This window comes from Paractinoplanes lichenicola (assembly GCF_016785085.1).
Lineage (GTDB): Bacteria > Actinomycetota > Actinomycetes > Mycobacteriales > Micromonosporaceae > Actinoplanes > Actinoplanes lichenicola.
In genome coordinates this window covers 56,375-114,045 of sequence record NZ_JAENHO010000020.1, presented here as the reverse complement: position 1 = coordinate 114,045, position 57,671 = coordinate 56,375, and the positions used below count along the sequence as shown (strand labels likewise).

Sequence of the window (57,671 nt, the reverse complement as noted above, 5' to 3'; positions counted from 1 at the left end):
GGACCTGCAGGAGAAGGTCGGCGACGAGAAGCTGCTGACCGGCCTGTTCGACATCCACCACCAGCTCAACCAGACCCGCCGCTTCCTGGAGAACCTGGTGATTCTGGCCGGCGGGCAGATCGGCCGCCGCTTCCAAAACCCGGTTCCGCTGCGCCGGGTGCTGCTGGCCTCGTTCGCCGAGGCCCGCAACTATCAGCGGATCACGCTGCGCCGGGCCAACGACGTGGCGCTCGCCGGGCACGCGGTGGCCGAGGTCATCCACCTGCTGGCCGAGCTGCTCGACAACGCGCTGGCGTTCTCGCCGCCGGAGACGACGGTCTGGGTCACGTCGAGCCGGGTGCAGCACGGCGTGGCGGTCGAGATCGAGGACGCCGGGGTGGGCATGTCGGCCGAGGCCGTCGAGCGGGCCAACACGATGCTGGCGACCGCGCCGACGCCGGATGTGACCGAGCTGCGCGACGGCGCCCAGATCGGCCTGCACGTGGTGGCCGAGCTGGCCAAGCGGGAGGGCGTGCAGATCAGCCTGCGGCGTTCCGCGTACGGGGGTCTGCTGGCCATCGTGCTGCTGCCTGAGCGCATCCTGGTCGGCGGGGAGAAGGACGGCGCAGGCGACACCCGGGCCGTGCCGATCATCCCGGCCGCCCAGCGCACCGAGCCCGCCCCCGCCGCCGCGGCGCCGCAGCTCAGCCGATCGGCCGTGGGCGTGCTCGAGCCGGAGCCCGAGAAGGCGCCGGAGAAACCGGTCGCGCAGGCCCCGGCCGAGGCCACCAAGCCGGCCAAGCCGGCGTTGCCTCACCGGCGCCCGCAGCAGCACCTCGCGCCCGGGCTGCTGGAGAGCGAGAAGGAGAGCACCGACCAGCCGGTCACCCCGCTCCGCTCGCCCGAGGAGGCCCGCAACCGATTCGCCCGCTATCAGCGGGGCTGGGCCGAGGGCGCCACGGCCGACAAGGACGAGACCACCACCGACGCTGAGCAAGGCGGGAACGCGTGACCAATCCGACCACACCGACCGACCTGCCCTGGATGATCGACGACCTGGTCGAGGTGCCGCGCGTCGTCTCCGTGGTGGTGCTCTCGACCGACGGCCTGATCATCCAGAAGTCGTCGCTCATGGCGCAGGAGCTGGCCGAGATCCTCGCCGCGGGCGCGTCCTCGATGTACAGCGTGGCCGCCGGCACCGGGCGCCGGTTCGAGAGCGGCCCGGTGCATCAGGTCATCATCGAGTACGGCGAGCGGACGCTGTTCATCGCGGCCGCCGGGCAGAACGCGCGCCTGGCCGTCCTCTGCGAGCAGGACGTCGACATGGGCATGGTGGCGTACGAGGTGAGCCGGTTGGTGACCAGGATCGGCGACTATCTGGGCACCGGCGCCCGGGCGGCGGCTCATGACGTTTGAGACCTGGGACGGCGACGACGAATCGGCCGCGGGCCGGTTCGTGCCGTTGTACGTCCTGGTCAACGGCCGGACCGCCCCGCGCGACTCCACTCTCGACCTGGCCACCCAGGTGGTCGCGCTGCCGGTGGACACGCGCGGGCTCGAACCGGAGTACGTCGAGATCGTGCGCCGCTGCGCGAACTGGATCTCGGTGGCCGAGATCGGCGCGTACCTGCACCTGCCGCTGGCGATCACGAAGGTGATGGTCGACGTGCTGATCGAACAGGGCTATCTCGGGGCCGGCACCCCGGCCCAGCGCAACATCGTCGACCTGCACCTGCTCGACTCGGTGCTCGCCGGCCTGGAACGGCTGTAGGACTTCAGGGGGTCGACGTGGACCGTACATCCGTCAAGATCGTCGTGGCCGGCGGCTTCGGCACCGGCAAGACGACGCTGGTCGCCTCGGTGAGCGAGATCCCGCCGCTGACCACCGAGGAGATCCTGACCGAGGCCAGCATCGGGGTGGACGACACCACGGGCGTGGAGGGCAAGACCACCACGACCGTGGCGCTGGACTTCGGGCGCATCACGATCAGCCCCGACGTGGTGCTCTACCTGTTCGGCACGCCGGGGCAGGACCGCTTCTGGTTCATGTGGGACGAGCTGGCCCAGGGCGCGGTCGGCGCGATCGTGCTGGTCGACACGCGCCGGCTGGAGTCCAGCTTCGCCGCAGTCGACTACTTCGAGCGGCGCGGCATCCCGTTCGTCACCGCGGTCAACCGGTTCTTCGGCGAGTGCGCCTACACCGACGACGAGATCCGCTCGGCGCTCGAGCTGGACTCCCGGGTCCCGCTGGTCTGGTGCGACGCGCGGGACCGGGATTCCAGCAAGCTCGCGCTCATCACCCTGGTCCGGCATGCGATGGCGCGGCTGCGGGTCAGGGCCGGATCGGTTCCAGTCGCACCTTGAAGTGGCGCAGCATCGGCGGCGTGGAGACGATCCGGTAGCCGCTGACGCGTTCCGGGTCCTTGGCGATCGCGGCCAGCGTCTCGGCCACGTGGTCGAGGTGTTCCTGGCCGTAGACCCGGCGCGGGATGGCCAGCCGCACCAGCTCGAACGGCGCCGGGGTGACCAGCCGGTGCCGCTCGTCCATCGTGCCCAGATAGAGCGAGCCCAGCTCGGCGCAGCGGATGCCGCCGTCCAGGAAGAGCCGGCAACCCAGGGAGTGCCCGGGGAACTCGGCCGGCGTCAGGTGCGGCAGCAGCCGGCCCGCGTTGAGGTAGAGCGCGTGAATGCCGGCCGGCTGCACGGTGTCGACCCCGGCGTCGTTGATCAGCTGGGCCAAGCGGGCGGTCGCGGCGGCCCTCGCCGCCAGATAGGCCGGCTCGACGACCTCGCGCAGCCCGACGGCCAGCCGCTCCAGATCACGACCCGAGAGCCCCCCGTACGTCGAGAAGCCCTCGGTCGCGATGAGGTTCGCCTCGCAGCGGGCGTACAGGTCGTCGTCGCGCAGGCCCAGGCACCCGCCGATGTTCGACAGGCCGTCCTTCTTGAGGCTGATCACACACCCGTCGGCCAGGTCGAACGCCTGCCGGGCGATCGCGCGGGGCGTCCAGTCGTGATAGCCGGGTTCGCGCTCGCGCACCAGCCACGCGTTCTCGGCGAAGCGGGCCGCGTCGAGGAAGAACGGCACGCCGTGCTCGCGGCAGAGCGCGTGCGCCGCCTCCAGGTTGGCCATCGAGACCGGCTGGGCGCCCAGCCCGTTGTTGGTGATCGTCATCAGCACCAGGCCGACCCGCCCGCCCTCCGGCCCGCTCAGCAGTTCGGCCAGGGCGGTCAGGTCGATGTTGCCCTTGAACGGGTCCGGGCTGTCCAGGTCGAGCGCCTCGGGGCAGGGCAGGTCGCGCGGCTCGGCGCCGGCCAGCTCCACATTGGCGTGCGTAGTGTCGAAGTGAGTGTTGCTGACGCAGATCTGCCCCGGCCGCAGCAGCGCCCCGAACAGGATCCGCTCGCCCGCCCGGCCCTGGTGCACCGGCAGCAGGTGCGGATAGCCGGTCAGCTCGGCCAGTTCGTCGCGGAACCGGAACCAGGACCGGGCGCCCGCGTACGACTCGTCGCCGAGCGCGGCCGCCGCCTCCTGAGCGGCCGACGTGGCGCCGGTGCCCGAGTCGGAGAGCAGGTCGACGGTGATCTGATCGGCCCGCAGGTTGAACGGGTTGTAGCCGGCGGCGTGCAGGGCCGCGGCCCGCTCCTCGGGGCCGAGGAACGGGATGGGTTCGACCACCTTGATCCGGTACGGGGGCAGCGGCACGGAGACTCCTCGAAGATCAGGCGGCGGGGACCCAGACCGAGCGCGGCGGGGTGACCGCGTACGCCTCGGCGGACAGATAAACGGTGACGCCCGGCCGGGGCGGCCCGAGGCGCAGCGACACGTGCGCGATCAGCCCGACCCCGGCCCCGAGCGGGCGGCGCGACACGGCGGCGACGCAGCGGTGCAGCAGTTCGGGGCTGAACCCGTGCCGGTCGAGCACGGCCGCGACCCGGTCCCGGGCCTCCCGGTCGTCGTCGACGTAGTCGCGGATCGGGACGTAGAGGCTGTAGCCGGCCGGCTGATCGGCCCCGCCGACGAGCGTGTAGCTGCCGACCAGCGGCCGCCGGTCGTAGCGGCCCGGTCCGGCGGCGTCGAGGCAGAACTCGGCGACCTCGTCCGGGTCGGCCCCGGGGACGACGGTGGCGGCCCGGGCGGCGTCGGCCGCGTCGGCGTCGTAGTGGCTGACGTACAGCTTGACCCGGGCCTGCGGGCCGTCATGCAGGTCCAAGGCGAAGAACGCCAGCCGGTCGCGGCGGCCGAGCTCGCCGGGGCGGATCGAGCGGGCCAGCATCGTCCGGTAGGAATCGCCCAGCCCGAGCCGGCCGAGCGCCTCCTCGACCAGCCCCGGGGCGCGGCCGACACCGGCCGCCTCCGGGTTGAGATAGACCTTGAACTCGGGGTCGCGGTCGCGCCGGAACACCAGCGAGCACCACAGCGCGAACGGGGCCTCGCTGTCGAGGTGACCGGTGAAGAGCTCGCCGACCGCGTCGAGCCGGCTCGTGGCGAGACCGAAGCGGGCGGCGTTGGCGGCCAGGAAGGCGTACGCGGCCTGGGTGTTGGCTTTGATCCCCGGCACGAGACCCGGCGCCTCGGCCAGGATGCGCAGGGCCGGCGGCTCGGTGTCGTTGAACGCGACCGAGAACTCCACCGGCGAGTGATCGTCGGCGATGCCCGAGGCCCAGGCCGGCGGCTCCGCGAGCGAGCGGGCGCCGTGCGGCCCGAGCAGGCCGGCGAGCAGGTCGAGAGGGGTGGCCGGATCCAGATCGAGGACGCGGCACAGGGGGTTCAGCTGCCCGGCCAGGTGTTGCAGGACCGAGAAGTGGCGCATGGAGTTTCCTGTTCCTCAGTGGACCGAATCCCCGTTGATCACATGAGACTCACCTATAGTCAGTGCGCGATCACTCTTAGTCGAGTGAGACGTGAGTCACACTTCATGTTCGGTCCACTGAAGATTACTTTTCGTGGCGCTCAACCCCGGCGGCGCGGCATTTGTCGATCACTCACCGCGATCCTCGTGCGGAAACAGAAAAATGCCCTTTCTCCACCGGTCATCAACTCGCACGACGGGCGAGCCAGCTGGTCATCGCGCGGACGCCGACGCCGATCGCCCGCTCGTCCGGGTCGAACGTGCCCCAGTGCGGATAGGCCGTCTCGGCGCCGCGACGCGGACGGCGCACGCCCAGGAACGAGTACGTGCCCGGCAGCCGCCGCAGGAACAGGCTGAAGTCCTCGGCGGCGAACGGGATCCCGCCGTGGATCGTGCCGGCGCGGGCCGGACCGAGGAAACGCCGCAGTTCGAGCGCCTCACGGTGCGGGGTGACCAGCGCCGGCCAGGGTTCGGCCGACGGGAAGGTCACGGCGCCCGGCCCGGCCAGCCGGCGGATCGTCTCGCGCACCTCCGGCCAGCGACTCTCCGGCCAGCAGCGCGACGAGATGCGCACCTCGGGCCGGTCCGCGGCGGCCAGGCTCGCGCTGATGAAGAGAAACCGCTCGTACGGGCCGTGGGGTTTCTGCAGGTCGGCGGCGAACCGGCCGAGCTGGGCCGGCGTGGTCGGGCGGGTCACCGTCCGCAGCGCCGTGATCCGCGTGACCAGGCGGCGGGCCCGGTCCATGGCGTCGGCGCCGGTAAAGGTGACCACGCCGCGGTCCTCCCCCGGCATCCCCGAGCCCGGCATCACCATCAGCTTGCCGACCGGCCAGGGCCCGCAGTGCAGGGCGTGGATCTCGGCCGGGCGGGTGCTCTCGAGGACACCGGCCGCGAGCATGGCCGCCGCCCCGGCCAGCAATTCCTCGGCCGGCTGGAAGAGGAACACCACCGTGCCGGCCAGGTCACGGCGCCGCCGGGCCAGGGCCTCGGCGACGCCCACGCCGATCGTCGTGTGCAGGTCGTGCCCGCAGAAGTGCGCGGGCCCGGCGACGCCGTTGATCTGCTGGTCCGGCGGCACCGCATCCATGTCGGCGCGATAGGCGACCGTCCGGCCCGCTCGCGCGCCGCTCAGCGTGGCCACGACCCCGTGCCCGCCCACCCCGGTGACGACGTCGAGCCCGGCCGCCCGCAGCCGGTCCGCCACCACACCGGCGGTCCGCACCTCTTGCCCGCCGGCCTCGGGGTAACTGTGCAGCTCGCGCCGCAGCGCGACGAGCCCGTCGGCTGACGCTCTTCCGGGCCGGGAGAAGAACGGCCCCGGCGATCCCTGCTGTCCCGCCGAACAGCGTACGGCGGCTGACTCGGTTGGTGAACATGCCACCGATGGTCCGCTCGCCGCCCACGCAGCACAGTGGAGCCACCACCCCGAAACGTTCCCGGGACGTCCCTTAAAGTGGACAGAAAGTACTAAAACGGACGGAGGAACCAGATCAACTCGTAGACATAGAGACTGTGAGCGAGTCCAGGATTACCGAGTTGCGGGTGCACGGGGTGGGCGGGGCGGCGCCGGACGCGCTGCTCGGGACGACGGCCCACCGGCAGATCTGGGGCGACCGGATCGCCGGGTTCTACGCCGCCGACGCCGAGCAGCGGGGGCGCCGGGTCGAGGCGTACTGCTGGGGCGGGATGACCTCGCGCAGCAGCACCCGGGTGCTGTGGGTCCTGCTGTTCCCCTTCATGCTGGCCAACCTGGCCGGCTGGACCTGCTCGGCCCGGACCCGGGCGGACCGGTGGGCGTTCGCGGCGCACCGGGCGTGCGGGCGGCTGGCCGCACTCGGCATCACGATCAACCTGCTGCTGATCGCCGCGCTGGGCGCCATCGACATCTGGGCCTTCCAGTTCGGCGGGCGCAGCGAGGAGGGGCCGATCGGCCGCCTGCAGCCGGGCCCGCGCGTGGTGGTCGGTGCGGCCGTCGTCGCGGCGGTTCTGCTCGTGCTGTGGCTGTTGTCGCGCCAGGCCCGGCAGCGCTACGAGGAGGTCACCCCGGTCGACCCGGATCGCGAGGGCTATCCCGGCAGTGCCGCGGGCCTGCCCGACGGCGTCGCCGATCCCCAGTTCTTCAACGGCGCGGACACCGTACGGCGGTTGGGTCTCCTGCACGTCGGTGCGGGACTGGCCTGGCTGGCCCTCGTCCTGGCCCTGGTGTCCGACGGGGCGTTCGGGCGCGCACTGGCGGTCGCGGCCGGCGTGTTGCTCGGGTTCTCGATCGTGGTGCTCGCCCTCGAGGCGGCTGGGGACTGGGCCGTCCGGCCACTCGTCGTCGTGGCCTCGCTGCTGGTCTGCGCCTCCGCTATGCACGCCTGGCAGTCGGATCCGGGGGCTGATCTGCATGTCGGAAACATGCGTACGGCCGCGATCGGGACGTTCTGGCTCATCGTCGTTCTGGTCATGGGACGGCTGCCTGTGCTGGTCGCGATCAGCCTGCTCCGGCTGGCCGGGATCCGGCGCGGCGCGGCAGGCGCGAAGATCCCGCGAACCAACCGCCGCTGGCCGGCCGCGCCCCTGACCGTGGCCGCCCTCGGCGTGCTGAGCATCAACATCGCCGGCCTCGGCTCCCTGGTGACCATCGCGAAATCGCTCGACCTGCCGCGCGATGCGGTCTTGCCGGGACTGCGCAATCAGCTTCCCTGGCTGATCCTGGCCCCGATCGCCGTCGTCTTCGTGTTCCTGCTGGTCGAGCTGATCCGGTACGGCAGGGCGGCCAACAAGCAGGCCACGAGGACCGTCCGGGCCGAATTCGCCGGACGCAACGCTGCGGCCCCGGCCCCTCCGCCGCCCGGGGCCGCCTGGCGCTGCAACGCCTTGCCGGTCGACGGCATCTGCGCCGGGGAGCGCGACCGCAGGATGCAATGGGTCCGTTCGATCGCGCGGGGCCGGAAGCTGGCCGGCTTCGCCCCCGACATCCGTTACCTGCTGGCCGGTCTCATGCCGATCGTCGCCGCGGTCCTCGTCCTGATCCCGCTCGAAGTCAAAGGCAAGACTCTCCCACCCCTGAAGTTCGCCGACGACCTGGCCGTGACGGTGGCCGGACTGATTCCGGTCGCGGGAGTGGCCCTGCTCAGGTGGGGCTGGGGCCGCCGCGACGCCCGCCGCTGGCTGGGCGTGCTCTGGGACGTGGGCACCTTCTGGCCGCGCTCGTTCCACCCGTTCGCGCCGCCCTGCTACGCCGAGCGCGCGGTTCCTGACCTGCAGCGCCGCATCCGCTGGCTCAACGACAGCGGCCACCGGGTCGTTCTCGTCTCGCACAGCCAGGGCAGCGTGCTCGCCACGCTGGCCCTCGTCCAGCAGCCGGCCGGCGCCCCGACCCTGGTCACGTTCGGGTGTCCCCTGACGAAGCTGTACGGCTGGGCGTTCCCGGCCTACGTCCACCGTGAACTGCTGGACCGCGTACGGGAATGGCGTAATTTCTCGTATGCGTCGGACTACATCGGCGGGCCGGTGGGTCGCACCGAGGTCGACGTCTCGCTGCCCGATCCGGCCTCCGCCTTCTACGTCGCCGGGGAGCCCATGCCGGGCCTGCGCCGGCACACCGGCTACTGGTCGGACGAGGCCATGTGGCGCGAGATCGACCGGCTGACCGCGGAGCCACGCCCGGCCCCGGTTCCGGCCTGACCGCCGGGCGGCTATAACAGGAAGCGTGCCGGAGCCAGCAACACGACGAGGATTGCAGCGTGACCTGCTGATCGTCGCGTTGTCGATCGGCGGGGCGGCGGTGCTGACGCTCGGGGCGTACGACGGGCCTCCCGAGCTGCGGTGGCGGCTGTTCGCCGGGGCGGTGGTGGCCGCGGTGGCGGCCGGCCTGGTGCGCACGCGTCCGGTCACCGGCGTCCTGCTCGGCAGCGCCGCCCTGCTGACCGATCAGGTGATCGGGCCGTCGCTGGCCACCGTGCTGATCTACACGCAGGTGCTCTACGACGCCGGTGTGCACGGTCCGCGCCGGCTGCCGCGGGTGTTGCTGTGGGCCGGCGCGATGCTGACCGTGGCGGTGACGGTGCTGCACCTGGCCGACGGCCGCGCGCAGGATGCCGCGGTCAACGGCGTGCTGGTCGCCCTGATCCTGATCGTGCCGGTGACCACCGGGATGTCGGTGCGGGAGTGGCGCGATCGCAGCGCGGCCGACCGCCGGCACGCCGAGCAGGTGGCCCGGCTGGCGGCGCTGGACGACCGGCAGGCCGTGGCCGCCGAGCGGACCCGGATGGCCCGTGAACTGCACGACGTCGTGGCCAACCACCTGAGCGTGGTGGCGATCCACTCCACCGGGGCCCTGGCCGCGACCGACCCGGCCGTACGGGAGAAGGCACTCACCGTGATCCGCGAGCATGCCGTACGCGGGCTGGCCGAGCTGCGCGAGTCGATCCGGGTGCTGCGCCTCGACGAGACCGCCCTGCCCGGCATCGAGGTCGGCCTGGACGAGGTGCCCGCGCTGGCCGACCGGATCCGGCAGACCGGGCTCGACGTGCGGGTCACGACCACCGGCGTACGGCGGCCGCTGCCGATCGCCGTCGACATGGCGGCCTACCGGATCGTGCAGGAGAGCCTGACCAACGCGGTCAAGCACGGCGGTGACGCGGTGACGCTGGAGATCGCGTACGGTCCGGACGATCTTTCGCTCACCGTCAGCAACCCGGTCGGCGCGAACCCGGCGCAACCGGCCGACGGCTCGGGGTCGGGCCTGATCGGCATGCGGGAACGCGCGTCGCTGCTGGGCGGCACGTTCGACGCGGGTGCCGTCGACGGTGATTTCCGCGTACGGGTGGGGCTGCCCGCCGGGGAGGCGAGCGCGTGACGTCGGTGCTGGTGGTGGACGACAACGAAGCCGTACGGGCCGGTCTGGTCCTGATTCTCGAGTCGGCGCCCGGCCTGCGGGTGGTCGGTGAGGCCGCGGACGGCGTGGCGGCCCTGGCCCGGGCGCGCGAGCTGCGGCCCGACGTGGTGCTGATGGACGTGCGGATGCCCCGGATGGACGGCATCACCGCGACCCGCGAGCTGGCCGGGCTGGCCGACGTGCTGGTGCTGACCACATTCGACCACGACGAATACGTCTACGGCGCCCTGCGCGCCGGCGCGGCCGGTTTCCTGCTCAAGAACACCGACGCTGACACGCTGATCGACGCGGTCCGCACGGTGGCCCGCGGCGAGGGCCTGATCGCGCCCGAGGTGACCCGCCGGGTGATCACCGCGTTCGCCGGCCGCACCAGCTCCCCACCGGGCCTCGCCGACCTCACCGACCGCGAACGCGAGGTGCTCACCCAGCTCGGCCTGGGCCGCTCCAACCAGGAGATCTCGGCCGCCCTGGGCACGACCGCCGCCACCACGAAGACCCACGTCAGCCGCATCCTGACCAAGCTCGGCGTCCGCAGCCGCGTCCAGGCCGCAATCGTGGCCCGCGAATCCGGCCTCGTACATCCTTTGGCCGACGACGGCGGGCCGAGCCGCCCGTAGCGTCACCGCGGTGGAGGCCAAGCTGCGTGAAGAGCGGACGATGTGGTCCGCGGCGTTCGCCAACGGGCCGCGGGAGCTGCTCGACTTCCTGCTGCCGCTGTGGGCCGGCGCCGCGCTCGGGGCGAGCGCCACGCAGGTCGGGCTGCTGGTGGCGGCCGAGCTGGCGGTGTCCGTGGTGGCGCGGCCGATCGCGGGCCGGCTGGCCGACACGTACGACCGGCGCCGGGTCGCCGCGACGGGCGCCCTGCTCTATGCGTTGTCGTGCGCCGGTTACGCCGTGGCGGGACACCTCGGGATCGCGTACGCCGCGGCGGCCGTGGGCGGGGTCGGCGGGGCGCTGCTCTGGGTCGCGGTGCGCGCGATGGCGGGCGAGCGGCTCGCCGAGGACAGCGCCGTCTATCCGCGCTTGACCGCGGCCGAGGAGACCGGCTCGTGGATCGCGTTCGTGGCCGGCCTGAGCGTGCTGGGCGCGGCCGGCTATCGGGCCGTCTTCCTGGGCTGCGCGGCGGCGTGCGTGGTCGCGGCCGCGCTGCTGCTGACCGCGCCCGCCCGCGCCGTGCCGCCCGCCCCGCCGCTGCCCGGCAGCGTGTTGCGCCGGCTGCGCCCGATACTGCTGGCCGTGCTGCTCACGATGGCCGCCGAGTCCGCCGTCGCACTGCTGCTCCTGCTGCACCTGCAGCACCGCTTCGACCTCGAGATCGTGCAGATCGCGTACGTGTTCCTGCCCGGCGCCGTCGCTATGGGCCTGCTGCCGTCCTCCCTGCACCGGTTCGTGCTGCGCCACGGCCGGACCCGGGTGCTGGCCGTGGCCTCGGTGTCGTCGGCGGTCTTCGCGGCGATCCTGGCCTGGGCCCCGAACCCGTGGGTGATCGCCGCCCTGTGGGTGCTCAGCGGGGTCGCGTGGGCCGCGGTGATCCCGATCCAGCGGGCCGTGATCGCCGAGGCTTCGGGCGCCCTGGTCGGCCGCGGCATGGGCCTGTACGAGGCCGCCGTCCTGCTGGGCGGCCTGCTCGGCTCGGTGGCCGCCGGTTTCCTGTACGACTCGGGGCCGTGGACGCTGGCGTGCCTGCTGTCAGCCGCGGTGATCCTCTCGGGGGCAGTCCTGGTGCCCTGGTCGATCCGCGCGGTCGCCGTGCCCGACCGCCCCGCCGTCCCCGCGCCAGACCGTGGTCCTGCGCCTGACCGTGTCCCCACGCCTGATCCTGGCCCCGCGACCGACCCTGGCCCCGGTCCGGCGCCCGCTCCCCCAGACGCTGAACCGCCCGCGCCGCCCAAATCGCCCTACCGCCGACTGGCCGAGCACGCCCTCCTCTACGCCGCCGCCCAGATCCTGCTGCTGATCCTCGACCAATCCTGGTTGCTCGACCTGGCCACCGGCAGCGTCGACCTGATGACCGGCCACCGCGACACCGACGAAGGCCAGGGCCCATCCTTCCTCTACGGCGCCGGCCGCATCTGGACCATCGTCATCGTCGTCGACGCGGTGTGGACGGTGCTCGCCGCCAGGAAGCGATGACCACGCCTACCATCGATTGAGCCCGCCCGGTATACCTGGGTACCACTGGCCGCCGCGAAGTGCCGCCCGTGGTACCACGATCTTGGCGGCGCGGAATCCTAGCGTTGAGACCATGATTCAGGTACGCGAAGTAACCAAGCGGTACGGCGCGAATACGGTCGTCGACCACCTGTCGTTCACCGCGAAGCCCGGTCAGGTGACCGGCTTCCTCGGGCCCAACGGCGCCGGCAAGTCGACCACCATGCGCATGATCGTCGGGCTCGACGCCCCCAACTCCGGCGACGTGCTGGTCAACGGCAAGCCGTACGCCTCCGCGAAGGCCCCGCTGCACGAGATCGGCGTGCTGCTCGAGGCCAAGGCCGTGCACCCGGGCCGCACCGCCGTCAGCCACCTGCTCGCGATGGCCCGCACGCACGGCATCTCCCGTTCCCGCGTCGACGAGGTGCTGGGCCTGGCCGGCCTGGGCGCCGTCGCCCACAAGCGGGTCGGCGCCTTCTCCCTCGGCATGGGCCAGCGGCTCGGCATCGCGGCCGCGCTGCTCGGCGACCCGGCCGTGGTGATGCTCGACGAGCCGGTCAACGGCCTCGACCCGGAGGGTGTGCTCTGGGTGCGCAACCTGCTGGCCGGCCTGGCCGCCGAGGGCCGCACCGTGATGCTCTCGTCGCACCTGATGAGCGAGGTCTCGCTGATCGCCGACCACCTGGTCATCGTCGGCCGGGGCAAGCTGCTGGCCGACACCACCGTGGCCGACTTCGTCACCGCCGAGGGCGTCCGGGTCGTCACCGCCGCCCCCGACGCGCTGCGCAACGTGATCACCGGCGCCGGTGTCACTGTCACCTCGACCGGCGCCGAGGAGCTGTTCGTCACCGGCGCCACCGCCCGCGAGATCGGGCTGGCCGCGGCCACCCGCGGCATCCCGCTGTTCGAGCTCACCCCGCAGAACGCCTCGCTGGAAGAGGCGTTCATGGACCTGACCCGCGACGCTGTCGAATACGAGGCCGCCCGATGAAGATCACTGCTGGTGGCGTCGTCGCCGCCGAATGGACCAAGTTCTCCTCCCTCCGCTCGACCTGGATCACGACCGGCATCTCGGTCCTGCTGCTGATCGCGTTCGGCGCGATCGCCTCGGCCTCGTTCTCGGGCGACAGCCTGTCGGCGGTCGACCTGGCCCTGTCCGGCAGCACCCTGGCCGCCCTGACCGTCGGCGTGCTCGGCGCGCTGCTGGGCGCGAGCGAATACACCACCGGGATGATCCGGGCCACGCTGGCCGCGGTGCCGCGCCGGCTGCCCGTGCTGTGGTCGAAGAGCCTGGTGGCCGGGCTGGCCGCCGTCGTCGTGATGACCGCCGGCGCGTTCGCCGCGTTCGCGGTGAGCTCGGCCGTGCTCAACGACAAGGTGAGCGGCCTCGCCCTCGGCGACGACGGGGTGCTGCGCGCCCTGATCGGCGCCGGGCTCTACCTGGGGCTGGTCGCGGTGCTCGGCGTCGCGCTGGGCATGCTCGTCCGCTCCAGCGCCGGGGCCATCGCGATCCTGGCCGGGCTGCTGCTGATCGTGCCGGGGCTGGCCGCGCTGCTGCCGGATTCGATCTCCGACGCGATCAACCCGTACCTGCCCAGCAACGCCGGCAGCGCCGTGATGGCCCTGACCCAGGGCGAGGGCACGCTGGCCCCGTGGACCGGGCTCGCGGTCTTCGCCGGCTACGTCGTCCTGACCCTCGCCGTCGCGGCGTACCGGCTCAAGAAGACCGACGCCTGACCGCCGTACGGGATGATGATCTGATGAGCACTCAGGGATGGCTGGTGGATCGGCAGGCGCGGGTGCGCGCGTTCGACCGGCGCCGCCCGTGGGTGATGGACACCCTGGTCGCTGTCCCCATCGTGCTCATCAGCATTCCCAACATCATCGACAAGCCGGTCTCGGCCACGATCGCGACGCTGGCTTTCCTGCCCACGGTGTACTGGCGGCGGAAGCACGCGTTCCCGGCCTTCCTGGTCGCCGCGGTCATCGAGACGATCCAGGCCCTGCTCGACGTCAGCGTGACCGCCGGGGTGGTCCTGCTGGTGCTGCTGTTCGGGGTGGCCTCCCGCAGCTCGTGGCGGGCGCTGGCCTGGGCCACCGGGATCGCCCTGGGCGTGCTGATCGCCGAGATCTACGTCATCAACCCGGTCACCGAGAACCGGCTCCTCACCCTGTTCCTGGTGATCGGCACCACGGTCGCGGCCGTCGCCTCCGGCGTCGCGGTGCGCACCCGCCGGGCGTACCTGCTGGCCCTGGAGGACCGCAACGCCCGGCTCGAGGTCGAACGTGATCAGCGGGCCCGCCTCGCCGTCGCCGACGAGCGGGCCCGGGTGTCCCGCGAGATGCACGACATCGTCGGTCACCACGTGTCGGTGATCGTGGGCCTGGCCGACGGTGGGGCCGCCCTGGCCCGGTCGCGGGACGAGACGACCGGCCTCGCCGAGCCGCTCCAGCTGATCGGCGAGACCGGCCGGCAGGCCCTGGCCGAGCTGCGGCGGGTGCTGGGCGTGCTCCGCGACGAGAACGGCGATCCCCAGTTGACTCCCCAGCCCGGCATCGACGATCTCGACCGCTTGCTGCCGACCGTACGGGCGGCCGGCCTCCCGGTCACCTACTCGACCTCGGGTGAGCTGCACACCCTGGGCCGGGGCGTCCAGCTCGCGGTCTATCGCATCGTTCAGGAAGCGCTCACCAACACCCTCAAGCACGCCGGGCGCGGTGCCGTCGCCGAGGTCACGCTGGCCGCCACCCAGGGCGAAGTGCGGGTGCGCGTACGCGACAACGGCCGCGGCACGCCCGCCGCCGCGAACCACGGTCTGGTCGGCATGCGGGAACGCGCCGCGATGTACGACGGGGTGGTCACCGCCGGCCCGGCCGAGAACGGCTGGCTCGTCGACGTAGTCCTCAAGGAGCCCTCATGACCACCGTCCTGATCGCCGACGACCAGCCTCTGCAGCGGATGGGCTTCAAGATGCTGCTCGACGGCACCCCCGGCATGGTGGTGGTCGGCGAGGCCGCCGCCGGCGCCGAGGCCGTACGCCTGGCCGACCAGACCCGCCCCGACGTGGTGCTCATGGACGTGCGCATGCCCGGCATGGACGGCATCGAGGCCACCCGCCGGATCACCGCGGCCGGCTCGCGCACCCACGTGCTCATCCTGACCACGTTCGACCTGGACGAATACGTCTACGCCGGGCTGCGGGCCGGGGCGAGCGGCTTCCTGCTCAAGGACGCCCGCCCCGAGGAGCTGATCGCCGGCATCCGCGCGGTGGCCGGCGGCGACTCGGTGGTGGCCCCGAGCCTGACCCGCAAGCTGATGGACGCCTACCTGCAGGACCCCACCCAGCTGCCGGTCGAGGACCCGCTGCTGGCCACCCTGAGCGAACGCGAGCGTGAGGTGCTGGAGGCCATCGGCCACGGCGCCACCAACACGGAGATCGCCGAACGCTTCACCTTGACCGAGTCGACCGTCAAGAAGCATGTCGGCCGGGTGCTGGCCAAGATCGGCGCCCGCGACCGGATCCAGGCCGTCATTTTCGCGTACGACAACGGCCTGGTCCGCCCGCGCGGCTGAGGCGTCAGCGCGTGACGCGTACCAGCGGGGTGACGCACCTGGTGCCGTCATTCAGATAGACGGCGGCCAGCACGCCCTGGGTGCTCGCCACCGAGTGGGTGCTCTGTTCCCAGCTCACGCCGCTGTTGCCGGTGTCTCCGGCCCTCGCCACGTCGTGCAGGGTGCTCGCCGATCCGCCCCACGCCCTGATCACGGGCGTGTTCCCGAGGTTGTCCCGCCAGCTGATCACCAGGCGGGACGGTGTGAAGTCGGTGTTCCAGGCCACCCGGTAGACCTGCCAGGTCAGCGGGTCCTCGTTGTAGATCCAGAAGGTGAAGTGGACCCTACGGCCGGCGAGGTCGCAGAAAGTCCTGCGGGCGGTGGAGACGTCAGCCGAGGCGGGCACGGCGAAGGGCAGAACCCCGGCCAGGGACAACAGGGCAGCGATCCCGGCCCGTACGAGGTTCTTGCGGGTTTTCTTCACGATTTCCTCCCATGTGGATGGCAGCCGGATCACGATCACCGCCCGTCCTTGCCACCGCCTTGCCACGCCCGCATATACGGCCCGTATACGGCGTTTCCCTAGGGTCGCCCGCATGGAGATCCGGCTGCTCGGCCCGGTGCAGATCCTCGATGCCCGCGGCGACGTGGTGGCGCTGCGTCGCCGCAAGGAACGCCTCGCCCTCAGCGTGCTGCTGCTGGAGCCGGGCCGGGTGGTCGACGTCGATCGGATCGTCGACCTGCTCTGGGAGAGCGGTCCGCCGGCCGGCGCGCGGGCGACGTTGCAGGCCCTGATGTCGCGCATCCGGACGGCACTGCGCGGCGCGTCCGGCGTCCGGCAGCCGCTGCTGCGGGCCCAGGGCTCCGGCTACGTCCTGGACGTTCAGCCCGCCGCGGTCGACCTGCACCGGTTCCACGCCATGGTCGCGCGGGCGCGCGAGGTCGGCGAGCCGGGCGAACGGTCGGCGCGGCTGGCCGCGGCCCTCGACCTGTGGCGCGGCCCGGCCCTGGCCGGCACCGCGACGGGCGCCCTGCGGCACCGGCTCTGCGCCGAGCTCGACGAGGCCCGTTTCGCCGCGCTCAGCGACCGTGTGGACGCGGACCTGGCGGCCGGACGGCACGCCGGGCTCGTCGCCGAACTGTCCCGGCTGGCCGTCACCTATCCCCTGCGGGAACGGGTGCACGGGCAGCTGATGCTGGCGCTCTATCGCTCGGGCCGCCGGGCCGAGGCCCTGCTGGCCTATCAGCGGGCAAGCCAGACCCTGGCCGCCGAGCTGCGCCTGCTTCCCGGAGCGTCGTTGCGGCGGCTGCACGCGGACATGCTGCTTGACTGTGTCGCATGAACACGGTTTTCACTGACTGTGCCTGTTCAGCTAGTGAAAACCGAGAGGGCTGCGATGTCCTGCATCCGCACCGTCATCAACGTCGTCCTCCTGGCCGGAGTCGTGCTCACCGAGTACGGATGTGACGCGGCCACGGTGTCACCGCAGGTCCAGCTTGAAGTCGGCGAAGTCGAACCCCGGGGAGACCACGCAGCTCACCAGGACGGCCTCCGGACCGGTGGGCACGGCCGCCTGCCAGACGCCGGCCGGGATCAGCACCTGCGGGTTCGCACCGCTCAGCACCTCGGTGGTCGCCAACTCGGGCGTCTCCCCGGCGCCACCGAGGCTGAGCTCGAGCGGGCCGCCCGAGTGCCAGAACCACAGCTCGTCGGAGCGCACCACGTGCCAGGCTGAGCTCTCCCCCGGGTTGAGCAGGAAGTAGATCGCCGTCGCGGCGGCGCGCGGGCCCGGGTATCCGTCCGGGTTGATCGTGGTGGCCGATCGGAAGGTCTCGCGGAACCAGCCACCCTCGGGATGCGGCTGCAGGTCGAACTGCTCGGCGAGCGGCGGTCGAGTCATCTCATGTCTCCTAGAATCAGGCGTCGTCAAGCCATGCGTTATACCGCAGCCGCAGCGCGCGCTCGGTGCTGGCCACCGCCGCGACCACCGCCAGCCCGACGTTGAACCACGCGGGCAGCCGGAGGGGCGACGTGAACACACCCCAGCGGTCGGCCACCGGCGGGATCCGGGAGAGCGACTCGACCAGCTGCGGCAGGGCCAGGATCGCCGCCACCAGCAGCACGAGCAGCGAGAACGCGCCGATCGCCCGGCTCAGCAGCGGACGCTCCCGGTCGAGGCGAGCGCGGCGGCCCTCGCCGGAGCGCGGATCGGGGACGAGTTGCCGCTCGCTCCCGTCGCCGGTGACGAAGTGGCAACGCCGCAGGCCGAACGTCGTCGCGGCGACCTGGATCTCGCCGCCCTCCACGGTGAAGATCGCGGGCAGCACCGACCGGGCCTGTCGCCGGCCGTCGCGGTAGAGGTGCGCCCCGATGTCGCCGCCCTCGTTCTCGGAGCGCATATGGTGCACGTCCACGGCGTATTCGGCGGGCCGGCCCGCCCCCGCGTCGGGCGGCAGATAGAACAGCGACCGGGTGAGCAGCTGCCACCAGCGGAACCTTTTCAGGGGTCGGCCGTCACCGGGCCTGACCCGCTGGATCGCCCGCCGCCTGCGCCATTGATCGAACATCTCGGGTCGAGTGGAAACCATGTTGCCGCGACACGGTCAAGACGTTCCCCCGGGCTGGTCGCGATCGGGGTTCGTGACGCATAGTGGGAGGCCGATCGCCCATCATGGAGTGGCCTCTTTTGGATCGTGCAGGGTTTGTCGTCGATGCCGCGCTGCTCGACCGGTTGGCACAGCTGGGTGGCAACGTGTCCGCGCTGCACCGGGAGATGCTGGCGAAGGCCGGCGGCGCGCGCGTGCCGAGCCTGGCGACGTTGCATCGGGCCGTGACGCAGGCGCTGGCCGTGGAGGCGCCCGCGCTACCCGACCCGGGCGTGGCGACGACGATGGACGAGCTGGCCGAGCAGCTCTCCGCGCTCAAGGCCTGGGCCGGTGATCCGTCCTACGCGCGGATAACCTCGCTGGTCAACGCGGCCGGGCGGCCGAACGGCGACCCGGTCGGCCGGACCACCGTGAGCGACTGCTTCCGGCCCGGCCGGCGCCGGCTCAGCGCGGAGCTGGTGACGGCGATCGTCCAGGTGCTGCACCCCGATCCCCTTTACCTGGCGCAATGGCAGCAGGCGTTGCAGGCCGTCGCCGGTCAGCGGTGGGCGGCCTCCCAAGTACGCGTTTACGGCACCTTGCCGCCGGAGCTTCCGCTGTTCACCGGTCGTACGGACGAATTGCGCCGGCTGCGCGAGGCGCTGGCCACTGACGGGATCGCCGCGATCCAGGGGATGGCCGGAGTCGGGAAGACCCAATTGGCCGTACGGGCGGCGCACCTGCTCGCGTACGAGCGAACGCTTTTTGTCAGTTTGCGGGGGTTCGACCCCGACCCGAGCCACCCGCCGGCCGACCCGGTCGCCGTGCTCGACGGTTTCCTGCGACTGCTCGGCGTCCCCGGCTCCAACATCCCGCACGACCTCGCGGCCTGCCGCCAGCTCTTCGACGAGCGGCTTTCCGGCACCCGTACGCTGGTCGTGCTGGACAACGCGGCCGACGCCGACCAGGTGCGGCCCCTGCTGCCGACCACGCCGGGCTGCTCGGCGCTGGTCACCAGCCGGCGCAGTCTCGACGCGCTCGACCCGGCCGTCTCGCTGAGCCTCGAGGTCTTCGGGCCGCCGGAGGCGCTGCGGTTCCTGACCGACGAGGTGGGCGCGGCGACCGTCCGTGACGACCCCGAGGCCGCGGAACGCATCACCGAGCTGTGCGGCCGCCTGCCGCTCGCGCTCGGCCTGGTCGCGGCGCAGGTGCGGGCGAAACCGGGCTGGTCCCTGGCCGACCACGCGGACCGGCTCGACGAGCGCCGCCGCACCGGGCGGCTGGACGACGGCGTGGCCCTCGCCCTCGACCGGTCCTATCAGAACCTGGACGCCGGCCAGCAGCGGCTGCTCCGGCTGGTGGCGCTGCACCCGGCGGAGGACTTCGACTCGCACGCGGCCGCCGCGCTGACCGGCGGCGACCTGGAAACGGTCCGTACGGGCCTGCGGCAGTTGTACGCCGACCACCTGATCACGCTCGCGGGCGACGACCGCTACACCCAGCACGACCTGATCCGCCTGCACGCGGCCGAGCTCGCCCACGAGCACGAGCGTCCGGCCGCCCGGCGCGAGGCCCTGACCCGCCTGTTCGACCATTACCTGGCCACCACCGTGGCCGCGATGACGATCCTGTATCCGACGGGCGCCGACCGCCGCCCCTCGGCCCCTCCCACCGCGACGCCGATTCCCGCGCTGCCCGACTCGGACGCCGCCTCGGCCTGGCTCACCGCCGAGCACTCCACGCTGATGGTCGTCGCCGCGTACGCCCACGACCACGGCTGGCCGACCCACACCGTCCGCCTCGCGCAAGTGCTGTTCTTCTACCTGCTCTACACGAGCTACCGCGACCTGCTGGCCATGAACGACCGGGCCGCCGTGGCCGCGCGCTCGGCCGGTGACGCCCACGCCGAGGCCAAGGCCTTGTCCGCGCAGGGCGTCGCCTACACCAACCTGGGCCGGACCGAGCTCGCAGCCGATCGGCTCGAGCGGTCGGCCGGGTTGTTCCGGAGCGTCCACGACGTCCGCGGCCAGGCCCACACGGTGATGAACCGGGCCAACCTCGAGTTCTACCACCGCGGCCCGGCGGCGGCGAAGGTTCACTACGAGAAGGCGTACGCCCTCTATCTGGAGGCCGACGACCGGATCGGCGAGGCCCGCGCCCTGCACAACCTCGGCTACAACGAGGGGACGCTCGGCAACTTCGAGGCGGCGATCGACTTCCTGACCCGGGGGCTCACGATCCACCAGGAGGTCGGCGACCTCAACAGCACGGCCAAGGCCCTGAGCAACATGGCGAACATCGAGGCCCGCGGCGGCCGGCTCGACGAGGCCCGCAAGCACGGCGAGGAGGCCCTCGCCCTGGCCCGCCGGCTCGGCAACCGCAGCTTCGAGGCGGACGCCCTGGACGCCCTGGGCCTGGTCCACACCCGCCTCGGCGAACCGGAACCGGCCATCGACTGCCACGAGCGGGCCCTGGCCTTCAAACGCGCGGCCGGCGACCGCGTCGGCGAGGCCGACATCCTCAACGGCCTGGGCGAGGCGACCCGCGCGGCCGGCCACCTGGAGTCGTCGATCACCCATTTCGAGGCGGCCCTGACCATCGCCGGCGACAGCGGCATGGCCGAACAACAGGGCCGGGCCTGCACCGGCCTCGCCCACACCCTCGACCAGCAGGGCGACCGGGCCGCCGCGAGGCAGTATTTCGAGCGCGCCCTGCACCTCTACACCGAACACGACATGCACGAGGCCGAGGCCATCCGCACCCTGCTGGCAGCCCGGTAGAGCGGAACAAGCAGCCCAACGACGACGGCACAACTCTCGTGCGCCATCGCTCCCCCGTTTGACCACCCGTCCCCGCTCATCCAGAAAGATTCTCGTATCTCAACCGGCCCGGCCGGCAAAACCCGACCGACTCCGGCCGTTTCTCAGCCACCTGCGGCGTCGAAGCACCTGAGCGATATAGGTACTTCGATATCTTGTGCCCGGTGGGGCATTCCTGTTCTCCTACGGCTGGCCATAGATTGGCCTCGATCATAGGAGCCCTCATGAGATGCAGAGCGGTGACAGCTGTCCTCGTCGCGGCGACGGTGGCCCTCTTCGCGGCGCCGGCGGTGGCCTCGACCAGCGTACGAACGCTGTCGGCCGCTCCGCCCGCCGTGAACGTCGCCAACGTCAACGCCCACCTGCAACAACTGCAGACCTTCGCGAGCAGCAACGGCGGCAACCGCGCCACCGGCACGGCCGGGCACACCGCGACGACGACCTATTTGCAGCAGAAACTGCAGGCGGCCGGCTACACCGTCACCGTCCAGACGTGCACCACCTGCAGCGGCTCGGCCAAGAACATCATCGCCGACTGGCCGGGCGGCGACACCAGCAACACCTACATGTTCGGAGCCCACTCCGACAGCGTCTCGGCCGGGCCGGGCATCAACGACGACGGCTCCGGGACGGCGACCCTGCTCGAAGCCGCACTCGTCCTGGCCGCGAACAACCCGGCCATGACCAACCACGTCCGGTTCGGCTGGTGGGCCGGCGAGGAGCAGGGGCTGATCGGCTCCAAGTTCTACGTCAACTCGCTGACCACGGCCCAGCGGACGGCGATCAAGGCGTACGGCACCTTCGACATGATCGCCTCCACCAACGGCGGCTACTTCGTGACCGGCACCGACGCCGTCGCCGTCAAGCTGCGCGAATACTTTACGTCGATCAACGTACCGACCGAGACGTCGACCGAGTGCTGCAGCGACGACGGCTCGTTCCGCAACGCCGGCATCCCGTCCTCGATCAACTCCACCGGGGCGAGCTACAAGAAGACCAGCGCCCAGGTGGCCAAGTGGGGCGGCACCGCCGGTCAGGCGTACGACCCCTGCTACCACAAGGCATGCGACTCGTACCCGTCGAACATCAACTCCACCTCGCTGGGCCGCTGGGCGAACGCCGAGTTGTACGCCGCCTGGACCCTCACCACGGGCACCGCCGGGCCCGGCGGCTGCGCGAGCCCCGGACAGAAGCTCGGCAATCCCGGCTTCGAGACCGCCACGACCCCGTGGACCGCGTCGACCGGAGTCATCGGCGCCAACACCGGCGAGGCCTCACCGCGCACCGGCACCCGCGACGCGTGGCTCAACGGCAACGGCTCGACCAGCACGGAAACCCTCTCCCAGTCCGTGGCCCTCCCCGCCGGCTGCAGCACCTACACGCTGTCGTTCTACCTGAAGATCAGCACGGCCGAGACGACGACCAGCACCCAGTACGACAAACTGACCGTGCAGGCCGGCTCGACCACGCTGCAGGTGTTCTCCAACCTCAACGCCGGCGCCTACACCCTGCGCTCGTACAACCTGGCCGCCTTCGCCGGACAGACCGTCACCCTCAAATTCACCGGGGTCGAGGACTCCTCACTGAAAACGTCATTCGTCATCGACGACACCGCGCTCACCGTCAGCTGACCGGAACAAGCCCTGAGCGGCCGCCCGGCCGCCCCGGCTGCGCCGGCCGGTCGGCGATAGGGTTCGCCCATCATCCTCGATGGACTGGGAGCGGGCGTGAGCGAACCCGACGGCCGGCTGCGTCCGGAGGACCCGTCACATGTCGGCCCCTATGAGCTCGTACGGCGGCTCGGGGCGGGCGGCATGGGCGTGGTCTACGAGGCGCGGGCCCGGGACGGCCGCCGGGTGGCGGTCAAGGTGATCCACGCCCAGCTCGCCGGGAACGACGGCTTCCGGGCGCGGTTCCGGTCCGAGGTCGCCCGCGCCCGGCAGGTGCCGCCGTTCTGCACGGCCGAGGTGCTCGACGCCGACCCGGACGCCGCACAGCCCTACCTGGTGGTCGAGTTCGTGGACGGGCCGTCCCTGGCCGAGGAGATCCAGCGGCGGGGCCCGCTGAGCCCGGCGAACCTGCACGGCCTGGCCATCGGGGTGGCGACCGCCCTGGCCGCGATCCACGAGGCCGGAGTCATCCACCGCGACCTCAAACCGCAGAACGTGCTGCTGGCGCCGGGCAGCCCCAAGGTGATCGACTTCGGCATCGCCCGGGCGCTGGAGCCGACGACCCAGCACACCCGGACCGGCGAGATCGTCGGCTCGATCAACTACATGGCGCCGGAACGCTTCGGGGCGATAGCCGACGCGGTGACCCCGGCCACGGACGTGTTCGCCTGGGGCTGCGTGGTGGCCTACGCGGCCCAGGGCCATCCCCCTTTCGACGCCGACTCCGCGGTCGGCGTCTTCGGCCGGATCATGGGCGGCACCCCCACCCTGGACGGCCTGACCGGCCCGCTGCGCAACCTCGTGGAACAGGCGCTGTCCGCGTCCCCACAGCTGCGACCGACGGCCCGGGACCTCATCCAGACCTTGATCGGCCCGGACGGCGACGGGACCGCGGTGGTCCGGGATGTCCTCGAGCAGCGCGCTGCGGTCGGCCGGGCCCGGCATGCTCGCCCGCGCAGGGCTTTTCTCGCCACGGCCGTCATCCTGGTGCTGGCTCTGGCCGGCGGACTCGGTTTCGCCCTGCGCGCCCGCAACACCAACTCCGACCAGACGTCGGCTTCGCCGAGCAGCACCGGCTCCGACACGACGCTGGTCCTGCCGAGCGGCATCCTCGCGATCTCCAACCCCCTGGTCACCGACGGCGAGTGGGAGCCCTCATCGGTCCAAGGCGGCCAGACGTACTGCCGCTTCACCAACGACGGCCTGAAAATCCAGAACCAGGACCCCGGCATCTGGCGCTGCTCCGGCCCCGACCGACAAGTCAAGGGCATCTACTCCGTCGAGGCGACCGGCCACCTCGACCGCCCCGGCAGCTGCCTCGGCATCTGGTTCGCCTCCACCCCCGCCACCCGCTACCGCCTCGACGTCTGCCCGAGCGTCTGGCAGCTGCACGCCGAGGAAGAAGCCAGCGGCGACAGCACCGTGCTGCAACAGTGGAATGTCGCCAGCAGCACGCAACTCCACCCGCAGATAGTGGTCGAGAACGACACCGTACGGGTCGGCCACGACGGCATCCTGCTGGGCCAACAGCCACTGAACGAGCCCGACCTCACCGGCGGCCCCTTCGACCTCGGCGTTGTCAGCACCCCCAACACCAAGAAGGGCCCGTACGGCGTCACCTTCACCCACATCGAGGTCCGCGTCGCCGGTTGACGGGCAAGGCCATGGACCAGCGTTGTTACCTCCTTGAGTAGGTTCGCCTCTCCAACTCGACGACCGGCACGTCCGCCCTCGCCAACGCGGCCTGGAGATTGGCCAGGTTCTCGCCGCGGCCCTCGAAGGCGGCCACCACCTTGTCGAGGTACGCACGCCGGATCCGGGCGGTGCCGCGCACAATCCCGGCGCGGGCGTTCGCCGCTCTCCCTGGCTTGCCGACGTACGTCCACACCACTTCGGGCCGACCCCCCTCGGCGGCGATCTCATCGGTCACCAGCACCCGGTTGTAGTTGCCCTCGCGGACGTCAAGCTTCTGCAGGTGCTCCGCCTCGACCCGCATCACATACCCGGACGTCTGAGCGTCCCCATCCGGCTCGACGTTCAGGAAGAGCACCTGAATCTGCGGACGCGTGCCGGTGCCAGGCTCGTAGTAGCGAACCTCCCGGCTCGTCGTATTGTCGGTGCACACGTTCCAGCTGAGCCGCCAACCATGCAGGGTCGCGCGCAGGTAGTCGACGCCCGCCACCGCGGGCCGACCAAGAATCGTGCCGATCTCGTCGGCGGAGGCCATCGAGCCGTACACGAAGACCCCAACCTCATCCAAGCAATCTCACCCCCGCGCTGCGTCCCGTCAAGGATCGGCCCAGAAGCTCCTCAGCTGCCCGGCTGATGGACTGCGGTGCCCGGATCGGTGCTCTGCTCAAGGGCCGTCCACCACTCCTCCAGCTCATCGACCCGGCTCTGGAGTGCGGCGTTCGCCGCCCGGGCCGTCGCCAGTTCCTCGGTCAGCGCACCGATCGGCCCGGAGGCGGTCAGGGCGTCGAGCCAGCCCGCGACCAGCCGATCCTCGGCGGCGACCCGGCGGAGCGCGGAGGCGACCACCTCCGGTGACAACTCAGCCACGAACTCTCTCGGGAGCGTGAGCAGACGAGCGACCTCGCCGAGGCTCCGCGCCGCGCTCATCTGGCGCCGAAGGCGCTCGGCGGACGGCACCGCCGGTTCGGCCGGTGTCGCAGCCGCGATCGGCTTGGCGGGAGCAGGAGCGGGCTTCGACACAGGCGCGGGCGTAGGTGCCGGCTCCGGTTCGGGCTCGGCCTCTGACGGGAGTTCGGGAAGGTCGTCCCCCACCCAGGCGTAGGCCAGAGTGTCGCCCTTCTGCCGTCGGACGACATTTGGCCACTTGGGCAGAACCGCCAGCGCACGAGGCCCGTGCCGGGCCCAGGTCTCGTTCTTCAGACCGAGCTCGGCCAGACGCTCCCGGATCTCTCGCACGTTCAGCGGGACCGACGACTCGGCCAACAGGCGGAGAACCACCGCGAGGGGCTCTTGGCCGAAGACGGCGTGGAACAGCCGGGAGTCGGACAGAGCCAGGAAACGCAGCGAACCCCTCGTCGCGACGTGAACACCGGCGCCCCGTGGGACAAGCTCTTCGTCACCGGTGTCATCCCACTTGACCTGATAGCTTGTCCCGTCATCCGCAAGGATCGATCCGGCTCGGGCACGGCGTACGCCAAACGAATCGGACACCCGGACAAGACCCTGATCTGCGCTCACGACTGCGACTGTAATGGTTATCGCCGCGGCCGGTGCCCCGGCCGCCAGCCCATCCAGGCCAGGCTCATCGGCCGTGTGCGCCCACCGTCGGCTTGGCGGCAAAACTCCGAGGCGAGATAGTACTCCAGCCGTAGATCGTGATCTCTGCGTGGCGGTGCCGGATGCAGGGCGGCCACCGCGTGATCATCGTCGGTTGTGTCGACGTCAGATGACCTCACGGTGGCCGTGGGGCACAGCATAGAACCTGTCCTGTTACGAGCGGCGGTCGATGGGCTGCTGGGCCGGATCGCCGGGCGTTTCGCCCGGGTGGAGACCCGCCGTCGGGCGAAAGGCCTGGTCTTGGGCCTGCTGGCGGATCTACCCCGGAAGAACTGCTGGACCATCGCCGAGCATGCCGGCGACAGCAGCCCGGACGGGATGCAGCACCTGCTGAACCGGGCCAGCATCGACACCGACGGATTACGCGACGACCTGCGTGACTACGTGGTCGAACATCTGGGTGACCCGGATGCCGTGCTGGTCGGCGACGAGACCGGAGACGTCAAGAAGGGCGTGCGGACCGTCGGGGTGCAACGCCAATACACCGGAACTGCCGGGCGGGTGGAGAACGCGCAGGTCGCCGTCTATCTGACCTACGCCAGCCGGCACGGGCATGCACTACTGGATCGTGAGCTCTACCTGCCGAAGTCCTGGACCGGTGACCGGCCACGCTGCGAGCAGGCCGGAGTGCCGGCCGAGGTCGAGTTCGCGACGAAACCGGCGCTGACCACCACCATGATCGGCCGCGCGTTAGATGCCGGGGTCCCGGCGTCCTGGGTCGCCGCGGACGAGGTCTACGGCGCTGACCCGAAGTTGCGCGGCGAACTGGAAGACCGTCGGATCGGCTAGGTCCTGGCGATCGGCTGCGACCGGCGGATCACCACCGCCACCGGCACCTTCCGCGCCGACCAGATCCCGGCAACACTGCCCCAGCAGGCGTGGCAGCCGTTGTCCTGCGGGCCGGGCGCGAAAGGCGACCGGATATACGACTGGGCTCTGCTCGCCTTGAACCCACTCGAGGCAGCGGGCGGCTGCCGGTGGCTGCTGATCCGTCGTCACCGCCGCCACGGTGAACTGGCTTTCTACCGCTGCTACGCGCCCACACCAGTGCCTTTACGCGTTCTGGTCGCCGTCGCCGGGCGCCGCTGGAGCGTTGAGGAATCGTTTCAAGCCGGCAAGGGCTGGCCGGCCTGGATGAACACCAGCACCGCCGCTGGCAGCCCTGGCACCGCTGGACGATCTTCGCGATGCTCGCCTACGCCCTACTCGCTGTCACCACCGCCACCGAAGCCCGCACCCCGGCACCCGACGGCCTGATCGCGTTGACCTGCAACGAAATCCGCCGCCTTCTAGTCGCTCACGTCATCGAACCAGCACGCCGCATCACCGACCCGGACGCCTGGTCAACCTGGCGCCGACGCCACCAACACCGCGCCAAAATCAGCCACTACAAGCGACGACTCCAACACCCATAACGATCTACGGCTGGAGTATTAGGCGCGGCGGTGAGCATCGTTCGAGGCATGTTCGAGTCTGTCAAGCTCCAGCTTGAAAGACGAGGAACCTCGGGTGCGCACTGGCAGCCCGTGCGCGACGCAGATGCTGGTCTCGCGACTTTGTTCTTGATCGGTGCGCCGTTGGCTGCCCTCGTTCAGGTGGGGTCCACCTTTACGAGCGTTCCCGACGCTTCGTCTCTCACGTAGGTGCGGTTGGCATTCTTCGCGAGCTTGTTCTCGACCGCTCCTTGTAGATCTACGCCGGTCATTTCGGCAAGGGACATGACGTAGATCGCGATGTCCGCGAGTTCTTCACCGAGGTTTTCGCGGGCGCGGCGCCACGCGTCGAATGCCTCAGCTACCTCTCCTTGCAGCAGGCAGAACTCTAGGGGAACTTCGCTCGTGTTGAATCCCTTCGCGAGCTTGTTTTCCCAGGTCAGCTTCTGGGCAGACCTGATCTCCAAGACGGGCCTCCGGGTCTCGACGGGCTGCGGGCCGGGGCAGCTTATCGAGTTGGCGCGGTCTCGGTAACCCGTCGTCGGCGTGTCATGCGGCCTCGTCTGGGTGAACGGTGCTACACGGCATGACGGTGGCGATGGTGGTGACGGCACGGAACAGCTGCTCATAGCGCTCGCAGATCAGGGCGATCTCGTTGACGTCGGGTGGATCTTCCTCACCGCGTGCTGCCAGGCGTCGTCTGATTTCGGCGGGTGGCGCTGTGACGTGGACGAAGATCCCGTTGCGGTCGACGACTCGGCGGACCAGGGCCGCCACGTGCTGGTAGGTGAGTCGGGAGGTGCCGCGGTAGATCGGCCCGTACACGAGCTCGCTGAGGAAGCAGCGGTCGAAGACCAGCCGCCCGTCGCGGTCGAGTTGGCGGCTGTAGGTGGTGAGAAGGTCCGTGCCCGGGGGCGCGAGCACCGCGTGGATGAGTGTGGCGTTGAGTTGCTGGGCGACGGCTTGGGCGAGGGTGGTCTTGCCCGCGCCGTCGCAGCCTTCGAAGACGATGGTGTCGTAGTTAGTTGCCCACTGAAGGTCGGTCATCATCGGCTGCCTGCGGGGTGGCCGAGCGGGTGGAGTCGTTCGTCCACGGCGTACTGGATCATGAGGTTGCGCCAGTTGGGTTCACGACCGTGGGCGAAGGTCCAGACGGTGTTCGGGCAGTAGGCGAACACGCGGCCGCCGGCGGCGAGCGTGGCGCCGACTAGGACGGCGGCGCCTGGTGGAGCTTCCGGCCCGCTCAGGTCGGCGATCAGGGTGTGGCTGCTTATAGCGCTCGCCCAGTCGGCTTGGGCGCTCTGCAAGGGGTTGGTGGCTGCGTGCCGTTGGGCGTCACGTCGCTGAGCAGTGCTGGTGTGCTGGCGCACGAGAGCCGCCCACTCGACGGAGGATCCGTACGGTGACGGCTCGACGAACACGGTGCCGGACGATAGTGGCGTGGTCGTTGCCGTCATGCCGTCAGATTTGCTGAGCTCAAGGAGCCGAGCGACGGCTTGGTCGATGCCGTCGCGGATTTGCCTGGTGTTGCGGGCGGCGAAGCGGCGGAATCGGTCGGGGTGATTGTCGGCTTGGCCAAGCCGGTGGGCGCGAATGATGTCGGTGGCGACGGTCTCGATCAGCGGGTCGGCGAAGGCGAACTCGATGCCGTTCTCGGAGAACCCGTACGTTTGGAAGTCGGTGGTGAACACGACGATGGGGACGCCGAGCGCGGCGGCGTAGCCGATCTCCATGCAGACGCCGTCGTCGAGGCTGGGTCCGTGCAGGATGGCGAGCATGCCGCTGAGGCGGGCGAGTCGTTGCCGGTCGAGGTCGAACAGGCGGCGGCCTTTGACGTCGGCGACGAGGTCTTCTTCGTCGGTGTCGCAGAAGGGCAGGAAAACCTTGTCGGGGTCGGTGCGTTCGGCGAGCGCGGTGGCGGCCAGGGCGCCGAGGTGGCGGTCGTGGGCTGCGAACAGCCGGTGGGCGACGTAGAACATGAGCGGTGCTCCTACGGGGGTTGGGGGTGCAGGGTGATCCCGAGGTTGGCGACGCGGCTGGTTGCCGCTTGGGCGCCGTGGTGCAGGGACAGCTCTTCTGGTACGCCGTTGAGCACCCGCGCGAGGAACGTGCCGGTGAAGGTGTCGCCTGCACCGGTGACCTCGAGTGCTGGGGATGGCTGGACGGTGGCGCGGGCGGCCAGCCGGCCTCGGCGGTAGAGGGAGGCCGGGCGAGGCCCGTCGGTCACGGTCACGGTGCGGAGGTCTTCGAGGTTCACAAGGTGGGCGAGCGTCGCGTATTCGCTGACGTCAGCGAACACGACTCGGGCATGGGGTAGAAACCGCGCCGTCGCAGCGATCATGTCGGCGGCGCTGGCGGTGATGAAGTCGACGCTGAAGTCCTGTTCGCGCTCGGCGAGAGCAGCGAGGACGGGTACGGGGTCAAGAGGACGCCGGCAGCAGACATGCACGTGCTCGAAGCCATTCAGGTGCTCAAGAGCATGAGCGGTGAGTTGTTCGGCCGCCCCGTAGGATGCCTCGACGCTGGTCAGCGTGCCCTGCTGGTCGTAGGTCAGGTGGAAGCGGCAGGACGGCTGATCGACGATAGCGATTCTGGAGAGATCGAGCCGGGCCGGCTCCGGTCTCTGCAGCTCTTTGGCGAGGTCATGACCGATGACGGAGACGGGTGCGGCGGTCACTGCGGCACGAACAGCGGCGAGAGCGATGTAAAGGGCGGCGCCGCCGAGCAGGTGGTGCTGATGCTCGGGGTGCTCGGCCGCGTCGCGGGAGATGTTGCCGACCACCCCGAGCCTGGTCATGCCATCGCCATGGCGTCGCTGTGCGCGCAGTCCAGGACGGCGTCGCAGAACGGCCTTTGACGGCAGACCCTGAGGTGGGGCTGGTTGAGGTAGCGGCGTTTGAAGTAGATCAGTACCAGGTGCAGCCACCACGACGGCATGGCGCGGGCAGGAAGCGTGACCGCGTGCTGCTCGTACATCAGGCGCGTGTAGTAGTCGCTGTTCGCGATCAGAGCCGCTTCAAGGTGCAGGCGCATCTGCTCGTGCGCGATCGCTCCGGACGACAGGCTCATACCGAGGGCGGGCGCCAGCCGGGTGATCATGCCGGAGTCGACAGGGATGATGCCGCAGTAGTAGCCGCGAGCGTAGAGCAGGGAGCATTGCCCGACTTTGTAGGAGGCGTGGGCGACCTGGTCGGCGAAGTCGGCGATGACGCTGGTGGGGTCGGCTTCCAGCAGATAGTCGCTGTCGCGGTTGTCGAGGAATGCGGTCAGAGACCGTAGGTAGCTGATTCGCGCGGCGGGTAAGCCGAGCGGTTGGATGATCTTCGCGATCTCGGCGTCGGGCATTTCCTTCAGCGCGTCGAAGCCGATCTGGGCCGAGGTGGTTACCACGCTGGCATAGGTATTGATCATGTTGTAGGAGATTCGGGTGCTCCAGCCGGCGATCAGCATGCGCATTCGGAAGTCGGTGATCCAGGCTGGCCACCATCGGTTGTCGTCGTGGTTCGCTTCGACGTCGGCTCTGATGTTGCCCTGGGCGGCGGCCAGGGCTACGAGGCGGTTCAGCCGCGCATGGAATGGGTCATCGGCTTTTGATGGTTTCATCGTGCCTCCACGGCTCGGGCGAGACGTACGGCGTTGTAGGCAAGGGCCAGATTCGATGAAACCACGGGTATACCGAGTTCCTGTTGGAGCAACACGGTTGCTTCAATGGTCGGCCACGCGGTGCAGGAAAGCACTAGCGCGTCGGCGCGTCGGCGTTGTTGTGCATCGATGCGGTGAACCAGGTCTGCTATTTGATGTGGTGTTACGCCGGTGAAGTCGTCCAGGAGTCCGAGATTGAGGCTCGCGTGGTCGAGGACGGTGAAGCCGGCCTCCTGAAGCCGGGCCGCTTGGATTTGGGTGTGCCGGATCGGATACGGCGTGGCGAGGACGATCGTTGACGCCTGCAGATCGCGGAGCAGGTTCTGCAACGCTTCGAAGGCGTCCAGCACCGCGGTATGCCGGTACGCCTCCGGTTTGAGGAAGCCGGTAGAGGTGCAGCCGACCAGGGCTCCGGCCAGCGTCAGGCGGGCGAACTGGCCGAGGGTGTCGGGCACTGCGGCGGCGATCTCGGCGAGGAAGTTGTCGGAGTCGCGGTATCGGCGTGCCGGGACCAGGCGGGCGTAGTGGAAGACCAACCGGTCCAGGCCCAGCCGCGGTAGTTCGGTTTCCACGATGGTGTTACCCCAGGGCACGAGGACGCCGACGTGGGCTGTTTCCCGCAGCTGTGAATGGCTGTCCTTCAGCTGGGCCAAGGTGTCGATAGCGGCGTCAGCCGGCATCGCGGACTCCGTAGATGAAGCGGGCCGCGTGTTCGGTGACGGTCAGGTCGGCCGGAGTGTAGTGCGGTATGACGGTGTCGCGTTCGACGACCTGAATCGGATAGGAACCGAGACGTCGGAACCAGGTGCCACGGCTGGTCACGAAGAACGAGTGCAAGCCACGGAGCCGTAGGCCTACCGGGTAGACCCGCTGCTTCATCGGCTGGTCCCAGACGCCGTCGATGTCTGCCTTCCAGGAGGCGAAATGTTCCTGCGACGGTGGCGGGGCCGGTGCGGCCATGGTCGCCAGTGGTGTGCCGGGGTAGGCGCGGGCCTGCCGAACATTGGTGCGGTGGCACATCACTCCGGCGGCCAGCAGGTCGTCGAGGCCCCGGAGGTTGGCCAGGTGGGTGCGGTGCGTTTCGCCGGGTAGCCCGTAGATGAGGTTGATGCCGGGCAGCAGTGCGGGCAGGCCGGCGGGGCCGCGCTGGTTGCCGACGGCGTTGATGTTGTCGATCGCCCGCCGCAGAATCTGCGGTGTGCAGGTGAGCGCGTTCCTCTCGATCACGGTCGGGTCGAAGGACTCCATGCCCATGGGCGCGCAGTTGCCTTCGGTGCAGTAGGCGCCCACGAGCGCCGCGATGCGGGCACCGGCCGGTGAGGCCACGGCGAGCGGGTCGGCGTTGTCGATGTGCAGGACCGCAATATCGGGGCACGTCTCACGGATCCCGGCGAGGAGGCGTTCGATGGTCGCGATGTCACGGTTCCAGGCGGAGAAGAAGCACGTCTGCTGCCCGAGCCGGAAGTGGCGGACACCAGCGGCATAGAGTTGCCTGATCTCCTCCAGGACGTCGTCGAGGTCTCGGAAGACGACGGCGGACGACTTGACCGGCTCGTTGCAGAAGCTGCAGTACCGGCGGCGCGTACAGCCGCGGTAGAGCTCGATTTCGCCGACCGGCTGCCAGCCGAGCTGGCCGATCAGGTCGGTGAACGAATCGCGGTCGGAGCGCAGTTGCGCGTAGTCGGCGCCGGCACGGCTGCCTAAAACGATGTTTCTCGAGGTGATGGTGTGCGTGTGGAGGGCGTCGAAGAGCCCGGCGTAGGTAGCGGTGTTCGCCAAGACGTGGTTGGCCATCGGTCCGAGGAGCACGCGGCGGCCTCGTACGCCGGCCAGGATCCGGACGATCTCGTCGATCGAGCCGTTGTGGGCGTGCAGATGTACCGACGGGACGGCGTCGCCGGCCACGATGACCACCTTGCTCGCCTCTTGGAGAAGCTTGATGGCGTTACCACGGTTGGACGTCGCCGAGTACGTGAGCGGGTCGGACTGGGGCGGTGCCGCCAGCGGCTCACCACCGTTGAGCTCCCACCGAACGTCATCGATGGTCAGGTAGTGAACTTCAGATCCCGGGTTGCGGCTCAGGGCGGACCATGCCTGACGTACGTACGCCGACAGGTAGGGCGGGACGCCCAAGCCACTCGGCTCAACCGTGTAGCAGTCCAGGATGACCGCAATGTCCACGCGACAGCCTTCCGTGGAGGAGGTCGCGCCACGGACGATCGTCGGCTCGCCCTGCGCCACCCACGGGAGAAGACAACTCAGAGTCATATCACCATGACTCAAAGTGGCGTAACACGGAAGAGGTGCGGCGGATAAATTCGTGTCGATCTATCGAGGGATGGCGTGCCATGATCGGGCCCCCGCAGAGGCTCGACATCACGATTTCTCACGGGCCTGGCGGGCCGCCATTTCCGTGCCGTTCAGGCCACGAAGAACCCATTCCGGGTAGGCCACCACACCTTCGGCTCTAGCCTTGAGCGCCGTGCCGGTGGGTCAGACCAGCAACGGCGCCGCAACCCCAATCGGCTACTCCAGCAGAAGCGAGACGACGAGAACCGACGCCGGTAGACAGCTCACAGATGCCAGCGCCGCAGACGAGTTCGCCTGTCAGGCAGCATCGCGGATGACGTCCGTGACGATCCCACGACGGCTCAACCATCCTAGGATCATGAAGTGTCGACGACGTCAGTCGATCGAGGACTGACGCTCGGACTAGGGAGGGCCGAGCCGCCGTGGAACGAGTAACCCTCACCTATGGCTTCTATCGAAGTACGCAAGGAATCATTCTGCGTCCGCTGGCAGGCGGGCCGAGCAGGCCGCGGGCAGTGCTGCACCTTCCGGGGTCCGTCGGTGGACATGGCGCTCGCAGCAAAAACCCTCGCCGAGTCCCGGCATCATCGGATCTCCAGCGGCGAGGTCTACGCCGCGCTCGACCCCAGGATGATCATCCAACCCCCTCCCCCATCCACGACACCGACCCTCCGCGACTGGATCGAGCGGTGGCTCACCCTCAAGATCGACGTCGCGGCGTCCACGCACGCCGAGTACGCCCGGCTGCTGCGCCATCGGGTGATCGCCGATCTCGGTGACATACCGGTTGATCAGATCTCCCGGTTCGACCACCTCGATCCGTGGAAGGCCGGCCTTGCGAAGGATTTGGCGGCGGCGAGCGTTCACAAGCACTGGGCGGTGTTGAGCCTGGTGATGCGCGACGTGGTTCCGCATTATCGTGCGGACAATCCGCTTGATCGGCCGTTGGGACAGCGCGGTAACGGTCTGCCGCGGTTGACGCCGTACCGGGCGTATTTCCTGACGACCGAGGAGGCGCAGATCCTGCTCGATGCCTGTCCGGAGCAGATCCACCCTCTGATCCGGGCCGCGCTGGGTACGGGGATGCGCTTGGGTGAGCTTTTGGGTCTGCGTGTGGGATCGGTGCACCTGGACGGGCCGCTGCCGACGGTTCGCGTCGAGCAAACCCTGCAGGGCGACGGGAGTTTCGCCGAGCCGAAGACGCAGGCGTCGCGACGGTCGGTCACCTTGACCGGCAGCCTCACCGAGCTGTTCGCGGGTCTGATTCATCGACGGCGACGCAGTGATCTGGTGTTCGCCGCCCCACGCCACGGACCTTGGAATGCCCACAACCTGCGGCAGCGGTTCTGGTACCCCGCGATTTCCGCGGCGCAACGCTGCCCCGAGCATCCGCCGGCCCCGTCGTCGCCCCGCGCGGCCCGAACGGCCGCGTCGACCTGCGACTGCCCGACATACCTGTACCAGCGGCCGCGATTCCACGACCTGCGTCACTCCCACGTCGCGTTCCTGATCGACGCCGACTGGGACTTCTACGCCATCCAGCGTCGCCTCGGTCACGCCTCCATCAAGACCACCTTCGACATCTACGGCCATCTGCTGGGCTATGGCGATGAGCAGCACCTGTCCAAGCTCGAATTGAGGCTGCCGACCGCACCACTTCGTGACGAACGTCGCTCCCGTCCGGCAGATCCATAGGAGGGCTCGGTGCCGAAGTGTGCGCCGACTAAGGCGCATCCGGTCAGGGACGCATGGTTTCAGTGCCCGCAACCCGACAGTGTGCCCGCCTGCGTGATGTCGAGTCGCGGCTTGACGGCCGGCGACGGTCCTCGGCCAGGAGGTTGTGCATCGCCGCGGCCAAGGTCTTTGTGGGCCGGGTCCGTGATCACGTCGTGTTTGGCCCAGGACCTCGGGCGGTGGGCAGCGATCACCCGTCACCGAATACGTTCACCTCGGTCCGTGGGGGCGATAACGTCGACGAACCGGCCGATCATCCGCGGGCTGACGGAGTAGTTCCTCCAAACCAGTCGCTCTAGTTGGTGGATGTCCTGACGGCACGCAGGCATTGCACTCCTCCGCTCGGCGGACGCCACCACGGCGCGGCGTCCTCGGTCGGTGCCGGTGCGCCGCCGTGCCGGTGGACGGTTCTCTCGCTGCTTGAAGCAGCCATCGCCGCCAATCCCGGAAACCGTGCGTACTCGCCGGGTCGGCGCGGACACGCGGTGAGCGTGCAGTTACGCGAGGGCAGAAATTGCGGATACTCTCGTGTCCTGTGCCGGGAAGGCAACTGGGGAGGGCCTACCGATTTGGCGAGCAGGTCAAGACATGTCACTGATCCGGACGGCGACGATTCGTCGGATTTCGAGGTTGAGGTCACCGACTCTCGGCGGGCGATGGCGTACCTGGTGGCGCCCGGCTCGGACGACTACATCCGGATCATGTCGGTGCTCGAGTCGTCGGTGACCGACCTGACGCCCGCCGAGGTCGCGCTCCTGGTCTCTGCCGATGGGCCGGTCATGCCCGAGAGCTTGGTTCAGGCACGACTAGACAAACTGAAGGACTGGACGGCGGCCACCGGGCGAGCGGATCCTTCGAGGATCCGGCGGCATGCCGACATTCTGGCGCGTAACTGGCGGTGGACGGCCACCCCGGCCGGCCGGCAAGTGCACCGCTTCTACACCTCGGTGCTGGCCGCTACCCCGACGATGCGAGAAATTCCGCTACCGAGCCTGGCTCGGATCGTCGAATCAATCGAGCAACTGGCCCACGAACTGGCCTTGCCCCGCCGAGACGACGGCAAGACCGCGGAACTGATCGGGCGGCTGTTCACCGCCCATGACGATCTTGACGCGTCTCTGGTCGGGGCGGAGGACAGCCTGTCCGGCCTGGCCGACCGTTTTGACCTAGATCGCGACGCGACCGCGGAACTCAAAGGACTGCTGGTCGACTACGCCACCCACGTCGCCGGTGAGCTGGAGCGCGGCGCCCAGCGCGCTCACGACGTGCTGAACCGGCTGCTGCGACCGCACTTCAGCGTCCTCGCCGAGATCGCGGTGGCTCAGTCGCAGGCCCGGGCACTGATCGAGCGCGGGGCGCTCACCGCGTCTAAGGGTGGCCGGGTCGCCGACTGGGACGGGCTGGCGGCCTGGTGCGACCCGCACACCGGACGGTCGAGCCGGTTCGCGTTGCGGTTGGTCCGCGCGTTGCCCGGAATGCACGCCAACCTTCGCCGTCTGCACAGCTCAGCCGGGTATGCGACGGGCCGGGCACGGGCATTGCTTTTGGCCAAGGCTTGCCTTGATCCCCGGTACGGCACGGCGATACTGCAGGCGGCCACCGGGGATCATCCGTGGCGCAAGCTGTACGGGGAAGCCGACGACGCCGACCTGTCCACCAATCCGGGATGGCGTTCCGGGCCGTTGGTCGAGCTGCCCGAGTTGCTGCGGACCACCGGCCGCACCGGCGCTCGCGGGCGTGCCCCGGCGGCCCGCGACGACGCCGCCGCGCGGGCGGCGGTGCAGGCGGCTCGGCAGCAGCGGATGGCCGAGCATGCGGCGGCGATCGAGGAGATCCTCAGCGGAGCGCCGGGCGGCGTGTTGTCGGTGCGTGCCGCGCAGGTGGCTTTGGCCGCGCTGATGACCGCGGTCCGGACCGGGCTCGTGCCCGGCACGAACGACCGGCGGACCGGCACCCGCGATGGACTCGCCTGCACGCTGTTTCACACCGGCTTCGACAACGGGTTGCTGGCCGCGCCGACCTGGCGGGTCATCCTCCCCGGGCGTGTTCCCGTCTTTCACCTGCCGGGCCAGTGGGTCGGCGCGCCCCAGCCGACCCGTCCTGACCCGGCGCGCCGCGCCTCGGCCAGGCTCGAGCAGATTCCGGGTGCGGCATGACGACCGGTGCGAAGGCGTGGCGGCAACGACGGACCGATGCCCCGGAGACCGCTGCCGAGACGGCGATGGTGCTGCGGCAGCTCCTGGTCCAGCCGTGGCTGGTCGCCGGCCGCGACGACGTGGGGATCGCGGCCGTACGCCGCAACGAGGCCGCGATCCGCGAGGTGCTCGGTCGGCTGGGTTGGGTCCTGGTTGTCGAGCGGGACTTCGTTCGGCTGCGGAAGTCTCCCCCGGTTCGCCGTGACGCCTGGGCCGCGACCGGGCCTACGCCCTTGTGCAGTTCATGGTTCTTCCTGCTGGTCGCCGCCGCCGAGTCCCTGCCACCGCGGGTGAGTATCGGACAGCTAATCGCCGCCGCACGCAGCGCGGCGGCCGAGGCTGAAATCTCGGCGGCCGACGACATGGCACAGCGGTACGCGATCCTGGCCGCCGTCAAGCTTCTGGAACAGCGCGGCGTCGTGGAGAGCCTCGACGGTGACCTCAACCTCCTGCTGCGCGAGGATGACCCGCCGGTGCTGCTGGCGGTGCACCACCATCGTCTGGTGCACGTCATCGCGAACTTCGGTACGGCCGACCCGGTCACCGATCCGGCGGGCTGGTTGCATCAGGTCGCACGGGAGAGCGACCCGGCGCGGCGGATGCGCCGCAAGCTCGTCGATGACACCGCCGTCTACGCCATCGACTTGGACCCCGACGAGGCCGACTGGCTGTCACGCCGGGTTCGGGGCGACGATGGCCTGCCGCTGGCCGAGGCTTTCGGGCTGCACTTGGAACGCCGGGCCGAGGGTGCCGCGTTCGTGGTGCCGGCTGACGCGTTCCGCTCCCGCGACGCGCTCGGTGACCGGCCCTTCCCCGGTGGTGGCACCGTCGCTCACGCCGCGGTGTTGCTCTGTGACCTCGCCGAGTCCGACGGGATGGTCGCCGCCGAACGCCCCGGCTGGCGCGGCATCGCCGACGACGACGTGCTGCGCCACTTGACGACTTTTGCCGCGAAATACGCCGGGCAAGGCTGGGCCGCCGAACACGTTGCCGCACCGGCCGGGCTGGCAGTCGAAGTAGCGGCGCTGCTCGCCGGCGTGAACCTCCTGCGTGTCGAAACCGGCATGTGGTGGTTCGCCCCGCCGGCGGGCCGCTGGGAGCGGCCCCGCGAGCCACGGCGCGACCAAACACGCAAGGACACCCATGGCCCCGGCTGACGAACTGTCGCTGTTCGACGACGACCTGATGGCGCCGACCGGGCACCCCGAGCGATTCACCACCCGTTGGCGGCTGGTCGGCGCCGGCTTGTCGAACGTGTGGCGCTACGGCGACCTGCTCCTGACCGCACCCAGCGGACGACTGTTGCTGCGCGGCCCGAACGGCACCGGCAAGACCACCGCTCTGGAAGCCCTCTGGCCGTACCTACTGGACCTCAACGCGCAGCGGCTGGCGGCCGGCAAAGCACGGCCGACCTCGCTGGCGCTGCTGATGCGCGAGGGCGCCGACGGTCACCGTCGCCGCTGCGGATATCTCTGGCTGACCTTCGCAGCGCCGGGCGGTGACGGCGTCCGCTCCTACGGCGTGCGGCTGATGTTCAGTGAGAGCGGATCCCCGGCGGTCCGGGTCATGCCGTTCACCGCTGCAGGCGTACCGCTGAAAAACTTCGATCTTTATGGTCCGAACCGGGCGGCGCTGTCGAACGAGCAGTTCGGCGACACCATCGCCGCAGCAGATGGAACCGTGTTCGACGACGAGGACTCCTACGTCGCTCACCTCGCGACACATGTGTGGCGTACCGCCGACCGACCGCTGATCGAACTCGCCAACCGGGTGCGTGCGGTGCGCAACCCCAGCCTGCTCGGCGACGTGTCCCCCAAGGCCGCCGCGGATGCGCTGCGGGAAGCGCTGCCCGGTGTATCGGATGAAGTGGTCACGGCCACCGCCGAGGCTCTCGCCGAGTCCGAGGCGACCCGGGCGGCCTTCCAACGTGACCACGACGCCGCCGCCGCGCTCGAACGTTTCGCCGAGGCGTGGGCCGGACACGTCATTGACGTCGTCAGCGGCGCCCACACCGCCGCGGCCTCAGCGCAGCGCGCGGTCCGCGACGCCGAACGCAACCTGGCCCGGGTAGCCCGCAGCCAGCAGACCGCGATAGGGGACCACGAGCATGCGGTGTCCGGGGAGAAGGACCTCAAACGTCAAGCAGGTGAGCTTGACGTGCTCATCGGCGCGTTGGAGGAATCCGAGGCTTATCAGGCCGCCGGTCGGCTCGCCGACATGCAGAAACGGGTCGACGCCGAGAACCGCACCGCAGCCGCTGAACGATCCAAGTTCGCCGAATCCGTAGCCGCGAGCCGGTCCCGCGCGGAAAACCTGCGGGCAACGGCCGCCGAAATCATCGCCGACCTCGACGACCTATTCGGCGAAGCCGCCGCCATCGACAACCGCGCCACCCCAGACCATCCGCTGCTGACCTGCACCAGTGGCCCACGACCGGCCTTCCCACTTGACGAGACATCCGTCGACCCCGGCCCAGGCGCCATCATCCGGGCCGAGCCGGCCCGAGCTGCGACACTCGCCGCGTTCTGGCGTGAACTCGCCGCCGGCCACCGCCGGGGCGGTAACGACGCCCGGCTCGCGCTGACCGACCGGCGCGAGACCGATACCGCCGAACGCGAAGCCGCCGAGCAGGCACCCGTCGCGACACGCGCCCGGGTCGCCGCCGAGGCCGCTCAGCGGCAGCTGTCCGCCGAAACCGCAAAAACGCAGCAGGCGCTGCGTGACCTGACCGATGCCATCGACACCTGGTACGACGACCATCACGAACTGACAGTTCTGGTCGGCGCCGGATGGCACCGCGACGACGCCGACCTTCTCAGCGCCGACGAACCTGCCCAGATCCTCATTAGCATCGACGGCATCACGCAATCTATCCGGCACGTCGGCGCAGCCGCGGTCGCGGATCTGAAGCACCGCGCCACGCTCGCCGACGCGGAGGCGACCCGTCTGACCACGGCCGCCGACCAGCTGCGCGACGAAGCTCGCACCCTGCGGGAAGGCAAACTACTTCCGGTCCCCCGGCCCGAGTGGGCCGGTCCGGCACCCGACGGTCACGCCTTCGCCGACGCTGTCGACTGGCATCCGAGCTTCGCCAACCGCACGGAGCGGGCTCTTGTCGAGACCGCGCTGGCCGCCAGCGGCTTGCTCGGCGCCGCGCTGCACTCCGATGGCGTACGAACCGACAGGTGGCAGGTCGATTCGACCGGCGAACCTGTCGCCCAAAACCTCACCAGCGTGCTAATCACCGACCCTAGCCATCCCCAGTCCCGGATCGCCGTACGGGTGCTGCACCGCGTCGCCCTGCACGACACCAGCACACCGTCGGCCGGCCTGGTCATCGGCCGCGACGGCAGCTACACTGCCGGGCCCCTGCACGGCCGGCCACCGCAGCTGGCTAACGCCGAGCACGTCGGCGCGGCCCAACGGCGCGCCGCCGCCCTCGCCCGCGCCGACGCCCTGGACGTCGAGGCGACCGGTCTCGACGCTCAAGCCACCGAACACCACCAGACCGCTCAACGCCTCCGGAGCGACGCCGGTCGCGTGGAGGCGGCACTCAGCGACTTCCCGAAAAGCACCGCCGCCGGCCGGGCGGAGGCAAACCGCGCCGCCGCCGCCACCCGGGCCGCCGAAACCCAGCGGACCGCCGAGGACGCAGCCGAACTGGCGGCACAGCTCACCGAAACCGCACGCACGCTTCGCCTCGCATGGGAACAACGGACCCGCGCACGCCACCTGCCGATCGGCATCCTCGAGCTGCAACAGCTGCGCGACGACGGCGAACGCCGAGCCCGCGAACTCGACGCCAAAGCCAAAAAGCTCCAGGAACGCGTGATGCCGCGCCTGGACCGGCTCGCCGGCAATGCCGCCGACGACCAGGACCGCAACGAACGGCTGAACCGTCAGCACGCCGACGCCGCCGTCATCATCGAGCGCGCCACCCGGCTGGCCGCCGAGCATCAAGCCCTGATCCACGCGGTCGGCCTCGACGCCGCGACCGCCCTGGCCCAGCACGCCGAAGCTAGAGGCCGCCGCGACAACCTCGACGGTCAGTTGAGCGAGGCGGCGAAAGCCGTCACCGACGCCGAAGCCCGCGTCCGGGAACTCGGCTTCGAGAAGCGACAGGCCGAACGGCGCATCGACGATGCTGGGCCACCATTGGCGGCAGCGCTGCGCCGGCTACGGGTCCTGCTCGACGTCAACGGAGTATCGGCGCTGCTGCCGGTCCGGCCGGACCACGATGCTCCGATCGATGCGCTCGGATCTGCCGTCGCCGGGAAACGCACCGTCAGTCAACGGCTGCTCCGCGAGCGCTACGACACATGCCGCACCGAACTGGCCGGCCTGTGGACGCTCGACCCCGGCGACACCGTCGAAGGCCTCGACACCTATCTACTCACTCACGACGGCGTCGGCTACGCCCCGCCGGACGCCGCCGACGCCGGCCGACAACAACGCGACCGCGCCCAGCAGGCCCTCAACCGCGCCGAGGAATCAGCGCTACGCGACTTCGTGATCGGCCGCCTGCCCCTGGCAATCGGAACCGCGTGGGTCCACATCGAGGACTGGGTCCAGGCCGTCAACCGCAAAATGCGCAACGCCTCCGCTTCTTCCGGCGTCGGCGTCCGCATCGCCCGCTCCCTGTCCAAGGACCTCACCGCCGCCGAAGCCACCGTGCACCGCCTCGCCTGTACACGCACCACCCTCACCGCCGCCGAACAGATCGAGGTCGGCGAAGCCCTGCAAGCCCTCATCGCGGCAGCGCCCGGAGCGACCATGGCCGAACAACTCACCCATGCCATCGACGTCCGGCAGTGGCTCGACATCTCCTACGAGATCGTGCGCCCTGACGGCCAAGCACACCGCTGGACCTCCAAGACCGGACTGTCCGGCGGCGAACGCCGACTCGTCGTACTGGCCCCCATGCTCGCCGCCGTCGCCGCCTACTACGACCAACTCGGACCGACCGGACTGCGGCTGACCGCCCTTGACGAAGTTCCCGCCGAGGTCGACGAACGCGGCCGGGAAGGCCTCGCCCGCTACCTCGCCGAACTCGACCTCGACCTGATCTGCACCAGCTACCTGTGGGACGGCTCACCCGGCGCGTGGGACGGCATCGATGCCTGGGACCTCGAAGCCGGCCCCGACACCACCGTGGTTGCCTTCCCGATGCTCGTCCGCGGACTCCACCGGCTGCCCGAGGACCCCGCATGACCTCACGATGTCCCTGGTGCACCCGCGACTGCACCGGGATCGACGACACGGCCCTGCGCGGAGAGAACCTGGACTGGCTCTGGCAACGGCTCGCCGACGTCGGCGACCGGCGCGGCGACCAGGACCTGCTCACCGGCACCGCCACCGTCACCGCCCCGGTCGACGCCACGCAACGAGCCGCCGTCACCGGGCTGCTGGGCGGCCGCACGCCCCGAGCCGGACAAAGCATCAGAGTGGACCTGAGCGCACTCACCGCTCGGTTGCAGGCTCACGACCCGCGCCTGACGCCCGGCATGCTCGCCGCCCACACCGCCGGCCGCAGCCTCGGCGAACGCATCCGTGGCAACGCCGAACGCCGCGACGCACTCGACCGCCTGCGACACCACACCCTCGATGCCCTCGACACCGAACGCGAATTCTGGCCTGCGCTGCACCGAGCCGGCTGGGCCACAAGGCTGCTGGCCGCCAATAACCCTGAACAGATCGTCGACCAGGCCGCGGCAATCATCGCCGCCTTACCGGCATCCGGTAAACGGCTCGACCGGCGGCGGTTGGCCGACGCCATCACTGGCTTCCCACACGCACTGGACAGCGGCACCTTGCCCGGACTCGTCCTGGCCATCCTCACTGCCACCGGCCGCATCCCTGCCGGGCTGCCGCCGCGTGCTGCCTGGGCCGCCGCCGGCGTCGACTGCGATGACCTCACCGGCGGGTTGCTCGCCCTCGGCATCCACCCGGCCGGCTGGTCCCTGCCCGTCGGCACGGTCGTCACCATTCCACCGCGCGAACTAGCCCACTGCGCCTGGACCGATGCCCCGCAGCCCGGCGTCCGGGTATTCGTCACCGAGAACCCGTCCGTCGTGACCGCCGCAGCGGACCTCAGCAACGGCGCACCGGTGCGACTGCTGTGCACGGTGGGCACACCGTCCGCACTCGAAATCGATGCCATCGGGCGGCTCGCCGGCGCCGGCTGGCAGGTAGCCGTCCGCGCCGACTTCGATCAGGCCGGACTGCAACACGTGACCTCCCTGCTCGCCGGCATTCCCTCGGCGGTCCCCTGGCGGATGAATGCAGCCGACTACTTGAGTTGCCTGACCAGCCCGACGCACGGACGGACCCGACTGGATACGGCGGTCCTCCCTGCAACCGCGTGGGATCCAGACCTGCACGAGGTGATGATCAAGTCCGGCTACGCCGCTTACGAGGAAAGTCTCATCGATCAGCTTCTGGACGACTTACTCAAGAACTGAGCGGCGATCTGATGAGATCTTGATCGGACCATTGGTCCGGTAACCACCGGCATCCTAACCGACGGATTCGCTAGATCTGCTGGCAACGTCGGAGGTCAGATCAGTGCCCTGGCGCTATTGGATGCGCGGGCCACCGGGGTCCGCCAGATGATCGCGCGTAACCGGTCATCCTCCAGACTGGCCATATTTCCCCAGGCAGGAAAGTCGCCGACGGCGTAGTTGGGCGAGTCGACGGGTTGGGTGCCTACGCCGTCGGTCAGTCCTCAGAGACTTGTTCGGCCTGTTGGGGGCCGAGGGATGACGCGGTGAACGCTGCTACAGGCGCACGCGGGACAACCGTTCGAGTGCGGCCGGAGATCCGGGAAGGATCCGCAAAGCGTCGAGGTCTTTGGTCCGGGTCGGGTTCACGACCTCGAGCCATTCCTTGCCTTCGAATTCGGTCAGGCATCGTGCCATCGACCTCAGGTAGCGCAGTGAAAAGCCAGCAAAGTACGGCGTGACAATGTTGTCGACGTCTCGACCATGCAGGTGCAGTTGTGCGGGGTCGAGGCCTCGTTCGAGCAGGTTGGCGAACACCGCGCGTCCCGCCCGGTGGAGCGGGCTGGCCGGGCTCCACCTGCTGTGCACGTGCTTATCCACCAGCGGATGGTCGATGTCGCGGTCCTGGAGGGTCAACCGCTCGACGGTAATCGCGCCCGCTTCGATGCCCTCGATCAGGTATTCGCGGACGGAACGTGGCATCCGGTGGTCGAGTCCTTCGAACTGCGGCAGCATCGCGTGCCGTTCAGCTCGTCCGGCGTTCGGATCAGCGGCGATGGCGTGCAGGCGAGTGAGTGCGGTCGCGAGGTCGTCACCTCGCTGCCATAGCAATGTCAGATCGAAGTCCACGCGACGGCGGGCGTTGAACAGGAACTGCACTCCTCTCTTGCGGCCGACCATCGCCGCCCGCAGGACTCGGTGCGGGTCCCTGCCGTAGCTGAGCCCTTCGATCACCAATTCATCCCAGCGGGGGTCGTCGCCGTGGAACTCGACCAGAAGGTCGACGTCGCCGGGCTGCAGTGCGCCGCGGGCGAACGAGCCGAACACGTACACCTCGTCCACCATGCTCAACGGCCACTCGTCGGCGCCGTCAATCAGATGCTTCAGGACCCCTTCCACCATCGCCATCGCGCGTTCTCGATCCATGAGCAAATGATGCCCCGCGCCGGGGAGGCCCGACGACCGGATTTACTTCCGACCCTCCTTCACCGCCGGCGCTCACCCATAAAGCCCTATTCCATGCGTGACCATTGCCAGGTCGAGCCCCAACGTGCGCACCCCCGCGACCAGGCTGAGTACCACTTGGCCGAGGCGCATGGCAGCAGGCGAGTCAGACCCGCTCGCCGATACCCATCTGGACTTGGGAACTCCTGCGCCCTCTCCGCGGCGGCGCTGGCGGCGTAGCGCCGTGGCATGTCGTCGGACGACCAACCGAGGAGCAGCATCAGATCGCCGGTATTGCCGCCGGCCTTGTGCCACTCGTGGGCGAAGTTGTGGCGCCAGCGATGCGCGTACACGTTCGCCACGCCGGCCGCAGCGCCACGGCGTTTCAGCATGGCCTTGATGCCGTTCGGGGCCAGCGGTCGCACACCCTGCTCGGCGAGCCACAATTGCGGCACCTCGGCCGCGCCATCGCGCTTCGCACGAGCACGCAGGTACCGCGCGAGCACTCGGGAGGTTTTCGGCCCGAATCGCACTCGGCGATCCTTGGCGCCTTTGCCGTGCAGTAGGACCGACTCGGTGTTCATGTCCAGATCAGTCAACAAGGCGTTGCCAACCTCGGACAGCCGCGCGCCGGTGTTGTAGTAGAGGCGGATGATCGCTTCGTCTCGCAGCGCCGCGAAGGTATTGCCCTTGGTGCTGCCGAGCAACCTCTTCGTGTCGCCGTCGCGCATGATCGGTACGAGCTTCTGCGGAGTCTTCGGCTGCCTCACTCGCGCCATCGGCGAGATGTCGAGCTCGTCCTCCTCGACCAGGCAACGGAAGAAACTGTTGAAGTCCTTTGTGCTTGTTTAACGCGGTCGCCGCAGAGCGCGTCTCGATCATCCACACCTGAAACGACTCGACGTGGGCCTTCGTCACCAACGTCGGATCTCTTGAGGCATCGGCGGCGCAACCGACAAGAAACCTGGCCAACTGAGCGACCGCCAGGAGGTAGTTGTAGCGGGTCGTATCCGGATGATTCGCAGCCCGCAGACTACGATCCCAGTCCCGCAGAAAGCCGGCCCAATCGCCGTCCGGTAGATCCGAACACAGCTTCTCGAGATCCAGCAGAGCCATGGCGCAACCCCCACCCAAGTCAAGGGGTCCACGAGCGGCGTGCTCGCACCAGGCACCAAACCAAGCCCTGCACATACCCGCTGACCTGCGGAAATAACGCCAGCCGCCGGTGGAAGTGGCCGAGTCAAGGGGTCTACGACTATTGCCCATCACCGGCTCAGACCTACGCTGAGCTGGGCAAAATCCCCAAACACAGCGCAGGAGAGGTTAACGATCATGGCGAGTAAAGGTTTCCAACACCGCGCCACATCGATAAATGGCAATTAAAAGAACGCCCCCGCAGGCGTTTGACCTGCGAAGACGTTCCAAAAGTCGGGCTGACAGGATTTGAACCTGCGACCCCTTGACCCCCAGCATATGAAAGGCCCAGCGACGTGCTAGCAAACGTTTTACCAGGTCGCTGACAAGTATACCCGGCCGAGTAAAGGTGTCGCTGCCAGCTACCTCCTGAGGCACCCACCACAGGTCCCCTACCAGCGGTTTCGCTGTCCGGGATCCCTCAAACGAGTTCTCCTGGAACCTTATCAGTGTTCTACCGAAGCTCGAGCTGTAGGTGTAGACGCCCGGAAGGGTCAAGATTTCGGCGTTACCGATTTTCTGGCTCCGCCCATTACAGAAGCGCCTCGATTCCATTTATCGGTGGTAATGAATCATGCGTTCGATCTTGCAAAGGTGCTCGCAGCCGCTGACCATCTCTCGAGCACTCCGGCGTGCGTGCCTCACACTGCCGAGGAGATATCCTTCTCCCACTCGGAGGCGCAGGTTCGTGACGTTGCGAAGGGAAGTTGGACTGATGTCCATGGGCGGTCCACTGCCTGGGAAGAATCCGTTGTTACCTCCGACGCCCAGCCTCTCCGAGTACGAGTTCGAGGACTTCACCGAACGCCTGCTCAGTGCGAACAGATTCTCGCCCGGCTCGGCCCGTCGGGTGGCCCGGGTTGAGCGGTGGGGCCGGCGTGGCGATGCTCAAGACGGCATCGACTTCGAAGGTGAATACAGCGACGGAAAGACCGCTGCTTGGCAGTGCAAACGGTACGACAAGCTGACGCCGGCGGATGTCCGGGAGATCGTGCGAGTCTGCACCTTCCCGGCCGACGAGTACTACCTCGTCTTCTCCGGTGAGGCATCGCGCGATGTCAGGAACGAGATCAAGAAGCACCGGAAATGGCAGCTACTTGATCAACGAGGCCTCGGACGCATGCTGGACGACCTCCCCTTGCACAAACGACGCGACGTCCTTGACAGGACATGGGGTCGGCAGATCAGGCAGTTCCTTCTTCGCACACCCGGTGCCGACGCCTTCCTCAGCCTCGACACCTTCGTCGCAGATCGCATGAAAGACGACGCGCCGCTCAACGACCGTGGACCCCGCATCGGACGCGACGCCGAACTCGCCGCTCTGCTATCTGCGCTCGACCGATCGGACGACTTTCCCCCGGTCGTCGTGGTGGCCGGGCCCGGAGGGCGCGGCAAGACACGTCTGCTCACTGAGGCATTGACGAAGTTCGAGCGAGCCAACCTTCAGGTTCCGGCGGTCTGCCTCTCCCCCGGACGCAGCCTCGACCAAGCAGCCATCGACGAGCTTCCGCACACTCCGGCTGTCGTGCTAGTGGACGACGCACACCGAGACCCGACCGCCCTCGCAGCTCTGCTCAACTACGCGCGCTTCACAGAGGGAATGCAGATCGTTCTCGGTTCCCGGACGTCTGGGGTCGCCGCCGTGCATGCGGAAATCATCAAAGCCCGATTCGCACCGGCTCAAGTCGAGACGATCCCGGTTGAGGAACTGAGCCGGCGCGACGCACGCAAGCTGGTCAGCAGCCTCGCCGACGGCCTCGACCTGACCCTGTGGGCCCAGGAGTACTTCGCCGACCAAGCCATCGACTCGCCGCACGTGGCGGTCATCGGCGTCAACTTGATCCGCAGCCGCCAGTTGACAGCCCCGTTGAAGGCCGATGATGCCCTCCGCCAACAGATCCTCGCGCGATATCAGGAGGTTGCCACCGGCGAACTGGAGGGCCTGCCGAACCGCACCGTGCGAAAAGTCCTCGCCGTCTATGCGGCTCTCGCGCCTGTTGATGACGCCGATGATCAACTTCGTGCAGACATCGCCCGTTTCACCGACTTGGACCTGGGTGCATTGCTGCGCCTATGTCAGGACCTACAGGACCGCGGCGTTCTGGTGACGCGCAGCGGACTGACCCGCGTAGTGCCCGACGTACTCGCCGACGAGATCTTGGAGTCCGCGGCCGCTGTCGGCCGCCACGCAACCGGCTTCGCTCAGCAGCTCTGGAACGTTTTCGGAAGCCCTTACGACGACCGGCTGGTGACCACGCTCGCAGAGCTCGACTGGCGGCTCACGCGACGGAACGGACCGTCGGTCATCAGGCCCATCTGGGCATCGGTTGCGGACCGGCTCCGCGACGCCGAGCCCGCCGAGTTGCATCGGGCACTTCGCGGGCTTCGCAACTTGGCGACCACCCTGCCAGGCCCGTTCCTGACAGTGCTCGAAGAGCTTCGGATCCGGCTGCAGGAAAAGGACCGAGCAACTGTCGATGCCACAACCACCGCTGATTCGCTTCTCGCCCGAGCCGAAAGCCCGAGAGACGTTCTCTGGATCATGCCCGATCTGTACGGGCAGTGCGCCGCCAACGCACCGGAGACGCTCGAGACGGTCCTCGGCGCGTTGTGGTCGCTGTACTGCGACGACGTACGGCCACCGAACCAGTTCCCTGGGCACGCCGTACGGGTCATCGAAGATCGGCTCGCGAGTATCAGCGAGATGCTGGACCCGTCGTTTCCCTTACGAATCGTGGCATGGGTCGACAACCAGCTCGGCCGGGCGACCGACCGCCAGCACGCGACGCCTATGTTCGCGCTCCGTCCGTTGCTCGCGAAGGACGGCACCCGGACCGTCGCCGAAAGCCGCCGTCGCATCTCACTCCGCCCGTACACCGTGGCGGCGACATGGGCACGCCCGATCCGAGACGCGATCCGATCAACGCTTGTCCGCCAGGCAAGCGGCACGGACCCGCGCCGGGCCGGGGAGGCTGTTCGCCTCCTCGGCACAGCGGTCCGTCAACCGGCCGGTCCGGGCAACCGGGAAGTGAGCATGGAAGAGGTCCTCGCCTGGGAGGCGGATGACCTCGCCACGCTGACGGCCTTGGAAACTGCTGCCGATTCCGCCGCCAGCGCCGTGATCCGCCGACTCATTCGCCACGAAATCGGTTGGACGGCTGAGCGCGCTCGATCTGTACGTGTCCGCCATGCCGCTCTGAAGCTCGTGACGTCACTCGACAACCGCGACGACGACTTGGCAGAAGTTCTCCTGAGCACGTTCCGGGGCCTCCCGAGCCGGCGCGGACAAGCGGTGCCGACACTCGATGTGCTACGGGCAGTAGAGGCAGAGCGCGTCGCTCGCGAAGCGGGACTGCCGCAGGACGAGATTGATGCAGAGCGCAGCGATCAGCGCCGAGTCAGGATCGAGGAGCGGACAGCGCAGCAGGAGCAGACAGTCGTGCAGGTCGTCACGCGGCTCTTGTCCGACACCGTTCCCGAGTTGGTACGAAGACTTCGCACCACCGCAGTAGAGATCGAGTCGGCCGCACCAAGGCCACCCAGCCTGTGGGGAGTCTGGCGCGAGTTTGGCCGGCAGAGGTCCGATCTCATTCCTCACATGGTTCGGGAGATCGCCGACGGACCTGCATCTGTCCTCGACCAGGGTCTGCATCAGCTACTGGATGCTTGGGCCGACTTCGACTCGGCTGGGCTACTCGCCTGGCTGGCTGACGCTTCCAGCTACCGCATGGGCGTGCGTCTGGCCATCGGCAGCGCCTTCGCCGCGTATGCCTGGACGGACCGCGGCGCACCCTTCGTGGAGATTCACCGCCTGGGCATCGCAGATACCGAGCCCGGGCTGCGAGACCGCTTCCTGGTGGGGAGCCATAAGATGCTCGCCATTGCGCCGGCCGCCACGGCCCGCCTCCTTCTCAGCAAGGAAGCGTCCCCGTACGCGCTGACGACTGCTCTCGAAAACGCGTGCGGCTACGACGGGCTCAGCTGGGGTCAGACCCTCAGCGAAGACGATGCCTCAGCGATCCTCGACCTGATCAACCAAGCTGGCTGGGACGACTACATCGTTCAGCAAATCGCCGCGGGCATAGCGCTCACCCGTCCGCGCCTGGTCCTCGACCACCTTCAAGCCCTGCACGACGACGGCGTCCGCTCGCCGACGGAGGTTGACGGCTTCGCGGACGCCTTCGATCGCAAAGCCGAGGCGCTGGCGAGGTGGGTGGTCGATCGCGTTCATCGAGGCGAAGGCGACAACGTGTCGATTGTCGTGTCGATCGCCATGAGGAGCGGCATGACGACCGCTCAGGCGCAGCATCTAGCCGCAGCCGTTGATAAGTTCGACGGTGCCGCAGTTGAGGGAACGGCGAACGCCCTGCGAGACGTCGGCACGTGGCCTTTGCAGCATCCCGACCTGGCCAGAAGCCTCCTTATTCGGGCACGCCAGTTCGACGACCGGGCGGTGCGTGTGCTTGCCGGCGTCTCAGGCGCCATGACGCTCAGCTGTTGGGGTTTCACGAACGGCGTGTCCGACGAGCTCAATAAGGCTCGCGTGGCCGCCGCCGAAGCAGCGGCCACCGAGACGGATCCGGACTTGAAGGCAGCATTCACGGCCGCCGAGTCGTGGGCAGCAACCCACGCCGCTCAGCTTCGTGCGGAAGCGGATGAGGACGACGACTGATCAGCAACATCGACATGCCGACGGCCGCATGATCAATTCGTATGGTGGAGCGGAGGGGCCGCCGCAGTGCTCAGGGCTGGAACCCACGGCGGGGCTAAAGGCGGCTTTAGCTGGCGCGGTTCTCCACGGATCTGCTTACGTGAGGAGAAGGCTCGTGGCGCCGTTAGCCCAGTTCCGCGGCGGCCTCGGTGAGATTTTGGATGCTGTCATCAGCTCAGCGATCCGGTCCGTGGCCTGCAGGCGCCTGGCCGCGTTGACTCGGGTGTAGTAGCGCATGAGGGTGGTCGGATCGTGGCCGAGGCGCTCAGCGACTTCGTGGACGCCGTAGCCGGCGTCAAGCAGCGTCGATGCGATCAGGTGCCGGATCTGGTGCGGGCCGATCGGCCGGACCTTCGCGGCTGCGGCCAGCTGGTTGAACCGGTCGGTGAGGTTGTCCGGGCGGATCGGCTGACCCCAGCGGCCGGCGAACACATATCGCGACGCCGGCCCCGCTGCGAGCGGCCCGAGCAATTCGAGTGTCCCCGGATCGAGGACCAGCGTTCGTACACCGTTGTGCGACTTCGGCGGCTTCACCCGAAGTCGGCTTCGGGGATCTTCGACCACCAGCTGCCGCCGCACGGTCAGGGTGCCTTGCAGCGGCTCGAGGTCACCGCAGCGTAGACCGCACAGTTCACCGCGCCGTAGCCCCGCCACCAGCAGCAGTCGCCACAACGGATACTGACGGTCATCCGCGACGTGGTCTCCGAAACGCCGCGCCTCGTCGAGCGACCACACCGGTCGCTCTTTGTCGCTCTCGCGCGGCATACGCGCACCCAAGGTCCGGCCGACCTGCTCCACGAACGCCTTCGACAACACCAGATTCAGCGTCCGCAGGGTGGTACGGGAGTAACCGCAGCCTTCCAACTCCCGATAGGCACGCTCGACCATCCGGGCACTGAGCCGTCCGGCGCGCACGCCACCCACGTACGGGTAGATCAGACCGAACAGCCACCGGTAGCCGTATACCGTGTTCGGCTCAAGCTCCTGCTCCCGGGACAGCACCCAGCTCTCACAAACGGTCTGCACACTGTCACTCAGTCGTGGCTTCGGGTGCTGCGCGTCCCGCTGCCGGCACAGCCGCTCATATTCAGTTTTCGCCGCCTTCGCCGTGGTGAAGCCGGACCGCCGGGCCTGCACCCGAGTCCCTTCGTTGTCACGGCCCATCTCCAGCCGGAACCCGAACAGCCCTGTCACCGGGTCTTGAACAATCGCTTCGGTATCGGACACGGCCCGCACCTCCGCTCCAGTCATGGCTCCCAGATAAGAGGAACCTTCACCTTGACCAACGAGCCGATCAAGGATCGGCAACCCACGGGCGCGCCGATGTCACTCGATCGGGAGAGGACCAGAACCACATTGACCGGAGTGCTCTGTCGACGATGCAGACGTCAATTTTCGGTGAAGACTTCGCCAGCCCGGCCGACAGTCTCGGATGCATGCAAGATTGCGGCGGCCGCGTAGGCAGCCGCGGGGACGACCCGGTGCACGGGCCACTCCGGCGGTAGACACCCATGCACGGAGATCGCATTGATCACTTCCTGCGCGTCAGCAGCCTGTCCCGTGCCGTTGTCGATGGCGTCTACAGGGTAGCCGTGCTGCTGAGCGACTTGCACGGCCTCTTGTACCCAGGTTGTGGCTCTGGTGAGTGCGGCGGGTTCTAGGCGAGGGTCGTCTCCGGTCAATCCAGGTAGCTCTGCGATCAGGCCTGCCGCCGCGAGGGGCGATACTTGCGCGGCCAAGCCGAGCATGGCGGCGCGGATCGCGGCGTCGTCGTTGTCTCGGTGCAGGACCGTTGCCGAATGCATGGACGGCTCGATCAGCAAGTAGTAGGTGATCGAACGCGGTGTTGACGCTGGGGTTCCATCCGTGGAGCGCGAGCCAGAATCGGCTGTCCGTACCGCCGCCCCGAGGACGGTGAGCAGGAACCGAATGCGTTTGGCCATACCGGGGCCGCCTGCGAGCACCGCTTCTAAAGCCAGGTGCATGTCGTTGTAGGCATCCGCGTCTTCGTCGGGGTCGTCCCGTTCGGTTTCCGACAGCGCCGCGGCGTAAGTGTCGATGCCGGGGCGCAGGCGGGCAGGGATCCGCTGCTGCGCCAGCGCTGTCTTCAGGGATTCATAGCCCGCCATCACCATGGTGGCGTTGAAGACTTGGTGAAAGGCGGTGACATCGTCGGCGGTATCCGCGATCAGGGTTCCGGCGGCTCGGCTTTCGAGCAGGTCAGGATGGCGGATCGCCAGCCATACAAGGACATGCGCCGCGCTGGCGGAATACACGTCGGCGTCGTCGTCTTTCGCGGCTGTCTCGTTGTCTTCCTCTTCCTGCTCGGCGTAAAGGGAGACAACCTCGTCGTCGCCGAGCTGGTCTAGGACCTGCCAAGGCCCGCTGAGGGAGGCGAGCGGCACGCACAACGTGGCTGCTGCCCGAAGCCCAGCCCACAGCAAGATCCTCAGCTGGCGGTTACTGCGTGCCTCAGGTTCCTCGGATCTTTCGTCATCGGCGACACGGTTCCATTGGAGGTCGTGCGCCTCCATGAAGTCCTCGACGAGAACGTGCCCGCGCATCGCGTCGTCTGTTAACTCTTCTTCGTCGAAATCATCTCCGTCGTCGTCCTCGTCGCCGGTCTGTCGCGCCCGCTGAAGTAGATCGTTTGCCAGGGCGAGGTCGCCCGAGCCGTGGACGATCAGTTTGGCTTGTGAGCCTCGCTGACTCTCAAACCTGGCGGCACGGATGAGCAGAATGCCGAGCGCACGAGACAGTACGGTTCCCCAGGGATACTCAACGGATCCGGCGACGATATCGTCAGTCGGGTCACGATGCGCGCGTTCGGTGGGATGCCAGATCGCTCGGATGGCGGCGGCCAGCAAGTACTGCCCTGCCAGCTCCTTCACGTTTTCGTCGAGCAGCGCCGACAGGGGCCAGCGTGGTCGCGGGTCGGATTCCTCGTCGGCTATCGGGGGAAGCCAGTTGTCCTCGTCATAGGGCTTGTCGAGTGGAGAGATCTCAAGCCCGCTCGGAGCGTATTCAAGTAAAGCCGGGCTCCAACTGGTGAGATGCCGCGCCAGCGCGGCAATGACGACCGACGCCTGCATGAAGTCGTCGCAGTCCAAGACCACCAGGACGATCGCGCCTCCCGGATACCCCAGGATCCGATGATCGAGGACCTCCCCGCCAGAAGACTCTTCATCGCCCATTTCATCGTCGGACTCGTCGTCGTAAACCAGCGGCGCGTCCCAACCGTTCTTGACAGCATCAGCAACTGCATCGATCAACGTGGAAACGCCGCCATCGTCAGCTTCAGGACCAGCAATGGTGACTCGGCACATGTACGGCAAGACCACGCTCCTGCTAGTGATAGCCATGTTGGACGACGGCGTCAGACCGTTGTCGATCCACGACGTTACTCGATTCGGCGAACCGACCACCGCCCTGCAGCCGACAGCCAATCAAGGCTCATAGGTCTCGCTGTGTTGCTCCCCGTAGGAGCGCCCTGCATCAGTGCAGTCGCTACAGCATCCTCGTGAGGTGATCGTCGAGGTATCGCCCGAGGCGGACACGGAGTCGACGCCCTGCGTCGTTGCGGAGTACGCGGGCCTGCTCGGCAGCTCGGTGCCGGCCGGTGACAGTGAGGCCGTGATGGTCGCCGGTGGCCTGAAGGGTTGTGCTGTAGGGACACCCGGGCTCGCAGTTCTTAGTGTCACGATCGAGCACACCGGTAGTGAAGTGGTGAAGGTGCGCACCGACGTCGCCGATCCCGCTCGGCGCAATAACTGCGGTGAGAAGTTGCGAGACCTCGTTGCTGGCGGCAGCCATTGAGAACGGGAAGACGTTCTCGTTGCGGCGTAGCGGGTGGTCAGGGTCGAGGCCGGTGATGTAGGCAGGCTCGTCGAGCATGCCGGTACGTTCGGCGCCAACGAGAGCCGGGTCGTACTGCCCGAGGCACTCCATACAGCGTCGGCCGGGCGCGACAAGGTGCGCGCGCCACTCGGCGCCGTTCAGGCCGTGTTTTCCGGCGCGGATGAGGATGCCGCCGTCGATGACCGGGATGAGGTGGGCGTAGGCGACGAGGTTGAGTACCGAGCGTGGCCAGGGCCGGTCGACACACGAGAACACCACGTCGCAGTCGAGTACCTGGGCAAGGCCTGCGGGTTCGACGACCGAGAGGTCAAGGCCGCGGATCTGCGCTCGTTCGGCGGTGGCGGAGTGCCGTAGCGCGCGAGCAAGGACATCAACTTTGGCCCGGGCGAGGACGGCATCGCGCTGGCGGGCATGCAGCAGCCGGTCGAGGTTGAGCATTTCGACGGTGTCGAAATCGAGCAGCGTGACCCGCTCGACCCCGACTCGAGCGAGAGCCTCGGCGACGAGTACGCCGACGCTGCCCGCGCCTACGACACCGATGTGAAGCCGAGCGAGTCCGGCCTGCACGTCTGGCCCCCAGGCGGAGATGGTGCGGGCCTGTCGGCTACTCGAACGAGGTACTTGTCGTGCACGGTCGTTCCAGGTGACCGCGATTCGGTCGCCGACAAGTCGGACGTTGTCGCACCACGCGGGCTCGTATCGACGGCGACCGGCACGTTGCCAGAATCTGCCGCTGAAACTGTGGTCGTCACTGGCGAAGGTGAGGCCGAGCAAGGGTAGGCCAGTGATAGCGGTGGTCTGCCCAGCGTGGCCGGCCTCAGCGGCGTGGTCGTCGGGGCTGAGATCCTGCCAGCCGCGTCCGCGGGGGTGGGTGTGGATCAGCGCGAGGCCGCAGCCCGTTTCGGAGGCGCGCGCGGCGGCGCGGAGAAAGTATGGCGCGTTGAAGGAGACGTTGCCGTGCACCTGACGGTCGCCGTCTCCGGGTGGAACGATCTCGGTGATGATCGCGGTGGAGCGGGTGGCGCCGGTGCTGGGCCGCCAGAGCAGGAAGCAGAGATCCTCCTGGCCGTCGTGTCGGTGCAGGTGTTCGGTCAGGCTGGCGGCGAGGTCGGTGGTCATGACCACCGACCAGGTCCGCGCCGGCCCACCGAACGCCGTATCGACCGGCACGGCGCTCGTCATGGTCGACATGTCTATCTCCTAAATCTGGGAAACAAGGGTGCGCAGGTGGCGCAGATATCCGCGGACGGTCCGGTCAGCTGGCCACTGGTAGGCCGGTCGGCTCCAGTACGCCCAGTCCGGCCCGAGCGGGGAGGGATGGACGGCGCCGTGCGGGTGGTCAAGGCTGGGCCGCAGATGTGGGCCGGACGGCGGTGACATCGGCCAGTCGCCTGGGATCTCCAGGCCGACCTCGATCTCCTCGCCCGCGCGGGAGCCGACCTCGATCGTGTAGAGGAAGACCGCGAACGTGCGTCCTTCGGCGATTCGCTCGCTCGCGCAAAGGCCAGAGGCCGTGAGAGCGGCGACGAAGCCCGCCGCGCCCACATTCGGCTCGGTAATCGTCATGACGTCGGGGTCGGGCCGGTCGAGACCGACACAAACTTGTCTCCGTCGTGGACCCGGATGGCGGTGTCTCCGCGCCCCTCGTAGGACGTCTACTCGCGGCCTTTGACCTCCACCAGGTAATGAGAGGCCGGGTCGATCCCCGCCCTCACGAGGATCTCGTTCGGGGTAATCCGGTCGACGCGGACCGTGATCCGTTCCCCGTCGACCTTGAGGGTGATCGGCCGGTCGTGATCGTGACCGCCGTGACGGTCCGCGTCGGTTTGCGTTGGCAGTACCATCGGGCACTCCTTAGAGACAAGGGCTCTCGCCCGGTAAATCCCGCCGGGCGGCGGTTTCATTTGGAAAATTTAAACCGCTGAAGGCTTGCTGTCAACCCCTTCGCTCATCACGCCGTGAAGTTGGCGATCGGTCGCCGGCCTGAGATGCTGGATGTCGTGCTCATTCGGCTGTCTGGTCGCAAACCGCTGCTGCGCGCCGAGTTGCAGGCCGACTATGTCGACGATCAGAACACCCTCGTGCTGGACGCTGCGTGCCTTCAGCACGCCGGACCGCTGGAACTCGCCGCGATGGTCAGCATGGGCACCTGGGCGGCGTACCAGAATCGCAAAGTAACCCTCTTCCCGCCCTACGACCAGAACGTCGCGTCGTACCTGACCCGAATGAACGTGACCGAACACCTCGGCACGGTGGCGAAGGTCGAGGGCCCCCAGGTCTTGCAGAACCGGAAGGACCGGTCGGAAACACTGCTTGAGGTCACCAAGGTGACGCCGAGTAACGCTGACGATGTTGCGCGAGCCCTGGGTCAAGTGGCGATCAGGAAATTTGGTATGCGCATCGGCACCGCCGTCTACCAGAGCGTGGGCGAGCTCATCCTCAATGCCACCACGCACGGCCTCAGCAGCGCTGACGCCTTCGTGGCAGCTCAGCTGTACTCCGGCGCTACGAGCGGAAGGCCAGGCCTGGAGGTGGCCGTCTGCGACTCAGGCGTTGGCGTCCTCGAACACCTCAGGACCAGCGCACGCCACCAAAACATCAATGACGGCCCCTCCGCACTGGAACGCGCCCTCGAGCGAGCGTTGACCTCGAGCGAAATCGACTCAGTCGGAGGGAGGGGCAACGGACTCGGCAACCTTGGCCACTACGCCACGCGCGGCGGAGGCGGCCGTCTCACGCTTCGCAGTAGCGGCGCCGTAGCGGTTGTCGAACTAGACGGCAATCGCCCCACCCTGTGCAACTCAGTGGCCACCCAACTGGACGGCACCTGGGCGTCGCTGCGCGTCCACCTTCCATAGCCGTGCGTATCGTGTTTCAATCTGTCAAGTGAAACCGGAACCCGCCGCACCGTTCACGTTCCCCGTCGCGAAGGTCAAGGACTTCCTGACCACGCGCGACCTCGCCAAGCGCACTTTGCGCGATCTGCAGGACGAGACGCCAGAGAACACAGAGACCGTCATCATCGACTTCGACGGCGTCGTCGCCATGACCATCAGCTTCGCTGACGAGTTTCTCGGCGAGTACTACAGCGCGCTCGCTGGCCGCGACGCTCTCCCCGCAGTCGT

At 68.8% G+C, this 57,671-nt stretch carries 46 protein-coding genes and 2 pseudogenes (2 of these 48 running past the window's edge); 25 read left to right on the top strand and 23 right to left on the bottom strand.

Annotated features, from left to right (window positions below; translation table 11 throughout):
- The 4 genes in view from JKJ07_RS45820 to JKJ07_RS45805 are tightly spaced (at most 17 nt apart) and all read left to right on the top strand, a layout consistent with a single transcriptional unit that may run on beyond the window.
- A protein-coding gene (locus JKJ07_RS45820) for a sensor histidine kinase (protein ID WP_307834788.1) crosses the window boundary here: on the top strand, window positions 1–991 show its 3' end. The gene continues 1,361 nt to the left of window position 1, outside the view; the window shows 991 of its 2,352 coding nt (coding positions 1,362–2,352); its start codon lies beyond the left edge, outside the window; its stop codon occupies window positions 989–991.
- A complete protein-coding gene (locus JKJ07_RS45815) occupies window positions 988–1,395 on the top strand; it encodes a roadblock/LC7 domain-containing protein (RefSeq protein ID WP_202998377.1) in 408 nt (135 codons plus the stop codon). Before JKJ07_RS45820 ends, JKJ07_RS45815 begins: the two co-directional genes overlap by 4 nt.
- Window positions 1,385–1,750, top strand: a complete 366-nt coding sequence (locus JKJ07_RS45810; protein ID WP_202998376.1) for a DUF742 domain-containing protein — start codon at window positions 1,385–1,387, stop codon at window positions 1,748–1,750. Before JKJ07_RS45815 ends, JKJ07_RS45810 begins: the two co-directional genes overlap by 11 nt.
- 17 nt (window positions 1,751–1,767) lie before the next feature.
- The gene (locus JKJ07_RS45805; RefSeq protein ID WP_202998375.1) at window positions 1,768–2,343 is read left to right on the top strand and encodes a GTP-binding protein; all 576 of its coding nucleotides are present in this window, start codon (window positions 1,768–1,770) and stop codon (window positions 2,341–2,343) included.
- On the opposite strand, the gene JKJ07_RS45800 is transcribed toward JKJ07_RS45805, so the two are convergent.
- From JKJ07_RS45800 to JKJ07_RS45790, 3 genes are all read right to left on the bottom strand, one after another.
- On the bottom strand, window positions 2,312–3,685 hold the full coding sequence (locus tag JKJ07_RS45800; RefSeq protein ID WP_202998374.1) for a tryptophanase: 1,374 nt from the start codon (window positions 3,683–3,685) through the stop codon (window positions 2,312–2,314). The two genes, JKJ07_RS45805 and JKJ07_RS45800, sit on opposite strands and share 32 nt — an antisense overlap.
- A gap of 16 nt (window positions 3,686–3,701) precedes the next feature.
- Window positions 3,702–4,793, bottom strand: a complete 1,092-nt coding sequence (locus tag JKJ07_RS45795; protein WP_202998373.1) for a tryptophan dimethylallyltransferase family protein — start codon at window positions 4,791–4,793, stop codon at window positions 3,702–3,704.
- Between the two features lie 223 nt (window positions 4,794–5,016).
- Window positions 5,017–6,213 carry a M20/M25/M40 family metallo-hydrolase gene (locus tag JKJ07_RS45790; protein WP_202998372.1) on the bottom strand — a complete coding sequence of 399 codons (1,197 nt, stop codon included), beginning with the start codon at window positions 6,211–6,213 and terminating at the stop codon, window positions 5,017–5,019.
- 131 nt (window positions 6,214–6,344) lie between these two features.
- Between JKJ07_RS45790 and JKJ07_RS45785 the strand changes: the two genes are divergently transcribed.
- The 8 genes from JKJ07_RS45785 to JKJ07_RS45750 all read left to right on the top strand — a co-directional run bounded on the left by JKJ07_RS45785 (window position 6,345) and on the right by JKJ07_RS45750 (window position 15,442).
- Window positions 6,345–8,504, top strand: a complete 2,160-nt coding sequence (locus tag JKJ07_RS45785; RefSeq protein WP_202998371.1) for a hypothetical protein — start codon at window positions 6,345–6,347, stop codon at window positions 8,502–8,504.
- Window positions 8,505–8,529: 25 nt separating this feature from the next.
- A complete protein-coding gene (locus tag JKJ07_RS45780) occupies window positions 8,530–9,678 on the top strand; it encodes a sensor histidine kinase (RefSeq protein WP_307834787.1) in 1,149 nt (382 codons plus the stop codon).
- Complete coding sequence (locus JKJ07_RS45775) at window positions 9,675–10,334, top strand: response regulator transcription factor (protein ID WP_202998370.1); 660 nt, start codon at window positions 9,675–9,677, stop codon at window positions 10,332–10,334. Before JKJ07_RS45780 ends, JKJ07_RS45775 begins: the two co-directional genes overlap by 4 nt.
- A gap of 10 nt (window positions 10,335–10,344) precedes the next feature.
- Entirely contained in the window at window positions 10,345–11,850 is a 1,506-nt protein-coding gene (locus JKJ07_RS45770; protein ID WP_202998369.1) for an MFS transporter, read from the top strand.
- 112 nt (window positions 11,851–11,962) lie between these two features.
- Window positions 11,963–12,859 carry an ABC transporter ATP-binding protein gene (locus JKJ07_RS45765; RefSeq protein WP_202998368.1) on the top strand — a complete coding sequence of 299 codons (897 nt, stop codon included), beginning with the start codon at window positions 11,963–11,965 and terminating at the stop codon, window positions 12,857–12,859.
- Complete coding sequence (locus JKJ07_RS45760; protein ID WP_202998367.1) at window positions 12,856–13,605, top strand: ABC transporter permease; 750 nt, start codon at window positions 12,856–12,858, stop codon at window positions 13,603–13,605. Before JKJ07_RS45765 ends, JKJ07_RS45760 begins: the two co-directional genes overlap by 4 nt.
- Before the next feature lie 23 nt (window positions 13,606–13,628).
- Window positions 13,629–14,789, top strand: coding sequence for a sensor histidine kinase (locus JKJ07_RS45755; protein WP_202998366.1), 1,161 nt, complete (start codon window positions 13,629–13,631; stop codon window positions 14,787–14,789).
- On the top strand, window positions 14,786–15,442 hold the full coding sequence (locus JKJ07_RS45750; protein ID WP_202998365.1) for a response regulator: 657 nt from the start codon (window positions 14,786–14,788) through the stop codon (window positions 15,440–15,442). Before JKJ07_RS45755 ends, JKJ07_RS45750 begins: the two co-directional genes overlap by 4 nt.
- A 4-nt stretch (window positions 15,443–15,446) precedes the next feature.
- Here JKJ07_RS45750 and JKJ07_RS45745 read toward each other — a convergent pair whose 3' ends face one another.
- Window positions 15,447–15,905 carry a hypothetical protein gene (locus JKJ07_RS45745; protein ID WP_202998364.1) on the bottom strand — a complete coding sequence of 153 codons (459 nt, stop codon included), beginning with the start codon at window positions 15,903–15,905 and terminating at the stop codon, window positions 15,447–15,449.
- A 112-nt stretch (window positions 15,906–16,017) separates the two neighbouring features.
- Between JKJ07_RS45745 and JKJ07_RS45740 the strand changes: the two genes are divergently transcribed.
- Window positions 16,018–16,764, top strand: coding sequence for an AfsR/SARP family transcriptional regulator (locus JKJ07_RS45740; protein WP_202998363.1), 747 nt, complete (start codon window positions 16,018–16,020; stop codon window positions 16,762–16,764).
- 138 nt (window positions 16,765–16,902) lie between these two features.
- On the opposite strand, the gene JKJ07_RS45735 is transcribed toward JKJ07_RS45740, so the two are convergent.
- Entirely contained in the window at window positions 16,903–17,322 is a 420-nt protein-coding gene (locus JKJ07_RS45735; protein WP_202998362.1) for a cupin domain-containing protein, read from the bottom strand.
- 16 nt (window positions 17,323–17,338) lie between these two features.
- Window positions 17,339–18,010, bottom strand: coding sequence for a hypothetical protein (locus JKJ07_RS45730; protein ID WP_236031209.1), 672 nt, complete (start codon window positions 18,008–18,010; stop codon window positions 17,339–17,341).
- Window positions 18,011–18,108: 98 nt separating this feature from the next.
- On the opposite strand from JKJ07_RS45730, the gene JKJ07_RS45725 reads away from it, so the two are divergent.
- The 3 genes from JKJ07_RS45725 (at window position 18,109) to JKJ07_RS45715 (ending at window position 24,149) form a co-directional block, all read left to right on the top strand.
- A complete protein-coding gene (locus JKJ07_RS45725) occupies window positions 18,109–20,787 on the top strand; it encodes an ATP-binding protein (RefSeq protein WP_202998361.1) in 2,679 nt (892 codons plus the stop codon).
- A gap of 278 nt (window positions 20,788–21,065) precedes the next feature.
- Window positions 21,066–22,457, top strand: coding sequence for a M28 family peptidase (locus JKJ07_RS45720; RefSeq protein ID WP_307834786.1), 1,392 nt, complete (start codon window positions 21,066–21,068; stop codon window positions 22,455–22,457).
- Between the two features lie 96 nt (window positions 22,458–22,553).
- Window positions 22,554–24,149 carry a serine/threonine-protein kinase gene (locus JKJ07_RS45715; RefSeq protein ID WP_307834785.1) on the top strand — a complete coding sequence of 532 codons (1,596 nt, stop codon included), beginning with the start codon at window positions 22,554–22,556 and terminating at the stop codon, window positions 24,147–24,149.
- Window positions 24,150–24,174: 25 nt separating this feature from the next.
- On the opposite strand, the gene JKJ07_RS45710 is transcribed toward JKJ07_RS45715, so the two are convergent.
- Together JKJ07_RS45710 and JKJ07_RS45705 are read right to left on the bottom strand one after the other, a co-directional pair.
- Complete coding sequence (locus tag JKJ07_RS45710) at window positions 24,175–24,735, bottom strand: gamma-glutamylcyclotransferase family protein (protein WP_202998360.1); 561 nt, start codon at window positions 24,733–24,735, stop codon at window positions 24,175–24,177.
- Between the two features lie 71 nt (window positions 24,736–24,806).
- Window positions 24,807–25,466, bottom strand: coding sequence for a hypothetical protein (locus tag JKJ07_RS45705; protein WP_202998359.1), 660 nt, complete (start codon window positions 25,464–25,466; stop codon window positions 24,807–24,809).
- A gap of 459 nt (window positions 25,467–25,925) precedes the next feature.
- Between JKJ07_RS45705 and JKJ07_RS45700 the strand changes: the two are divergent.
- Window positions 25,926–27,220 (top strand): annotated as a pseudogene (locus JKJ07_RS45700) (IS701 family transposase).
- A 176-nt stretch (window positions 27,221–27,396) separates the two neighbouring features.
- Here JKJ07_RS45700 and JKJ07_RS45695 read toward each other — a convergent pair.
- From JKJ07_RS45695 to JKJ07_RS45665, 7 genes are all read right to left on the bottom strand, one after another.
- On the bottom strand, window positions 27,397–27,705 hold the full coding sequence (locus tag JKJ07_RS45695) for a MazG-like family protein (RefSeq protein ID WP_202998358.1): 309 nt from the start codon (window positions 27,703–27,705) through the stop codon (window positions 27,397–27,399).
- 82 nt (window positions 27,706–27,787) lie between these two features.
- Window positions 27,788–28,285, bottom strand: a complete 498-nt coding sequence (locus JKJ07_RS45690) for a nucleoside/nucleotide kinase family protein (protein ID WP_202998357.1) — start codon at window positions 28,283–28,285, stop codon at window positions 27,788–27,790.
- Window positions 28,285–29,217, bottom strand: coding sequence for a nucleoside 2-deoxyribosyltransferase (locus JKJ07_RS45685; RefSeq protein WP_202998356.1), 933 nt, complete (start codon window positions 29,215–29,217; stop codon window positions 28,285–28,287). Before JKJ07_RS45685 ends, JKJ07_RS45690 begins: the two co-directional genes overlap by 1 nt.
- An 11-nt stretch (window positions 29,218–29,228) precedes the next feature.
- The gene (locus tag JKJ07_RS45680; RefSeq protein WP_202998355.1) at window positions 29,229–30,035 is read right to left on the bottom strand and encodes a carbohydrate kinase family protein; all 807 of its coding nucleotides are present in this window, start codon (window positions 30,033–30,035) and stop codon (window positions 29,229–29,231) included.
- Entirely contained in the window at window positions 30,032–30,841 is an 810-nt protein-coding gene (locus tag JKJ07_RS45675) for a hypothetical protein (protein WP_202998354.1), read from the bottom strand. The genes JKJ07_RS45680 and JKJ07_RS45675 overlap by 4 nt, the downstream gene beginning before the upstream one ends.
- Entirely contained in the window at window positions 30,838–31,560 is a 723-nt protein-coding gene (locus JKJ07_RS45670) for an aspartate racemase/maleate isomerase family protein (protein WP_202998353.1), read from the bottom strand. The genes JKJ07_RS45675 and JKJ07_RS45670 overlap by 4 nt, the downstream gene beginning before the upstream one ends.
- Window positions 31,550–33,121 (bottom strand): radical SAM protein, encoded by a 1,572-nt coding sequence (locus JKJ07_RS45665; RefSeq protein ID WP_202998352.1) that lies wholly within the window; start codon window positions 33,119–33,121, stop codon window positions 31,550–31,552. Before JKJ07_RS45665 ends, JKJ07_RS45670 begins: the two co-directional genes overlap by 11 nt.
- Window positions 33,122–33,736: 615 nt before the next feature.
- On the opposite strand from JKJ07_RS45665, the gene JKJ07_RS45660 reads away from it, so the two are divergent.
- From JKJ07_RS45660 to JKJ07_RS45640, 5 genes are all read left to right on the top strand, one after another.
- On the top strand, window positions 33,737–34,885 hold the full coding sequence (locus tag JKJ07_RS45660) for a tyrosine-type recombinase/integrase (RefSeq protein ID WP_236031247.1): 1,149 nt from the start codon (window positions 33,737–33,739) through the stop codon (window positions 34,883–34,885).
- Window positions 34,886–35,226: 341 nt separating this feature from the next.
- Window positions 35,227–37,080, top strand: a complete 1,854-nt coding sequence (locus JKJ07_RS45655) for a DUF2397 domain-containing protein (RefSeq protein WP_202998350.1) — start codon at window positions 35,227–35,229, stop codon at window positions 37,078–37,080.
- On the top strand, window positions 37,077–38,276 hold the full coding sequence (locus JKJ07_RS45650; protein WP_202998349.1) for a DUF2398 family protein: 1,200 nt from the start codon (window positions 37,077–37,079) through the stop codon (window positions 38,274–38,276). Before JKJ07_RS45655 ends, JKJ07_RS45650 begins: the two co-directional genes overlap by 4 nt.
- The gene (locus JKJ07_RS45645) at window positions 38,263–42,330 is read left to right on the top strand and encodes an SbcC/MukB-like Walker B domain-containing protein (RefSeq protein ID WP_202998348.1); all 4,068 of its coding nucleotides are present in this window, start codon (window positions 38,263–38,265) and stop codon (window positions 42,328–42,330) included. The genes JKJ07_RS45650 and JKJ07_RS45645 overlap by 14 nt, the downstream gene beginning before the upstream one ends.
- Window positions 42,327–43,580 carry a DUF2399 domain-containing protein gene (locus tag JKJ07_RS45640; protein WP_202998347.1) on the top strand — a complete coding sequence of 418 codons (1,254 nt, stop codon included), beginning with the start codon at window positions 42,327–42,329 and terminating at the stop codon, window positions 43,578–43,580. The genes JKJ07_RS45645 and JKJ07_RS45640 overlap by 4 nt, the downstream gene beginning before the upstream one ends.
- A gap of 315 nt (window positions 43,581–43,895) precedes the next feature.
- On the opposite strand, the gene JKJ07_RS45635 is transcribed toward JKJ07_RS45640, so the two are convergent.
- From JKJ07_RS45635 to JKJ07_RS50780, 3 genes and pseudogenes are all read right to left on the bottom strand, one after another.
- Window positions 43,896–44,765 carry a nucleotidyltransferase domain-containing protein gene (locus JKJ07_RS45635; protein WP_202998346.1) on the bottom strand — a complete coding sequence of 290 codons (870 nt, stop codon included), beginning with the start codon at window positions 44,763–44,765 and terminating at the stop codon, window positions 43,896–43,898.
- 86 nt (window positions 44,766–44,851) lie between these two features.
- A complete protein-coding gene (locus JKJ07_RS50785) occupies window positions 44,852–45,514 on the bottom strand; it encodes a tyrosine-type recombinase/integrase (protein ID WP_236031207.1) in 663 nt (220 codons plus the stop codon).
- A gap of 151 nt (window positions 45,515–45,665) precedes the next feature.
- A pseudogene (locus tag JKJ07_RS50780) lies at window positions 45,666–45,899 on the bottom strand (phage integrase N-terminal SAM-like domain-containing protein); the annotation flags it as partial.
- 799 nt (window positions 45,900–46,698) lie between these two features.
- Between JKJ07_RS50780 and JKJ07_RS45625 the strand changes: the two are divergent.
- Entirely contained in the window at window positions 46,699–50,649 is a 3,951-nt protein-coding gene (locus tag JKJ07_RS45625) for a restriction endonuclease (protein ID WP_202998345.1), read from the top strand.
- 135 nt (window positions 50,650–50,784) lie between these two features.
- Here JKJ07_RS45625 and JKJ07_RS45620 read toward each other — a convergent pair whose 3' ends face one another.
- The 5 genes from JKJ07_RS45620 to JKJ07_RS45600 all read right to left on the bottom strand — a co-directional run bounded on the left by JKJ07_RS45620 (window position 50,785) and on the right by JKJ07_RS45600 (window position 56,390).
- The gene (locus JKJ07_RS45620; RefSeq protein ID WP_307834784.1) at window positions 50,785–51,915 is read right to left on the bottom strand and encodes a tyrosine-type recombinase/integrase; all 1,131 of its coding nucleotides are present in this window, start codon (window positions 51,913–51,915) and stop codon (window positions 50,785–50,787) included.
- Window positions 51,916–52,076: 161 nt separating this feature from the next.
- The gene (locus JKJ07_RS45615) at window positions 52,077–54,029 is read right to left on the bottom strand and encodes a hypothetical protein (RefSeq protein ID WP_202998343.1); all 1,953 of its coding nucleotides are present in this window, start codon (window positions 54,027–54,029) and stop codon (window positions 52,077–52,079) included.
- A 166-nt stretch (window positions 54,030–54,195) separates the two neighbouring features.
- Window positions 54,196–55,737 (bottom strand): ThiF family adenylyltransferase, encoded by a 1,542-nt coding sequence (locus JKJ07_RS45610; RefSeq protein WP_202998342.1) that lies wholly within the window; start codon window positions 55,735–55,737, stop codon window positions 54,196–54,198.
- Window positions 55,738–55,746: 9 nt separating this feature from the next.
- The gene (locus JKJ07_RS45605) at window positions 55,747–56,112 is read right to left on the bottom strand and encodes a hypothetical protein (protein WP_202998341.1); all 366 of its coding nucleotides are present in this window, start codon (window positions 56,110–56,112) and stop codon (window positions 55,747–55,749) included.
- Between the two features lie 89 nt (window positions 56,113–56,201).
- Complete coding sequence (locus JKJ07_RS45600) at window positions 56,202–56,390, bottom strand: hypothetical protein (protein WP_202998340.1); 189 nt, start codon at window positions 56,388–56,390, stop codon at window positions 56,202–56,204.
- Between the two features lie 114 nt (window positions 56,391–56,504).
- Between JKJ07_RS45600 and JKJ07_RS45595 the strand changes: the two genes are divergently transcribed.
- Window positions 56,505–57,404 carry a hypothetical protein gene (locus JKJ07_RS45595; RefSeq protein WP_202998339.1) on the top strand — a complete coding sequence of 300 codons (900 nt, stop codon included), beginning with the start codon at window positions 56,505–56,507 and terminating at the stop codon, window positions 57,402–57,404.
- A 28-nt stretch (window positions 57,405–57,432) separates the two neighbouring features.
- On the top strand, window positions 57,433–57,671 hold the 5' end (the start) of the coding sequence (locus JKJ07_RS45590) for an STAS-like domain-containing protein (RefSeq protein WP_202998338.1). It continues 349 nt past the right edge of the window; 239 of the gene's 588 nt are visible here — the first part of the coding sequence; its start codon is at window positions 57,433–57,435; the stop codon falls past the right edge of the window.

What these genes read in the sequence shown, in the direction of transcription:
- JKJ07_RS45810 (WP_202998376.1), top strand. Translation starts at nt 1,385, where the DNA reads ATGACGTTTGAGACCTGGGACGGCGACGACGAATCGGCCGCGGGCCGG.
- JKJ07_RS45795 (WP_202998373.1), bottom strand. Translation starts at nt 4,793, where the DNA reads ATGCGCCACTTCTCGGTCCTGCAACACCTGGCCGGGCAGCTGAACCCC.
- JKJ07_RS45765 (WP_202998368.1), top strand. Translation starts at nt 11,963, where the DNA reads ATGATTCAGGTACGCGAAGTAACCAAGCGGTACGGCGCGAATACGGTC.
- JKJ07_RS45760 (WP_202998367.1), top strand. Translation starts at nt 12,856, where the DNA reads ATGAAGATCACTGCTGGTGGCGTCGTCGCCGCCGAATGGACCAAGTTC.
- JKJ07_RS45755 (WP_202998366.1), top strand. Translation starts at nt 13,629, where the DNA reads ATGAGCACTCAGGGATGGCTGGTGGATCGGCAGGCGCGGGTGCGCGCG.
- JKJ07_RS45750 (WP_202998365.1), top strand. Translation starts at nt 14,786, where the DNA reads ATGACCACCGTCCTGATCGCCGACGACCAGCCTCTGCAGCGGATGGGC.
- JKJ07_RS45740 (WP_202998363.1), top strand. Translation starts at nt 16,018, where the DNA reads ATGGAGATCCGGCTGCTCGGCCCGGTGCAGATCCTCGATGCCCGCGGC.
- JKJ07_RS45735 (WP_202998362.1), bottom strand. Translation starts at nt 17,322, where the DNA reads ATGACTCGACCGCCGCTCGCCGAGCAGTTCGACCTGCAGCCGCATCCC.
- JKJ07_RS45730 (WP_236031209.1), bottom strand. Translation starts at nt 18,010, where the DNA reads ATGGTTTCCACTCGACCCGAGATGTTCGATCAATGGCGCAGGCGGCGG.
- JKJ07_RS45690 (WP_202998357.1), bottom strand. Translation starts at nt 28,285, where the DNA reads ATGACCGACCTTCAGTGGGCAACTAACTACGACACCATCGTCTTCGAA.
- JKJ07_RS45685 (WP_202998356.1), bottom strand. Translation starts at nt 29,217, where the DNA reads ATGTTCTACGTCGCCCACCGGCTGTTCGCAGCCCACGACCGCCACCTC.
- JKJ07_RS45680 (WP_202998355.1), bottom strand. Translation starts at nt 30,035, where the DNA reads ATGACCAGGCTCGGGGTGGTCGGCAACATCTCCCGCGACGCGGCCGAG.
- JKJ07_RS45675 (WP_202998354.1), bottom strand. Translation starts at nt 30,841, where the DNA reads ATGAAACCATCAAAAGCCGATGACCCATTCCATGCGCGGCTGAACCGC.
- JKJ07_RS45670 (WP_202998353.1), bottom strand. Translation starts at nt 31,560, where the DNA reads ATGCCGGCTGACGCCGCTATCGACACCTTGGCCCAGCTGAAGGACAGC.
- JKJ07_RS45660 (WP_236031247.1), top strand. Translation starts at nt 33,737, where the DNA reads ATGGCGCTCGCAGCAAAAACCCTCGCCGAGTCCCGGCATCATCGGATC.
- JKJ07_RS45650 (WP_202998349.1), top strand. Translation starts at nt 37,077, where the DNA reads ATGACGACCGGTGCGAAGGCGTGGCGGCAACGACGGACCGATGCCCCG.
- JKJ07_RS45645 (WP_202998348.1), top strand. Translation starts at nt 38,263, where the DNA reads ATGGCCCCGGCTGACGAACTGTCGCTGTTCGACGACGACCTGATGGCG.
- JKJ07_RS45640 (WP_202998347.1), top strand. Translation starts at nt 42,327, where the DNA reads ATGACCTCACGATGTCCCTGGTGCACCCGCGACTGCACCGGGATCGAC.
- JKJ07_RS45635 (WP_202998346.1), bottom strand. Translation starts at nt 44,765, where the DNA reads ATGGATCGAGAACGCGCGATGGCGATGGTGGAAGGGGTCCTGAAGCAT.
- JKJ07_RS50785 (WP_236031207.1), bottom strand. Translation starts at nt 45,514, where the DNA reads ATGCGCGACGGCGACACGAAGAGGTTGCTCGGCAGCACCAAGGGCAAT.
- JKJ07_RS45625 (WP_202998345.1), top strand. Translation starts at nt 46,699, where the DNA reads ATGGGCGGTCCACTGCCTGGGAAGAATCCGTTGTTACCTCCGACGCCC.
- JKJ07_RS45610 (WP_202998342.1), bottom strand. Translation starts at nt 55,737, where the DNA reads ATGTCGACCATGACGAGCGCCGTGCCGGTCGATACGGCGTTCGGTGGG.
- JKJ07_RS45605 (WP_202998341.1), bottom strand. Translation starts at nt 56,112, where the DNA reads ATGACGATTACCGAGCCGAATGTGGGCGCGGCGGGCTTCGTCGCCGCT.
- JKJ07_RS45600 (WP_202998340.1), bottom strand. Translation starts at nt 56,390, where the DNA reads ATGGTACTGCCAACGCAAACCGACGCGGACCGTCACGGCGGTCACGAT.